This is a genomic window from Modestobacter sp. L9-4 (assembly GCF_019112525.1).
In the GTDB taxonomy this organism is placed as follows: Bacteria; Actinomycetota; Actinomycetes; order Mycobacteriales; family Geodermatophilaceae; genus Modestobacter.
Genome location: NZ_CP077800.1, coordinates 3,536,645 through 3,593,790, shown reverse-complemented (window position 1 = coordinate 3,593,790; position 57,146 = coordinate 3,536,645). Strand labels below are relative to the sequence as shown.

Here is a 57,146-nt window from a genome sequence, read left to right as displayed (position 1 = left end):
CGCCGCCCGGACCCCGGGCGGGGTGCGGGCGGCGCTGTCGTGGTGGGAGGTCAGGCCTTGTCGGTGCTGCCCTCGGCGTCGTCGACGGCGGCCTCGGAGTCGGTCACGACCGCCGCGGCCGGGGCGTCGCTGGCGACGTCGGGCTTCGGCGCGTCGGTGACCGCGTCCTCGGTTGCGACGTCCTCCGCGTCGTCCTCGCCGTGGTCGTGACCGGCGTGGTCGTGGTCGTGGTCGTGACCCGCGTGGTCGTGGTCGTGACCGGAGTGGTCGTGACCGGCGTGGTCGTCGGCGGAGACGGTCTGCGGGCGCAGGGCCTCCAGGTCGACGACGTTGCCCGACTCGTCGGTGATCGTGGTCTGCTCCAGCATCTGGGCCAGCGCCTTGGTGCGGCGCACGTCGGCGACGAAGTCGGCGATGTTGTTGCCCTGCTGCAGCTGCTGCGCGTACTGCTCCGGGCTGACCCGGTTGCGCTGCGCGGCGGCCATGATCTGGGCCGAGAGGTCCTCGTTGTCGACGGTGACCTCGCGGGCGTCGGCGACCGAGTCGAGGATGAACTGGGTCTTGACCGCCTTCTCGACGTTCTCGCGCAGGTCGGCGTCGTAGGCCTCGCGGCTCTCGATCCCGGCCATGGAGAAGTAGGCGTCCCAGTCCATGCCGGCCTGCTGGAGCTCGCGCTCCATGGCCTGGCTGCGCCAGGTGAGCTCCTGCTCGACCATGTTCTCCGGCACCGGGACCTCGGTGACCTCGAGCAGGTGCTCGACCAGCTTGTCGCGGGCCTGGGCCCCCTGCTGCAGCACCTTGGTGCGGGACAGCCGGGTGCGGACGTCGGCCCGCAGCTCCTCGAGGGTGTCGAACTCGCTGGCGATCGAGGCGAACTCGTCGTCGAGCTCGGGCAGCTCCTTGGCCTTGACCGAGCGGACGGTGACGGTCACGTCGGCGACCTCACCGGCCTGGTCGCCGGCCAGCAGGGCGGTGGAGAACGTGGCGCTCTCGTCGGTGGACAGACCGCGGACGGCCTCGTCCAGGCCGTTCATCAGGTTGCCGGAGCCGACCTCGTAGGACATGCCGGTGGTGCTGCCGTCCTCGAGGACCTCGCCGTTCAGCGTGGCCTCCAGGTCGATGGAGACGTAGTCGCCGTCCTCGGCAGCCCGCTCGACACCGGTGAGGGTGGCGAAGCGCTCGCGCATGACGTCGACCTGCTGGTCGATCTCCTCGTCGCTGACCGCGACGTCGTCGACGGTCACCGCCAGGGCGTCCAGCGGGGGCAGCTCGACCGTGGGGGCGACGTCGACCTCGGCGGTGAACTCCAGGACCTCGCCGTCCTCGAGGCGCGTGACCGACACCTCGGGCTGGCTGATGACGCGGACCTGCTTCTCGCGGACGGCCTCGGAGTAGACCTCCGGGACGGCGTGCTGGACGACCTGCTCCAGGACGACGGGACGCCCGATCCGCTGGTCGAGCACGCGGGTCGGGACCTTGCCGGGGCGGAAGCCGGGGACGCGCACCTGGCGGCCGAGCTCCTTGTAGACCTCACCGAAAGCGTGGTCCAGGTCGCTCCACGGCACCTCGATCGCGAGCCGGACCCGGGTCGGGCCCAGGTTCTCGATGGTGCTCTTCACAGGGCAGCGCTCCTCTTGGGGGACAGACGGGGACCTGACGCCGGCGGCGTCAGGTCGCCACCGAGTCTAGAGACGTCGGCGACGACGCTTCACGCGAGTCGGGGTGGCGGGATTCGAACCCACGGCCCCCCGCTCCCAAAGCGGGTGCGCTACCAAGCTGCGCTACACCCCGTGGCCCGCCGCTGAGTCTAGGCACCGAGGGCGACCGGTAGGCTGTGCAGGCACCTCCAGGGGTGCCCCGCGGGTGTAGCTCAATGGTAGAGCCCCAGCCTTCCAAGCTGGCCATGCCGGTTCGATCCCGGTCACCCGCTCCACCGCTCACGTGCGCTCCAGCGCCGCCAGCTCACCGGCCAGCCACCGGGCCACGCGGTCGTTCCAGCCGGCGTGCTCCGGCCCGGCGGTCCCCCGCGGCACCGCCTCCACGACCATGACCAGCGCCAGGTGCGCGCGGTACAGGTGCAAGCGGTACCGGGTGGCCTCGTCCAGCACGACCGGCCCACCCGCCTCCGCGTAGCCGGCCAGCAGGTCGGCGTCGTCGGCGACGTCGGCCAGCAGGGCCAGGGACACCAGGTCCGCGGCGGGGTCGCCCCAGAGCGCCCGCTCGTGGTCGATGAACCCGCTCACCTGCGGGTCGGGCCGGTCCAGGTCGACGAAGACGTTGCCGTCCCACAGGTCGGCGTGCACCAGCACCGGTGTGGTGACCGCGCGCAGGGCGACGTCGGCCGCCGCGTGCACCCGCGCCCGGACCTCCTCGGCCGGCAGGGGCAGGACGACGCCGTACCGGGTGGCGTCGTCGAGGACGGCGTCGACGATCCGCCCGAAGGCACCCCGCCACGTCGGGGCACAGAGCTCCGGCCGGCCCGGGTAGCCGAAGGAGCCCTCCCCGGTGACCGTGTGCAGCTCCGCGACGTGCCGCCCGACCTGTCGGCGCAGCACCCGGCGGGTGGCGTCGTCGAGCCGCGCCGCCTGCGACGACCAGGAGGCGCCCGGGAGCAGCGAGGTGACCAGGTGCTCCCGGCCGAGGGGGTCCGTGCCGGCGGACACCAGCTCGGGCACGGGGACGTCGGTGCGCTCGGCGACCATGCGCAGGCACATCGCCTCGGTGCGCAGCAGGTGCCGCTCGTGGGTCAGCAGCGGCGTGCCCGGCGGTGGCGCGACCTTGACCACCAGCTGACGCCCGTCGAGGAGGTCGACGGCGTGGGCGGCGTTGAAGGTGCCCTCGGTGAGCTCCCGGGTCACCGCGCCGACCGCGGCACCGCCCAGCGCGTGGGCGAGGACGGCCCCGAGCTCTGCCGGCGTGAGCGGGTGCCTCACCGGCGGACGCGGTGGTGCAGGTGCACGACGCCGCCGGCGAAGCGGCGCTCACCGACCAGCTCGAGGTCCAGCCGCACGCCCTCGGGCAGTGCCCGGGTGCCCCCGCCGACCACGACCGGGTGCAGGAACTGGTGGAGGTCGTCGACCAGCCCGGCGCGCAGCGCGGACGCGGCCAGCCCCGGTCCGCCGACGGCCACGTCCCGCTCGGAGCCGGCCACGAGCGCGGCGACCACCGCGGGGTCGAACGCGCGCTCCAGCCGCGTGCGCGGCGTGCGGACGGCCGCCAGCGTCGTCGAGTAGACGACCTTGTCCGCGGCCCGCCAGACCTCGGCGTAGTCGAGCTCGACCGGGTCGTGCCCCGGACCGGCGACGTCCTGCCAGACGGCGAGCGTCTCGTACATGCGGCGGCCGTACAGGTGGGTGCCCACCGGCCGCTCGAGGTCGTTGACGTACGCGTGCAGCTCCTCGTCCGGCGCCGCCCAGTCGAACCGGCCGTCGGCGTCGACGGTGTACCCGTCGAGGGAGCTGATCACCGCGTACTGCAGCCGGCCCATCAGCGGGCCTCGATGACGGAGAGGACGTTGCCTGCCGGGTCGGTGAACCAGGCGATCAGCGGGCCGCCCGCGCGCATCACGCCCGTCGGGTCGGTGGGCGGCTGGTCGTACTGCAGGAACCGGACGCCGCGCCCGGTCAGCTCGGCCACGGCCGCGTCGACGTCGGGCACGGGGAAGTTGAGCACCGTGTACGAGGCGGGCGCGTGCGCCGCCCCCTTCGCGTAGACGAGCACGTCGCGGCCACCCGCCAGGTGCAGGTGGGCCACACCCCGCATCTCCGGCTCGACGCTGGTGCGCAGCCCCAGCACCTCCTCGTAGAACGAACGTGCCGCGTCCAGGTCGTCGACGGAGAAGCCGCTGAAGGCCGGGCTGTCGGTGAGCGGGCCCGTGGTGGTCGTCATGGGGTGGGGACCACCGGGACCGGCAGGACTCATCGGTCCGCCGGCGTCGGGTGCAGCGGCAGGCCGAAGGCCTCGAACAGCCGCGGGCCGAGGAAGGCCGTCATCCGGGTGACCCGCCCGCCGGAGAACTGCAGCGCGTGCACCGCCCACGGCTCGAACTGCCCGCCGGGGCCGCTGGGGCGCCACTGCGCGAAGGCCGGGTCGCCGTTGACCTGGAGCGGGACGACGTGCGAGCCGCGGCAGCCCGCGCCCGGGCCGACGAACCAGGTGGCGATGTCGGCGGCGCTGCGCAGCCACATGGCGAAGGGCGGCATGTCCATCACCGCGTCCTCGTGCAGCAGCGCCACGAGGGCGTCGATGTCGTAGCGGGCGAACGCGTCGAGGTAGCGGGCCAGCAGCTCGGCCTGGTCCTCGGCCAGCTCGCGCGGCGGGGCGGCCGGCCCGGCCTGCTGCGCCGCGAGGGTGGCCCGGGCCCGCTGCAGCGCGCTGTTGGCCGCCGCGACCGAGGTGCCCAGCAGTGCCGCGACCTCGTCGGCCCGCCAGCGCAGCACGTCGCGCAGGATCAGCACCGCCCGCTGGCGGGGCGGCAGGTGCTGCAGCGCGGCGATGAACGCCAGCCGCACCGAGTCCCGCTGCACCGCGATCTCGGCCGGGTCACCGCCACCGGAGGGCAGCACCTGCCGGTCGAGCGCGGGCTCCACCCACGCCCCGTCGGCGAGCACCCCGGCCAGCGACGCCGGCACCGGCGCGGACGGCTCGGCGGACATGTCGACCGGCAGCGCGCGCCGCTTGCGCCCGGCCAGCGCGTCCAGGCAGACGTTGGTGGCGATGCGGTAGAGCCAGGAGCGCAGCGCACCGCTGCCCTCGAGCCGGTCGAGGGACCGCCAGGCTCGCAGCATCGTCTCCTGGACGGCGTCCTCCGCGTCGAAGATCGACCCGAGCATCCGGTAGCAGTAGCCGGTCAGCTCCCGCCGGTGCTCGGCCAGCCGCGGCTCCAGCTCCGCGGCCGTGCCCACCCCGGGCAGTTCGCTGATCACACCGGTCATGGCTGGCTCCCGCGGTCGTCGTCGACGTGGTGGCCGATGGTGCCCGAGGGCACCGACGGAACCAAGGCGTACGGCCGCGCGACCGCTACTGGTACGTGACGAGCTCCGGGGTCGGCAGCACCTGCTCGATGGTCTGCTGGGGGGTGAGCATCGGCAGGTCCTCGTCGATGAAGTTCTTCCACCCCCAGGACAGCTCCTCCGGCGCGTCCTTGTGCAGCACCTGCCAGGTGCCCTGCTTGGCCGGCTGCCCGCCCTGCCCGTCGGCGTGCACCAGCACGGCCAGCTCGTCGCGGGACAGGTCGAGCCGCTCGCGGTCGATGATCATCCGCACCTGGAACTGGTGCAGGACCAACAGCTTCTGCGGCAGCGCCTTCTCCCGGGTCAGGTCGGCGAGCCAGGTGACGACCTGGTTGACCTCGTCGACGCCCACCTGGCCGACCTGGGTCAGCGGCAGCTCGCCGGGGTCCAGCCGCCACTCCGGGTCCAGCGCCAGGCCGACGTAGGGCAGCTCGAGCAGCGACTGGTAGTCCTTGGCCTGGGACAGGAAGTCCGAGCGCCCGGACTGCAGGTCCAGCACCACGTACAGCCCGGCCGCGCCGGCACCCTCGACCCAGGGGCGCAGCGCCTCGACGTCCTGCTCACCGGAGTAGTTGCCGTCGCGGCCGGCCTCGCCGGAGGCGACGGTGGCGATGATCTCGAAGGTCGGGACGACGGTCGTGTCGACCAGCGGCCGGTACTCGTCGGCGGTGTCCTTCGCCCGCTGGATCGCCGCCGGCAGGTCCTGCTCGCCCAGCAGGCCGAGCGAACCGCTGCCCGGGATGCCGTACAGCGCGACCAGCATGTGCTCCGGGAACAGCAGCTGACCGCCGCCGGGCAGCTGGGTGCCGCTGGCCGCGGTGTCCAGCTTCCAGTCGATGCCCGGGGCGGCGGCGAGGTCGGCGCCCAGCACGACCAACGACGGTTTCCCGGCGAGCCGGTCGACGACCTCGGCCGAGCCCCGCGGGTCGGCGGTCCCACCGGTGAGGAGCACGTCCGCGCCGGCGGCGCGGGCGGTGGCGATGCCGGCGAGCGAGTCCGCGGAACCGCTGGCCAGGACGACGACGTCGGCCAGCGGCGCGGCCCGGCGGACCCCGGGCAGCCGGCCCGGGTCGGCCGCCGGAGCGGCGGACGACGGAGCAGCGGAGGACGACGGAGCATCGGAGGACGACGAGCCGGCGGACGACGGGGCAGCGGACGGGTCGGCGGACGACGGGTCGGCGCCGGCCGCGAGCGCGGGCAGGGAGTCCGGACCCAGCGCAGCCACGGCAGCCGCCCGGTCGGCCGGCTGGACCGACTGGCCCGCCCCGAGCTCCAGGCCCGTGGCCTGCGCCACCGCACCGGCGTCGGCGGGGACGGCGACCACCTGCGCGTCCTCGCCCGCCGGGAGCGCGGCGTCCTCGCCCACGGCCAGCACCGAGGTGACGCCGAGGCGGTCCAGCTCCGCGCCCACGGCGTCGGACCCGCCGAGGAGCAGCGGCACGCCCAGCCCGACCGCGGCCACCGCGCCGAGGAGCTGGCCGGCGTCGTCGTCCGGGCCGGCCACGACGGCGACCGGGGAGCTGCGGAACACCGCGCGGCTGGCCGACACCGCGGCGGCCGCGGGGTCGGCGTCGGGGACGAGGGTGCGGCTGGCTGCCGGCGCCGCGGTGACCACGGCGGCGGGCTCCGCGGTCGTGCCGGAGCTGGAGGCGGCGGCGTCCCCCGCGGCGGGCTCGCCGCCACCGGTGCACCCGGCGAGGAGCGCCAGGGCCAGCGCGGCGGGCAGGACGGCGGTGGTGGAGCGCATCATCAACTTCCCCGGTGGGTCGTACCGCCCGCGCGGCACGCGGGTCGGAGGGCGCGACCTCATGGACGGCCCCGTCACCCTAGGCGGGACCCCGCGGTCCGGTGCGGGGCCCGTCACCCGATCGGTGCTGGACACCGTGCCCGCCCGCCGGGAGCATCCGCAGGCGAGATGACGGTGCAGCAGTCGGGACAGCCCGACCCGGCAGTGACCAGCCAGCGGGCTGGGGCTGCGCAGGGCGACCGGACGAGGCTGGTGCCCGTGACCTCCCCGACCGCACGCACCGGGCTGCGGCGCCGGTGGCGCCAGGTCGGCGTCGACACCGGCTACGTGCTGCTCGGCTTCCCGCTGGCGCTGGTCGCCTTCCTCGTGGTGGTCGTCGGGCTGGCGCTCGGCGCCGGTCTGCTGATCATCTGGATCGGCCTGCCGGTGCTGGTCGGCACCCTCTTCTGCGCCCGTGGCCTGGCGACGCTGGAGCGGCGCCGGCTGCCCGCCGTGCTGGGGCGGACGCTCCCCCGCCCGGTCTACCGGCCGGTCGACCCGGCGCAGGGGCTGCCCCAGCGGATGGTCGCCCCGCTGCGCGAGCCGCAGTACTGGCTCGACGCCCTGCACGCCGTGCTGCACCTGGTCGTCTCGGTGGTCTCGTTCGCCGTCGTCGTGACCTGGTGCGCGGGCGCGCTCGGTGGTCTCGGCTACGCCGGCTGGGGATGGGCACTGCCGGAGGGGCCCGACTCCCAGGAGCTGCCCGAGCTGCTGGGTCTGGGCGAGGGACTGACGGTCCGCATCGTCTTCAACGCCGTCCTCGGGCTGGTCCTGCTGCTCACCCTGCCGCCGGTGACCCGGGCGATGGCGCTGCTGGAGGCCCAGCTGGGGCGCGCGCTGCTCACCTCCCGGGCCGGCACCCAGGCCGAGATCGGCCGGCTGTCCCAGGGCCGGGACGCCGCCGTGGCCGCCGAGGCGGTCGCGCTGCGGCAGCTGGAGCGCGACATCCACGACGGCCCGCAGCAGCGGCTGGTGCGGCTGAGCATGGACCTGCACCGGGCCCGCCGGATGATCGACACCGACCCCGAGGGCGCCCGCGCCACGCTGACCGAGGCGGCCGAGCAGACCCGGGAGACGCTGGAGGAGCTGCGGGCGCTGTCCCGCGGGATCGCCCCGCCGGTGCTCGCCGACCGCGGGCTCACCGCGGCGCTCACCGCGATCGCCGCCCGCTCCCCCGTCGCCGTCGACCTGGCCGTGTCGCTGCCGCTGGGGCAGCGCCTCCCCCCGGTCGTGGAGAACACCGCCTACTTCCTGGTCAGCGAGGCACTGGCCAACGTCGCCAAGCACAGCGCGGCCACCCTGGCCCGCGTCTCGGTCGACCTCGAGGACGACCGGCTGCGCGTGGAGGTCGAGGACGACGGCGCCGGCGGCGCGGTCCTCGCCCCCGGGCACGGCCTGGCCGGGCTGAGCGACCGGCTGCGTGCCGTGGACGGCGTGCTCACCGTGGACAGCCCCCGGGGCGGTCCCACCCGACTGATCGGAGAGGTCCCGTGCCGCTGAACCGGCCCATGCGCGTCGTGCTCGCCGAGGACTCGGTCCTGCTGCGCGAGGGGCTGGTCCGCCTGCTCGGCGAGGCCGGCACCGAGGTCGTGGCCGCGGTCGGTGACGGCCCGCACCTGGTGCGTGCGGTCGTCGAGCACCGCCCCGACGTCGCCGTCGTCGACGTCCGGATGCCGCCCACCCACACCGACGAGGGGCTGCGGGCCGCGGTCGAGGCGCGCCGGCTGGTGCCCTCGACGGCGGTGCTGGTGCTGTCGCAGTACGTCGAGGTCGCCTACGCCGACGAGCTGCTCGCCGACGGTGCCGGCGGGGTCGGCTACCTCCTGAAGGACCGGGTCGCCCAGGTCGAGCAGTTCCTCTCCGCCCTGGACGACGTCGTGGCCGGCGGCACCGTGCTGGACCCGCAGGTGGTCTCCCAACTGTTCGCCCGGCGGCGGCGCGACGACCCGGTGCGGTCGCTGTCCCCCCGCGAGCGGGAGGTGCTCGGGCTGATCGCCGAGGGCCACTCGAACACCGCGATCGCCCGGGAGCTGGTGGTCACGCCCGGTGCGGTGGAGAAGCACACCCAGCACATCTTCGCCAAGCTCGGTCTGGCCCAGGACGAGGACCAGCACCGCCGCGTGCTGGCGACCCTGGCCTACCTCCGCAGCTGACCGGTCGACGACGGGCCGCACCCGGCGGGGTCCTCCTCGCCGGGTGCGGCCCGTCGGCGTCCGGCGCCGTCCGCTCGTCGGGCTGACCGCCGCCGGGAGGGTCGGGCCGGCCCGACCCGCAGCGGCCAGCCAGCGGCACTGACCCGGGCACAGCGCTCCCACAGGCTCGAGGCAGAGACGCCGCACCCGCGGCGCCCGAGCCGGAAGGCGCCGCCGTGAGCGTGCCCGTGATGACAGCTCTGCCCTCCACGCCCGTCCACCGCCCACGACCGGACGGCGTCGTCGTCCGCATCGCCCGGTGGAGCGCCCGGCACCGCTGGACGGTGATCGCCCTGTGGGTGCTCGCGGTCGCGCTGGCCGTGGTGGCCGGCGGTGCGGCGGGGACGAGGACCCTGACCGATGCGCAGAGCGGCAGCGGGGAGTCCGGGCGCACCGACGTCGTCGTCGCCGACGCGGGCTTCCCCGACCCGCCGGTGGAGCAGGTGCTGGTGCAGACGCGGGACGGGTCGGCGCTCGGCACGGGCGGGGCGTCGGCCGCCGCCGACGTCGCCACCGCCGTCCGGGGGCTGGACGGCGTCGCCGCCGTCGGTGACGCGCTGCCGTCGGCCGACGGGACGGCGCTGCTCGTCCCGGTCACCCTGGACGTCGGCGGGCGCACCGGCACCAAGGCCGACGTCGCCGCCGAGGACGCCGTGCGCCCGGTCCTCGCCGCGGTCGCCGGGGTGCAGGACGCGCACCCCGACCTGCTGGTCACCGAGGCCGGCGACAGCTCGCTGGACGCCGTGGTCGGCACGCAGCTCGACGAGGACTTCCAGCGCGCTGAGCTGCTCAGCCTGCCGGTGACGCTGCTGATCCTGTTGGTGGCCTTCGGGGCGCTGCTGGCCGCCGGCGTGCCGGTGCTGCTCGGGCTCACCGCGGTGGGCGGCGCCCTGGGCCTGCTCGGGCTGGTCTCCCAGCTGAGCCCCGTCGACGCCAGCGCCTCCAGCGTCGTGCTGCTGATCGGCATGGCCGTCGGGGTCGACTACGCGCTGTTCTACGTCCGCCGGGTGCGCGAGGAGCGTCGGCACGGGGCGAGCACGTCGGAGGCGGTGGAGCGGGCCGCGGCGACGTCCGGGCGGGCCGTGCTCACCTCTGGCATCGCCGTCACCGTCGCCATGGCCGGCATGTACCTGGCCGGCAGCCCGGTCTTCACCTCCTTCGGCACGGGCACGATCCTCGTCGTCGTGGTGTCGGTGCTCGGCTCGCTGACCGTGCTGCCGGCCACGCTGGCACTGCTGGGCCGGGGCATCGAGCGGCCGCGGGTGCCGCTGCTGGGCCGGCTCGTGGGCCGCTCCGACGACAGCCGGGTGTGGGGCGCGATCGCCCGCCGGGTGGTCGCCCGCCCGGGGGTCGCGCTGGCCGTGGGCACCGGCGTCCTGCTGGCCGTGGCGGCCCCCGCGCTGGGGATGACGACGGCGCTTCCGGGCACGGAGTCGCTGTCGCGGGACAGCGAGGTGGTGCGCGCCTACGACGCGATCGCCGCGGCCTACCCGCAGCAGGGCAGCACCGACCAGGTCGCCGTGTGGCGCACCGACGGCGGCCCACTGGACACCGCCGCCGTGCAGGCCGCCGCGGCCGCGCTGACCGCGCAGCTGCCCGACCCCGCGGCGGCCGGCACCGTCGAGTTCAGCCCCGACGGCACCGTGGCCCGGCTGGCGGTCGCCAGCGCCGGGGACCCGGGCAGCGCGGACGCCGTCGCGGCGATGACGGCCCTGCGCGAGGACCTGGTGCCGGCCACCGTCGGGGCCCTGCCCGGCGTCACCACCGGCGTGACCGGGGCGACCGCGTTCACCGCCGACTTCGGCGGCACCATGGCCGACCGGCTGCCGCTGGTGATGGGCTTCGTGCTGGCCATCACCGTCGTCGTGCTCACCGTCGCCTTCCGCTCGCTGGCGGTCGCGCTCATCGCCGCCGTCCTCACCCTGCTGTCGGTGGGCGCGGCCTACGGGGTGCTCGTGCTGGTCTTCCAGGGCACCTGGGCCGAGGACCTGCTCGGGTTCACCTCGACCGGCGCGATCGTGTCCTGGCTGCCGCTGTTCCTCTTCGTCGTCCTGTTCGGGCTGTCGATGGACTACCACGTGTTCGTCGTCTCCCGGGTGCGGGAGGCGGCCGTGAGCGGTCAGCCGATGCGCCAGGCCGTCGTCACCGGGATCAGCCGGTCGGCCGGGGTGGTCACCAGCGCCGCAGTGGTGATGGTCGCGGTGTTCAGCATCTTCGCGACGCTGTCGCTGCTGCAGTTCAAGCAGCTGGGCGTGGGCCTGGCGGTCGCCGTGCTGATCGACGCCACGCTGGTGCGCGGGGTGCTGCTGCCGGCGGTGATGGCGCTGCTGGGCGACCGCACCTGGTGGCTGCCGCGCCGGCTGCACCGGCTGCCCGCGGCCTCCCACTGACCGGGCGGGGCGGAACTGGTTGGCGGAGCGTCGTACCGGGCCGGTAGACAGCACCCGTGACCGAACCAGCCGACCAGCTCCGCCCGATCACGGCCGAGGAGTGGCCCCGGTTCATCCGGGCCATGAACACCACCTTCGGCGTCGAGTCCAGCGGCCCGTTCCTCGACGAGCCCTCACCGCTCGCCGAGCTGGACCGGAGCCTGGCGCTCTTCGACGGCGACCGGGTGGCGGCCACCTCCGGCATCTACAGCCTGGAGATGTCCGTCCCCGGCGCCGTCGTCCCCACCGCAGGGGTCACCTGGGTGACCGTCTCCCCCGACCACCGGCGGCAGGGCGTGCTGACGGCGATCATGCGGCGGCAGCTGGCCCAGGTGCAGTCGGACGGCCGGGAGCCGGTGGCGGCGCTGTGGGCCGCGGAGTCCTCGATCTACGGCCGGTTCGGGTACGCCCCGGCCACCTGGCGCGGCGGCTGGACCGGGCGCACCGAGCGACTGCGGCTGCGCCCGGACGTCGACTGCGGCACCGGCACGGTGGCCGTGGTGGACCTCGACCGGTTCCGCCCGGCCGCCGTCGCGCTGCACGAGCAGGTCCGGCGCTCCGTCCCCGGCAACCTGGCCCGCGACGAGCGGTGGTGGGACCGGGTGCTGTTCGAGCGCCCCGCCGAGGGCGGCACCCCCCGGCAGCACGTGCTGCACACCGAGACCGACGGCACCGTCACCGGCTACGCGACGTACCGGGTGAAGGCCGACTGGACCGACACCGGCGAGCCCGAGGGCGTGCTGACCGTCGGCGAGGTGCGCGCTGCCACCCCGGCCGCCTACGCCGCGCTGTGGCGGTTCCTGCTGGGCATCGACCTGGTGCGCACCGTCGACGCCCCCTACGCCTCCGCCGACGACCCGCTGCGCCACCTGCTCGCCCAGCCGCGCGCCCTGCACGCCCGCCCGGTCGACGCGCTGTGGGTGCGGCTGGTCGACGTGGGCCGGGCCCTGTCGGCCCGCCGCTACCCGGCGCGGATCGACCTGGTCATCGAGGTGCGCGATCGGTTCTGTGACTGGAACGACGGGCGCTGGCACGTCTGGGGCCACCCGTCGGGTGCCTTCTGCGACCGCACCGACCGCGACCCCGACCTGGTCGTCGACATCGAGGCGCTGTCGGCGGCCTTCCTCGGCGGGGTCTCGCTGGCCTCGCTGCAGGCCGCCGGCCGGGTCACCGAGATCAGCCCGGGGGCGGTCATCGCCGCCTCGACCGCCTTCAGCTGGCCCGTCACGCCCTGGTGCCCCGACCAGTTCTAGAAGGGCCCCCTTGCCCCCCGCCACTCGCAAGCTCGCGGCGGGACCCTGCAAGGGGGCCGACTGCGGTGGGCGTGGGGCGCCACTGACTGGGGCGGGTGCCGTCCCACTCGGCTAGCTGGGGCGGGTGCCGTCCCACTCGTCGAGTGGGGCGCAGTGCCAGCGCCACGAGGTGACCGGGTCCTGGCCGGGCAGTTCGCCGCGGCCGGTGGCCCAGAGCAGCGCCGCCCACGGGTCGGTGTCGTCCGGGGCCCAGGGGAACAGCCGGACCCGGACGGCGTCGGCCAGCGCGGACGGTGGCGCCCAGTCCAGTCCCTGGTCCTCGGCGACGTCGCCGGCGTGCAGCAGCATCTCGGCGCAGCCCATCCCGGCGAAGCCGGACGCGTCGGCCAGACCCCAGTCGTGGAACCCGCGCTCGTCCGGGCCGGCGGCGTCCACCACGCGGGCGAGCACCTCGGTGGCGGCACGCAGCTGGGTGAGCACCTCGGCCAGCTCGGCGTCCGGCCGGCGCACCAGGTCGAAGGCCGTCGCCTCGTCCACCCCGGCCACGAGGTCGGCGGCGTACCAGGTCAGGCACGAGGTGATGTGCGCGGCCACGCCGACGACGTCGGTGCCCAGGGTGGGCACCGACGCCGTGCCGTCGGGGACGCGGGCGAAGAGCTCCTGCACGGCGGCCCCCGCCGCCCGCAGGTCGTCGCCGGTCACCGCCGGGCCGTCAGGGTGCGGGGGTCGGCGACTCGCCGGAGACGCCCTTGCGGTCCCGCTCGTAGTCGCTGAGCAGGGCGATCCGGCGCACGTGCCGGGCCTCGCCGCTGAACGGCTCGTGCAGGAAGATCTTCACCAGCTCGGTGGCCTCCTCGACGCTGTGCTGCCGGTTGCCCACCGCCGCGACGTTCGCGTCGTTGTGCTGCCGGGCCAGCATCGCGGTGCTGCCGTTCCAGATCAGGGCGGCGCGGACGCCGGGCACCTTGTTGGCGGCGATCTGCTCCCCGTTGCCCGAACCGCCGATGACGACGCCCAGGCTGCCGGGCTCGATCACGACCCGCTCGCCCACGGCGAAGCAGAACGGCGGGTAGTCGTCCTGGGGGTCGTAGTCGAAGGCGCCGCAGTCGACGGGCTCGTAGCCCTCGTCGGCGAGCACCTGCATCAGGTGGGACTTCAGTTCCAGACCGGCGTGGTCGGTGCCGATGAAGACGCGCATGCCCCGATCCTGCCAGCACCGGTGGCAGGCTGGCCCGGTGGCGGTGCTCGGGGTGGACGGCTGGCAGCTGGGCTGGGTCGGCGCGCGCCTGGAGGGCCGCGCGGTGCAGCTGCTCGACCTGCGCACCGTGGCGGACGTGCTCGCCGTCCCCGACGTCGAGGTGATCGGCATCGACATGCCGATCGGGCTCTCGGAGGACGGCGTCCGGCGGTGTGATGTCGACGCCCGGGAGCTGCTGAGGTCGTTCGGAGCGGCCAGCTCGGTCTTCCCCGCGCCGGTGCGTGCCGTCCTGGCCACCGACGACTACGCCGAGGCCCGGCGGCTGTCCCGGGCGGCCACCACTCCCCCGCGCGCGCCGTCCGCGCAGACCTTCCAGCTGGTCCGCTCCATCCGCGCGCTCGACGACGCCCTCGGCGACCCGCCCACCGAGCGGGTCGTCGAGGTGCACCCCGAGCTCGCCTTCCGTATCGGCCTCACCGGCGTCCCCGACCGCAAGGGCACCGCCCGCGGCACGCTCCAGCGACTCGCCGCACTCCGCACCGGCATGGACGTCGAGGCCGCGCTGGCCGAGGCGCCGGTCGGCGTCCCGATGGTCGACGCGCTGGACGCCTGCGCGGCCGCCTGGTCGGCCCAGCGGATCGCCGACGGCACCGCCGAGTGCGTCGGCGACGGCACGCGCGACTCCCGCGGCCGGCCGATGCGGATCTGCTGGTGACCGCCGGCTGGCGCGAGGTCGGCGACCGGGTGTTCGTCCGGCGGCACCGCGAGCTGGACCTCAACTGCGGCCTGGTCGTCGGCGACGGCGCCTGCCTGGTGGTCGACACCCGGTCGCACCTGGGTGAGGGGCAGGCGCTGGCCGAGGCGGTGCGGACGGTGACCGGGCACCCGTGGACGGTGGTCAACACCCACGCCCACCACGACCACTGCTTCGGCAACGCCGCGTTCCGCCCGGCACCGGTCTGGGCCAGCCGCCGGTGCGCCGAGGCGCTGGCGGCCACCGGCGAGCTGCAGCGGGCCGAGGTCGTCACCGGCCTGCGCGCCGACGGCGACCCGGCGGCCGAGCTGGTCGCCACCGCGCCGATCGACGGCCCTGACCACCTCGTCGACGGCGCGGCCGTGCTCGACGTCGGCGGCCGGGCGGTGCGCCTGCGCCACCTGGGCCGCGGGCACACCGACGGCGACCTGGTGGTGGCGGTCGACGACGTCGTGTTCGCCGGCGACCTGGTCGAGGAGGGCGCTCCCCCGGCGATGGAGGACGCCTTCCCGCTGGAGTGGGCCGGCACCCTCACCGCGCTGCTGGCCGCGGTGGCCGGTCCGGTGGTGCCCGGGCACGGCGCGGTGGTCGACGCCGGCTTCGTGGCCGCCCAGCGTGACGAGCTGGCCCGGCTGGCGCGGTGGCTGACCGAGCCCGGCGCGCCCCCGGCGTTCGACGAGCAGACCCGCGCGGTCGCGTCGGCCCGGGTCGGGGGCCCGCACTGAGCCTGCGACGTGTGCGGGGACCCGGGTCCCCGCGCTAACCCAGCCGGCGGGCCAGCGGCAGCGGCAGGACCCGCAGCAGCCCGGCGACCGGCCGCCACGGCCACTCCGGCACGTAGGCGCGCACCGGCTCGCGCTCGATCGCCGCGGTCAGCGCGGTGACGCCGGTGTCGAGGTCCACGGTGAACGAGCCGCGCCGTCCGGTGTTCAGGTCGGTCGCGATGAACCCGGGGTGCACGGTGGTGACCCGGATGCCGCGGGTGGCCCGGTCGGCGAGCAGGTCGGCGCGGATGCCCTCGGCGAGCACCGCGTCGGCGGCCTTGGACGCGGCGTAGGCCGTGCGGGTGCCGCCCATGCCGCGGACCCCGGCGACGGAGGAGACGACCACCAGGTGGCCGGCGCCCTGCGCGCGGAACAGCGCGACGGCGGCCTCGCAGCAGGCGTGCGTGCCCAGCACGTTGGTGACCAGCACCTGCCGGTTGGGCCGCGGGTGGCCGGTGCCGACCGCGGTGCCCTTGCCCAGCCCGGCGTTGGCGATGAACCGGTCCAGCCCGCCGAGCTCGGCGGCCAGCCGCGGCACGACCTCGGCCACGGCGTCCGGGTCGTCGACGTCCAGCGGGGCGAGCACCACCCGGACACCGGGGTGCCGGGTGACCAGCTCGTCGCGCAGGGCCTCCAGCCGGTCCTGCCGCCGGGCCACCAACGCGAGGTCGCGACCCCGGGCGGCGAACCGCCGGGCCATGCCGGCACCGAGCCCGGCGCTCGCACCGGTGATGAGGATCCGCTGCCGGACCGGGGGCCTCGCCATCGGCCCAGCATGCCGCCGATGGAGTCCCAGCGCTCGGTTCCTGCAGCGCTGGGACTCCATCAGCGGGTGGTTCAGCGGGTGCCGAGGAGCTCCAGGGCGTCGGCGGGCACCGAGGACATGTCCGGGTCGGCGGTGCGGGTGCGCTTGAGCTCCCAGAAGTCCGGCAGGCCGGCCAGCAGCACGGCGCCGTCGAAGGCCCGGCCGGCGTCCTCACCGGTCGGGACCTTGCTGATCACGGGGCCGAAGAAGGCGACGCCGTCGACGTGGACGATCGGGGTCCCGACGTCCTCGCCCACCGGGTCCATGCCCTCGTGGTGGCTCTTCTCCAGCGCCTCGTCGTACTCGGTCGAGCCGGCGGCCTGGGCGAGCTCGGCGGGCAGGCCGACCCGCTCGAGCGCCGGGGCGATGACCTCGTCGATGTCCAGCTTGTCGTGGTGCCGCAGCGTGCCCATGGCGGTGTAGAGGTCGGCGAGCACCCCCTCGCCGTGCTCCTGGACGGCGGCGGTGAGCACCCGCACCGGTCCGATCGCCTTGGCCATCATCTCCTGGTACTGCTCGGGGAGGTCGCGGCCGCGGTTGAGCACCGACAGGCTCATCACGTGCCAGTGCAGGTCGATGTCGCGCACCTTGGCGGCCTCGAGCACCCAGCGGCTGGTCAGCCACGCCCAGGGGCACAGCGGGTCGACCCACACGTCGACGCGGGCGCTGGTGCGTGCGGTCTGCACGGTCTCGGTCATGGGGTGCCTCTCGATCGGTGGACGGGGGCTCGCAGCCGCGCGCGAGCCGGTCATCGGTTGCGCCAAGTCGGGTCGCCGTCCCGGCATTCCCGCCGCCCGCCATGACCACACCGCGGAACCCGTCGGTGCCGCATGGGAGGCTCCGGGTGTGGCAGTCCCCAATCTGACTCGTGACGACGCCGCGGCTCGCGCCGCGCTGCTGACCGTCTCCAGCTACGACCTCTTCCTCGACGTCACCGACGGCCACGGCCATCCCGGTGAGGACACGTTCCGGTCGGTCACCACCGTCCGCTTCGAGGCCCGCACACCGGGCGCGGACACGTTCATCGACCTGGTCGCCGAGCGCATCAACTCCGCCACGCTCAACGGCGTCGAGCTGGACCTCAGCGGCTACACCGTCGACGACGGGCTCGCGCTGCCCGGGCTCGCCGCGACCAACGAGCTCGTGGTCGACGCCGACTGCCGCTACTCCCGCAGCGGGGAGGGCCTGCACCGGTTCGTCGACCCGGAGGACTCCCAGGTCTACCTGTACACGCACTTCGAGCCGGCCGAGGCAGCGAAGATGTTCGCCTGCTTCGACCAGCCCGACCTCAAGTCGGTGTTCACCGTGCACGTCACCGCGCCGTTCGACTGGCAGGTCGTGAGCAACACCGGCGACCGCACCATCGAGGCCGGTGAGGCCGGCTCCCAGCTGGTGCACTTCACCCCGACCAAGCGGATCTCCACCTACCTGGTCGCCCTCGTCGCCGGCCCCTACGCCCGGGTCACCGACCTGCACGACGGCATCCCGCTGGGCATCTACTGCCGCGCGTCGCTGGCCCAGCACCTGGACCCCGACGAGATCTTCGCCGTCACCAAGGCCGGGTTCGACTTCTACCACCGGGTGTTCGACTACCCGTACCCGTTCGACAAGTACGACCAGCTCTTCGTGCCGGAGTTCAACGCCGGAGCGATGGAGAACGCCGGAGCGGTGACGTTCCTGGAGGACTACGTCTTCCGGTCCAAGACCAGCCGGGCCCGCTACGAGCGGCGCGCGGAGACGATCCTGCACGAGCTGGCCCACATGTGGTTCGGCGACCTGGTCACCATGCGCTGGTGGGACGACCTGTGGCTCAACGAGTCCTTCGCCACCTACATCTCCACGCTGTGCCAGTCCGAGGCCACCGAGTACACGACGGCCTGGACGACGTTCGCCAACACCGAGAAGAGCTGGGCCTACGCCCAGGACCAGCTGCCCTCGACCCACCCGATCGCCGCCGACATGGTCGACGTCGCCGCGGTCGAGGTGAACTTCGACGGGATCACCTACGCCAAGGGCGCCTCGGTGCTCAAGCAGCTGGTCGCCTACGTGGGCCGCGACGAGTTCCTGGCCGGCGTGCGCCGCTACTTCCGCAAGCACGAGTACGGCAACACCGTGCTCACCGACCTGCTGACCGAGCTGTCGGAGGCCTCCGGCCGCGACCTGTCCGACTGGTCGGCGCAGTGGCTGCAGACCAGCCAGGTCAACACGCTGCGCCCGGTGTTCAGCCTCGACGACGACGGCCGGTACGCCTCCTTCGCCATCGAGCAGACCGCCGTCCCCGAGCACCCGGTCCTGCGCCGGCACCGGCTGGCGGTCGGGCTGTACAGCTCCGGCCCCGACGGCCTGACTCGCTCCCACCGGGTCGAGCTGGACGTCGACGGCGCGAGCACCGAGGTCAGCGAGCTCGTCGGTCACCCGGCCGCGGACCTGGTGCTGGTCAACGACGACGACCTGACCTACGCCAAGCTGCGGCTCGACGAGCGGTCACTGGCCACCCTGCGCAGCGACATCGGGTCGCTCCCGGACTCCCTCCCCCGCGCGCTGTGCTGGTCGGCGGCCTGGGACATGACCCGCGACGGCGAGCTGCCGGCCCGCGAGTGGGTCCAGCTGGTCCTGGCCGGTGTGGACGCCGAGACCGAGATCAGCGTCGTCCAGTCGCTGCTGGCGCGCGTGCAGTCTGCGCTGGCCAACTACGTCGACCCGTCCTGGGCGCCCACCGGCTGGACCCTGCTCGGTGACAAGGCGTTGGCCTCGCTGTCCAGCGCCGAGCCGGACAGCGACGCCCAGCTGCAGTGGTCGCGCACCCTGGCCGCCGCCGCGCGCAGCGACGAGCACGTCGCCGCGCTCCGCGGGCTGCTCGACGGGTCGCTGGAGGTCGAGGGGCTCACCGTCGACGCCGACGCGCGCTGGTCGTTCCTGCAGGGGCTGGTCGCCATCGGCGCCGCCGGTGACGCCGAGATCGACGCCGAGTCCGCCCGCGACGCCACCGCCACCGGTGTCCGCCGCACGGCCACCGCCCGGGCGCTGCGGCCCACCGAGGCCTCCAAGGCCGAGACCTGGGACCGGGCGTTCACCGACGAGTCGATCCCCAACGCCGTGCACGAGGCGATGGTGGCCGGCTTCTGGCACCCGGCGCAGCAGGAGCTCACCGCCCCTTACGTGCAGCGGTACTTCGCCGACATCAGCGGGCTGTGGGAGCGGCGCCCCGGCGAGATCGCGAAGAACGCGGTCGAGTACCTGTTCCCCAAGGTCATCGCCGAGGAGACCCTCGCCGCCGCCGACGAGTGGCTGACCGACGAGTCCGCCCCGCCGCCGCTGCGCCGGCTGGTCAGCGAGGGCCGGGACGGCGTGGCCCGCGCCCTCTGGGCCCGCAAGCGGGACGCCTCCGCCTGACCTGGCTGCCCCACGACGGGCCCGGGACGCACCTGCGTCCCGGGCCCGTCGTGCGTCCCGGCCCGGGACGCAGGCGCGGCCCTGTGCCCGCGGCGGAGACCGGGACGCGCCGCCCGACGGGCCCGGAGCCGGCGGGTCGGCCGTTGCTCCTGGAGGCGGTGGACCCACAGGGCCCAGGACCGGGCCCGTCCTGGGCTGCTGGCGTTCGCCGCCCCCTGATCGCAGGGGGCGAGAACGACACAAGCCCCGCCTCCCGGCAATCCCGGGAGGCGGGGCCTGTCGGCCCCCTCGCAGGGACCCGCCACGAGCGTGCGAGTGATGGGGGGCGAGGGGTCCTTCGTCAGTGACCGCGGCGCGCGGGGTGGCCTGCGGAGTCCGACAGCTGGCGGAAGCCGTTGACGATGGCCCCGACCAGGTCGCCGGAGCCGAGCCGGTTGGTCATCGACAGCACGGCGAGGGCGCACGCGCGGTCGGGCAGCCGGCGGGCGGCGGAGGTGCCGGTGACGATCTCCAGCACCCGCTGCCCGGGCGAGATGGCGACCAGGACGCCGTTGCTGACGTCGCCGCCGGAGCGCTGGTGCATGTCCTCGACGGTGGCGCGGGTGTCGCGGCCCAGGTCGCCGATGTACAGGGTGAACCGGAGGCCGGTCTCCTTCGTCGACATGGTCAGCGCCTCGTCGATGCGCGCCAGGTCGCGGTAGGAGAACAGCCCGATGTTGGCGTCGTCGACGACGGAGTTCGCGGTGTCCTTCGTCGAGGTGTGGCCGGCGTCCGGCGACTGCTGCGGATGGGCCTGTGCCTGCAACGACGACGACATCGGGGAACGGTCTCCGGAGGACGAAGGAGTGGACGAGATCGCGGTGCTCACCGGGTCACCAGGTCCCGCGCGCGCCGCCGGCGGCGCTGCGCCGCGGTGCGTCGACCTCGTGGGTGTGCGGGTGCTCGCCCAGGGCCAGCGCGGCGGCGGTCGCGCCGACGCCGGAGGTCAGGGCACGGGCACCGGTGTGACCGGCCTCGGCGCCGTGGGCGTCGTGGTGGTCACCGGTGACCGGCAGGCCTGGGATGTCGGGGTGCGGCTCGTACCAGACGGGCTCGTGGTCCCACGGCTGACCGGGCTTGTACCTGGCCGGGCCCTTGCCGCGACCGGGGATCAACGTGACCGCCGCGAACAGCAGCACGACCACGAGCGGGATGGCGGCGTAGATGAGCAGGGTCTCGAGCACGGGCATGGGCGCAATCTACCGGGGCCGGTGCGCACCGGCCCGGCAGGATCACCACATGGCGGGATGTCGCTGCGCCCACGGCCGGGCCGCCTCCAGCTGCGCGGACAGCGACACGAGCGTGGCCTCGTCGGCGGGCCGCCCGACCAGCATCGTGCCGATCGGCAGCCCCTCGGGCGTCCACCACAACGGCACGCTGACCGCGGGCTGACCGGTGACGTTGTAGACCGCTGGGAAGGCCGCGTACTGCACCTGCCGGGCGAAGTCCGTGGCGCCGTCGTCGCCGAACCAGCCCACCGGCCGCGGGGGCATCGTGCAGATCGGGGCGAGCAGGACGTCGAGGTCGGCGGTCGCCTGGACGAACCGGCGGGAGAACACCCGCAGCGTGGCCATCGCCGCCATGGCGTCGCGCGCGGAGAGGGCCAGGCCCCGCTCCCGCAGGTACCGGGTGAGCGGGCGGAGCTGGTCGACCTGCCCCGGCCCGACCGGCAGCGTCGTCGCCGACAGCGCCCACACCACCTCGAACGCCGGGAACACCTCCGGCGTCAGCGGGGTCTCCGGCAGGTCGACCACCTCGTGGCCCAGGTCGGCCAGCAGCGCGGCGGCGTCCTCGAAGGCCGCCCGCACCTGCGGGTCCAGCTCGATCCCGGACATCCCGGAGTCCAGCTGGCGCCCGATCCGCAACCGTCCCGGTGCCCGGTCGGTGTGCCCGAGGAAGGTCTCCCCCGCCGGCAGCGGCGCCGCCCAGAACGGGTCGCCGGGCACCGGGCCGGCCATGGCGTCGAGCATCGCGGCGGCGTCCCGGACCGTGCGGGCCAGCGGGCCGTGCACCCCCAGCCCGGTGACCTCGTTGCCCAGCGGCGCGCTGCTCACCCGGCCGCGGCTGGGCTTGATGCCGAACAGCCCGTTGATGCCGGCGGGGATGCGGATGGACCCGCCGCCGTCGGAGCCCTGCGCGAAGGGCAGCAGCCCAGCGGCGACTGCGGCGGCGGCCCCACCGCTGGACCCGCCCGCCAGCAGCGAGGTGTCCCAGGGGCAGCGGGCCGGGCCGGCGAGGGCGTTGTCGGTGTAGCAGGGGAAGCCGAACTCCGGCGTGTTCGTCTTGCCCAGGCTGATGGTGCCGGCCGCGGCCAGCTTGGCGACCACGGCGTCGTCGAAGGACGGCACGAAGTCGGCCAGCACGGCCGACCCGAACGTGGTGCGCACCCCGGCGGTGTTGTTGAGGTCCTTGATCGCGGTGGGCACCCCGTGCAGCGGCGGCAGCTCGGCGCCGTCGAGCACCGCCCGGTCGGCAGCGGCGGCCACGGCCAGCGCCCGCTCGGGGGTGACGGTGAGGAAGGCGCCCAGCTCGGCGTCCAGCGCCTCGATCCGGTCCAGGGAGTGCTGCACCAGCTCGGTCGGGCTCACCTCGCGCGCCCGGACGGCGGCGGCCTGCTCCAGCGCGGTGAGGTCGTGCAGCTGCGTGCCGGTCGACGGGGTCACGACCGGACGCTAGCGGGTGATCACCACGGGCCCACGGCGGTCACCCCGCCGCCGTGACCGCCACGGGCCCGGGGTGATCACGAGGGCACCGGCGGCCGGGGCGAGGACGCCCGGGCACGGGACGACGTCCGCCGGACGCGAACGGCGACGTGAGCTGGGCGCGAGAGCGCGTCCGCCGGGCACGGACGGCGACATGAGCCGGGTGCGGACGGGGCGTCCGCCGGGCGCGGACGGCGACGTGAGCCGGGTGCGGACGGCACGTCCGCCGGGCGCGGCCGCCGGACGCGACGGCGGACGCGGACGGCGACGTGAGCCGCGCGGGGATGCCGGACGCGCAGGAGTCAGACAGGCAGGTCGGGACGGCGAGGTGGCGCGGCCGCGGACGGCGGCGTGGGCCGGTCGTGGCCGGCGGCCCGGGGCGGGCGACCATGACGGCGTGGACCTCTCCCGCGCCGCCGCCGTCGCCGCCGACGCCACCGACCCGCTGGCCGGGTTCCGGTCCCGCTTCACCGGCACGGACGACGACGGGCCGGGCCGCCAGCTGTACCTCGACGGCAACTCCCTGGGCCGGCTGCCGGTCGACACCCCGGCCGCGGTCGCCCGCGTGGTGGAGCAGGAGTGGGGCCGCGGGCTGGTGGGCTCCTGGGGCGGCTGGGTGGAGCAGTCGAGGCGGATCGGCGACGTCCTGGCCACTGGTGTCCTGGGGGCGCGGCCCGGCGAGGTGCTGATCAGCGACACCACCAGCGTCGACCTCTACAAGCTGCTGGTCGCCGCCGTCGACGCCCGTCCGGGTCGGGACGTGCTGGTCTGCTGCGCCGACGACTTCCCCACCGACCGGTACGTCGTGGCCGGGGTGGCCGAGCAGCGCGGGCTGACCGTGCGCTCGGTGGAGGCGCACGTCGACGAGGGGCTCGACCTCGCGGTGCTGGCGGAGGCGCTGGACGAGCGGGTCGCCGTCCTGGTGCTGTCGCAGGTCGCCTACCGGTCGGGTGCGTTGGTCGACATGGCCGCGGTGACCCGGCTGGCCCGTGAGCGCGGCGCCCTGGTGCTCTGGGACCTCAGCCACGGCGCCGGCGCCGTGCCCGCCGACCTCACCGCGGTCGGCGCCGACCTGGCCGTGGGCTGCACCTACAAGCACCTCAACGGCGGCCCGGGCGCCCCGGCGTTCCTGTACGTGCGCCGCGAGCTCGCCGACCAGCTGCGCCAGCCCATCTGGGGCTGGTTCGGGGCGCGCGACCAGTTCGCCATGGGCCCGGCCTACGACCCGGCCGAGGGCGTCGACCGCTTCGCCGTCGGCACTCCCCCGGTGCTGGCGATGGCCGCGGTCGAGGTGGGCGCCCGGCTGACCGCGGAGGCCGGCATCGACGCCATCGCGGCCAAGGGCCGGGCGCTGACCGACCTGGTGGTGGCGCTGGCCGACGAGTGGCTGGCCGGGCACGGCGTCGCGGTCGCCAGCCCCCGGGACGGCGCCCGCCGCGGCGCGCACGTGTCGCTGGCCCACCCCGCCGCCTGGCAGCTGACCCAGGCGCTCATCGCGCGCGGCGTCGTCCCGGACTTCCGGACGCCGGACCGGTTGCGCCTCGGGCCCGCACCGCTGTACACCCGCTTCGTCGACGTCTGGGACGCGATGGACCGGCTGCGCACGGTGCTCACCGACCGCTCCTACGAGGCGTACCCGACCGAGCGCAGCCGGGTCACCTGAGGAAGGACCCCGTCCGTGGGGACGGGGCACGGACGACCGGGAGGAACTGCGTGACCCAGCTGCTGAAGGTGCAGAACTTCACCGTCTCGAGCGACGGCTTCAGTGCCGGGGACGGGCAGAGCCTGGAACGGCCCTTCGGCCACGCCGACCCCGGGGCGCTCATGCGGTGGGCGTTCGGCACGGCCAGCTTCCCCGCCCGTACCGCCCCCGGCGGCAGCCGCGGGCTCGACGACCACCTGGTCCGCGACTTCGGCCACGGCATCGGCGCCGAGATCATGGGTCGCAACAAGTTCGGCCCGCAGCGCGGCCCGTGGACCGACGAGGAGTGGCGGGGCTGGTGGGGTGACGAGCCGCCGTTCCACACGCCGGTGTTCGTGCTGACCCACCACCCACGGCCGTCGTTCACGCTGTCGGACACGACGTTCCACTTCCTCGACGGCACACCTGCCGAGGTCCTGACCCGGGCGCGCGAGGCCGCGCAGGGCCTCGACGTCCGGCTGGGTGGCGGGGCGTCGGTGGTCCGGCAGTTCCTGGACGCCGACCTGGTCGACACCCTGCACGTGGCCGTCCACCCGGGGATCGAGCTGGGCTCGGGGTCGCGGCTGTGGCACTCACCCGACGAGCTGCTCGACCGCTTCCACCGGGACGTCGTCCCGAGCCCCAGCGGGGTGGTGCACCACCTGTTCTGGCGCAGGTGAGTCAGCGCGCGGTGGCGAAGACGACCAGGTCCTCCGTCGTCGCGCCCGACCCCAGCGGGGTGAGGCAGGTGATGAGCACCAGCCGGCCGGGGACCGCCTCCCACACCTCGGCCGACCCGGCGAGCTCGGCGGTGCCGTACCGGGCGCTGCGGTCGACGGTGTAGTCGACGGTGCCCCCGGGGGTGCTGACCGAGACGACGTCCCCCGCGGCCAGCGCGGAGTCCCGGTGGTCGGGGGTCAGCAGCGGGTCGAAGCCGGAGCTGCCGCGGCTGGTGGAGTGCGCCGCCAGGTAGATCGTGTTCTCGGCCTCCCCGGCCGCGCCCACGGGCTCGCCGTAGGGCTGCACCCAGTAGGCCGCGGTCAGCAGCGGGGGGTCGATCACGCCGTCCGGCGCCGACAGGGGCAGCACCGGCAGGTCCAGACCCACCGCGTCGACCTGCACGTGCACCGCCGAGGACGGCGTCGTCCAGGCGGTCGCGGTGGTCCGGGGCAGCGTGGTCGCCCCCGGTGGGGCACCGGAGGGCACCGCCCCCGTCGCGCCGGCGACCACGCCCTGCGCCGCTGTCCCGACCTCGGGCACCGCGCCGCCGGCGGACAGGCCGACCGCGAGGGCGACCGCCCCGGCGGCGCCCAGGACGGCGCACCCGCCCAGCGCCGCCGTCCGCCTGCCCGGCCGCCGCACGTCAGTCCTGCGCGGCGGGTGCTGGGCGGCGGCGCGGCCGGAGGACCACGGCCGCACCCAGGCCGGCGGCCAGGACCGCCGCACCACCCAGTGCGACGAGCCCCGGCGAGCTGCCGGGTGCCGGCTCGGTCCAACCGGTGTTCGACGCCAGTCCCGGGTTGAGCACCGGGACGACGGCGGGCACAGCCGGGGGCGCGACGACAGGTGCGACGACGGGCGCGGCGGCGACCGGTGCCGACACGTCCAGGGTCAGCACGACGACCGAGGAGGGCCCGGTCAGGCCGTCGCCCTCGAACACCGCGAGCTCGTACTCCCCGGCCGCGGTGTCCGCCGGCAGCGTGACCTCCACGCCCTCGGCCGTGACCGTGACCGGCAGCAGCCCGTCCACGATCGGCTCGGCACCGATCTCCTCGGTGACGGGCTCGGCGGGCTCCGCGGCAGCGGCGACCACCTCGTCGACGGACCGGGCGGCCTCGGCCACCCGGGCCATCGACTCCTCGGCGGCGGGGGCGGTCAGCGGTTCGTCGACGGCCTCGGGCAGCTCGGCCAGCGTGCCGACCATGCCGGCCCACCCGTAGGTGGTGTCCTCGTCGTCGGTCCCCGGGTCGGCGGCGGCGAGCGCCCCGTCGGCCCAGCCCTGCGCGTGCCCCTCGGCGTAGTCCGCGTCGTACTCGGCGTCCGTCCCCGCCTCGGTCGCGTCGTACCCGGGTCCACGTGCCGGGACGTAGGTCGTGCCCGGGACGGCGTCGAAGCCCGCCTCGTACCCGTCGTCGTAGCCGTCGGAGAAGCCGTACCCGCCCTCGTCGACCAGCTCGGGGTCCAGCGGGGTCAGCGCGACGCCGACGTCGGTGAGCGTGCCCAGCCCCAGCGTGCGCAGCAGGGAGTCCGCCGGGACGGTGAGGCCCACCGTCGTGCCGGCGAGGACCGGGTACGGCGGGCAGTCGGCCGGGCCGGCGAACAGGTCGAGGGCGCAGGGCACCGACGAGTAGGCGGACAGCTGCGGGGCCAGCGGCACCACCGCGGCGCCGGTGCCGGTGAACTGGAGGAAGTAGTAGAGATCGCCGACGCGGATGCCCGGGTCGGCGGCGGTGAGGCCCTCGACGCTGAGCACGCCCGCCGAGCCGGTCCCGTCGTCGGCGGGCAGGGCGACCCGGCTGGCCCCGTCCCCGAGGTCGGTCACGTCCAGCCGGTCGGCACCGTCAGCGTCGGAGGACAGCGTCCGGGCCGGCTCCTCGTCGTCCGGGGAGCCGGTCTGCAGGACGACGACGGCGTCGGCGCTGTCGAGTCCGGCGGGCAGCTGCAGCTCCACGGCGCCACCCCATGGCACCTCGACCGGGGTGGACCCGTCCCCGGACTCGTCCTCGACCGGGACCTCGGCGTAGTTCTCCGCCGGCACGAGGAAGACCTCGACCTGCGGCGGGGACAGCGGGACGGTCAGCCCCGCGGCGGCGCCGGCCGGCGCCGTGCCCAGGGCGAACACCACCAGGGCGGCCAGCGAGCCGACGACGGCGCGCGGCAGCGCGCGGGGCAGGGTGCTCGGGGACACGGGGACGCCTCTCGACCGCGGCGTACGACACGCCGACGCGGCGAAAGGTAGGGCACGACCGGCCCCGCCCCGACCTGCGACGCGCCTGTGTGACCCCTGTGACTCGACGTCGCCCGAACCCCGTGCACCGCCCCATCGCTGGCCTGCCGGCGATGGGGCCTCTCGTCAGGCGCTGACCTGCTCGGGCATCCCCAGCCACTCGCGCCAGCGCGGGTCGACGGTGCGGTGCCCGAGCAGCCGCCAGGCAGCGCCGCTGGGTGCGCGGGGTGGCTGCGGCAGCGTCCAGCCCATCTCCGCCAGCGACCGGTCGGCCTTGACGTGGTTGCACCGCCGGCAGGCGGCCACCACGTTGTCCCAGCTGTGGGTGCCACCCCGGCTGCGCGGCACCACGTGGTCGATGCTGGTCGCCGAGGCGCCGCAGTAGACGCAGGTGGAGGAGTCGCGGGTGAACACCGCCCGGCGCGACAGCGGCACCTGCACCGGGAACGGCACCCGCACGTAGCGGGTCAGCCGCACCACGACCGGCACGGCGACGGTGACCCGTTCGGCGTGCACCTCGTCGTCGCCGTCGTCGACGCTCTCGGCCTTGGCGGCCAGCACCAGCACGATCGCGCGGCGGCTGGACACCACGGTCAACGGCTCGTACGTGGCGTTGAGCAGCAACGTCGCGGCGGTCGTGACCGCCGGCTGGGCGGGTGGGGGGATCGGGTCACGCCGCGGCGCAGCGCGGCCCGACGCGGGCGGGAGTGCGGTGATCGACACGGGACACCTCCGGGTGCCCGCCGCCACCGACGGCTTCGACAGCCCACGGGCACCTCCCATCCTGCACCGGAATCGGCGACGAGGGGCGGCGGACGTCACACCCCCGCACTACCGTCGCCCTCGTGCGCTACCCCGACGCCCCCCGTCAGGACCTGGTCGAGAACCTGCACGGCCACCCGGTCGCCGATCCCTACCGCTGGCTGGAGGACGCCGCCGACCCCCGCACCGTCGCCTGGGCCACCGCCCAGGACGAGCTGGCCGCGGACCTGCTCGGCGCGCTGCCGACCCGGCCGGTGTTCGCCGACCGGATCGAGCGGCTGGTGCAGGCCGGCGCCGTCGGCGTCCCGGTGTGGCGACGTGGGCGGGCCTTCTCCACCCGCCGCGACCCGGGCCAGGAGCACGCGGTGCTGCGGGTGACCGAGCCCGACGGCAGCGTCCGGGTGCTGGTCGACCCCACCGCGCTCGACCCGGCCGGCACCACCACCCTCGACGCCTGGCAGCCCTCCTGGGAGGGCGACCGGCTGGCCTACCAGCTGTCGGTGGGCGGCGACGAGGAGTCGCAGCTGTTCGTGCTGGACGTCGCCACCGGCGAGGTCGTCGAGGGCCCGGTCGACCGCTGCCGCTACTCCCCCGTCGGCTGGCTGCCCGGCGGGGACGAGCTGTTCTACGTGCGCCGGCTCGCCCCGGAGCTGGTGCCCGCCGGGGAGGAGCAGTTCCACCGCCGGGTGTGGCGGCACCGGGTGGGCAGCGACCCGGGCACCGACGTCCTGGTGCACGGCGAGGGCAGCGACCCCTCGACCTACTTCGGCGCCCGCACCAGTGCCGACGGCCGCTGGCTGGTCGTCTCCGCCTCGGTGGGCACCGCCCCGCGGGACGACGTCTGGCTGGCCGACCTGTCCGGTGACGGCGTGCTGCGCGAGCTGCAGGTCGGCGTCGACGCGCAGACCTCCGCCTGGGTCGCCCGGGACGGGCGGCTGTGGCTGCACACCGACCGCGACGCCCCACGCGGCCGGCTGGTCGTGGCCGACCCCACCGACCCGGCGACCTGGGCGCCGTCGGCCTGGCGGGAGGTCGTGCCCCAGCAGCCCGAGGGCGTGCTGACCGACGTGGCGCTCGTCGACGACGCCGACGGTGCGCTGGCGGTCCTCGCGGTGCACGCCGTCGACGCCACCGACCGGCTCTCGCTGTGGGCCGGCGACGGGAGCGGTGCGCTCGGCGAGGTCAGCGACCTGCAGCCCGGCAGCATCTCCGGCGTCAGTGCACCGCCCGAGGGCGGCACCACCGCCTGGGTCGGCTTCACCGACTACGCGACCCCGCCGTCGGTGCTGCGCTGGGACGCCACCGACCCGACCGCGCTGGCCGAGCACGAGAAGGCGCCGACGGCGGCCTCGGTGCTGTCGGTGCAGGTCGTGGAGGCCCACGCCACCTCCGCCGACGGCACCCCGGTGCACCTGTTCGTGCTGTCGCCCTCCGGCATGCCGGACACCCCGCGGCCGACCGTGCTCTACGGCTACGGCGGCTTCAACGTCTCCCTCACCCCGGCCTACAGCGCGCAGGCGCTGGCCTGGGTCGCCGCCGGTGGCGTGTGGGTGGTGGCCAACCTGCGCGGTGGCTCCGAGCACGGCGAGGAGTGGCACCGCGCCGGCATGCGCGAGCACAAGCAGAACGTGTTCGACGACTTCGCCGCCGCGGCCCGGCACCTGGTCGCCGCCGGCTGGACGACACCGGACCGGCTGGCCGTCATGGGCGGCTCGAACGGCGGGCTGCTGGTGGGCGCGATGACCACCCAGCACCCCGACCTGGTGGCCGCCGTCGTGTGCAGCGCACCGCTGCTGGACATGGTGCGCTACGAGCTGTTCGGGCTGGGCCGCACCTGGAACGACGAGTACGGCACCGCCGCCGACCCGGTCGAGCTGGGCTGGCTGCTGGGCTACTCGCCCTACCACCGGGTGGTCGAGGGCACCGCCTACCCGGCGGTGCTGTTCACGACCTTCGAGTCCGACACCCGGGTCGACCCGCTGCACGCCCGGAAGCTGGCCGCCGCCCTCCAGCACGCCACCTCCGCCGACGCCCCGGTCGTGCTGCGCCGGGAGCTCTCGGTCGGGCACGGCGCCCGCGCGGTGAGCCGCACGGTGGGGCTGGCGGCCGACCAGCTGGCCTTCCTCGCCGCGCACACCGGGCTCGCGCCCGCCTCGGCCTGAGCGTGCACCGGCCCGCCGGCCCCGCAGGGGTCCGGCGGGCCACGACGCGCCCGGCGCCCCCTGGTCGGTCCCGGCCGGTTCCGTTCCACATGTCAGAATTCCTCGTCATGGGGCGTACACGGCCGGTCACCGGCAGCGAGGGCGCGGCGTCCCGGGCGGACGGCCGGTGAGCGACCACCCGACCGGGCCCACCCAGGAGCGGCCGGCCACCTACGGGCAGGTCTTCGCCGTCGGTGAGTTCCGGCCGCTGTTCGGCTCCTACCTGCTGTCCACCGTCGGCGACGAGCTGGCCCGGGTGGCGCTGACCGTGCTGGTCTTCCAGCGCACCGACTCCGCGCTGCTGGCCGCGCTGACGTTCGCGATCAGCTACCTGCCCTGGCTGGTCGGCGGGCCGGTGCTCTCGACCCTGGCCGACCGGCTGCCCCGGCACCGGGTGCTCATCGGCAGCGACGTCGCCCGCGCCGTCCTGGTGGCCGCCATGGCGGTGCCGGGGACGCCGCTGCCGCTGCTGCTGTTCCTGCTGCTGCTGGTCTCGTTGTTCGCGCCACCGTTCGAGGCGGCCCGCTCCGCCCTGATGGCCGACGTGCTCACCGGCGACCGGTACGCCGTGGCCACCTCGCTCACCGGCATTACCGGCCAGGTCGCGCAGCTGATCGGCTTCGGCCTCGGCGGCCTGCTGCTGGCCCAGTTCTCCGCCCCCGCCGCACTGCTGCTCGACGCGGCGACCTTCGCCGTCTCGGCGGTCTGGCTCTCCGCCGGGCTGCAGCGCCGTCCGGCGCCGGCCCGGACCGACGCCGGGGACGAGGCCGGCACCTTCCTGCAGGACACCGTGGGTGGGCTGCGCCTGGTCGCCGGCGCCCCCCGGCTGCGGGCGATCGTCGGGGTGCTGTGGGTGGCGGCGATGTTCGTCAACGCCCCCGAGGCCATCGCCACCCCGTGGACGCTGCAGCTGCAGGACGCCCTCGGTGCGACCGGGCTGCTGCTGGCCGCCAACCCGGCCGGCACCGCGGTCGGCGGCGTGCTCATCGGGCGGTTCTGCCCGCCGGCCCTGCGCGACCGGCTGCTGACCCCGCTGGTGGTGCTGTGCCTGGGCGGCGTCCTGCTGGCCGGGCTGGTGCCGCTGGTGCTCGACCGCGGCACCACCTCCTTCGTCGTCGTCCTGGTCCTGCTGTTCGTCGCGGGCCTGGGCGGAGCCTGCTCGATCCCGCTGAACGTGGCGTTCGTGCAGGCGGTGCCCAGCGCCTACCGCGGCCGGGCGTTCGGCGTCGCGGTGGCCGGGCTGTACGGGGCGCAGGGGCTGGGCGCGGTGCTGGCCGGGGTGGGCGCCGACCTGGTGCGGCCCAGCACGGTGGTCGCGCTGTCCGGGGCGGTCGGGCTGGTCGCCGTCGTCGTCCCGCTGCTGTCGCTGCGGCGCACGGCTCCCCGACCGGTCGAGGGAGACCCTGCCCACGTGGCTGGGAGTCCGTCGGCTGGGGGACCATCGCAGGCATGACCCAGAGCTCCTCACCGGCGGAGGCCGTGACCTTCTACGACCAGATCGGTGGCGAGCCCGTCTTCCGCGCGCTGGTGGCGCACTTCTACGCCGCCGTGAAGGAGGACCCCGTCCTGCGCCCGATGTACCCGGGCGACGACTGGGAGGGCGCGGAGACGCGGCTGCGGATGTTCCTGCAGCAGTACTGGGGCGGGCCGCGCACCTACTCCGAGGAGCGCGGGCACCCCGGCTGCGTATGCGACACGCGCCCTTCGCCATCGACGACGCCGCGCGGCAGGCCTGGCTGACCCACATGCGGGCCGCCGTCGACTCCCTCGGCCTGGCCGCCGAGCAGGACGCGACGTTGTGGGGTTACCTGGAGATGGCGGCGCACAGCATGCAGAACCGGTGGCCCGAGGGGGCCGGCGGCGCTCTGTCGGTCTGACCCGGGCGCCGCAGCCCCTCCACACCCGCAGGAGCCCCCGCTGAGCGAGCACCCGACGTCCGCGACCACCTCGAGCGCCGACTGGTGGCGGGAGGCGGTGTTCTACCAGGTCTACGTGCGCAGCTTCGCCGACGGCAGCGGCGACGGCGTCGGTGACCTGGCGGGCATCCGCGCGCACCTGCCCGACCTGGTCGCCCTCGGCGTCGACGCGCTGTGGATCACGCCGTTCTTCCCCTCGCCGATGGCCGACCACGGCTACGACGTGGCCGACCCGCGCGACGTCGAGCCGGTGTTCGGCGACCTGGCCGAGTTCGACGCGCTGCTGGCCGACGCCCACGCGCAGGGGCTGAAGGTCACCATCGACCTGGTGCCCAACCACACCTCCGACCAGCACCGCTGGTTCCAGGAGGCGCTGGCGTCGGCGCCCGGGTCCCCCGCCCGGGCCCGGTACCTCTTCCGGGACGGCCGCGGCCCCGACGGCAGCGAGCCGCCGAACAACTGGCCCTCGGTGTTCGGCGGACCGACCTGGACCCGGGTGCCCGACGGGCAGTGGTACCTGCACATCTTCGCCCCCGAGCAGCCCGACCTGGACTTCACCAACCCCGAGGTCGTCGCCGACCTGGAGGAGACGCTGCACTTCTGGCTGCGCCGCGGGGTCGACGGCTTCCGCATCGACGTCGCGCACGGCATGGCCAAGCCGGCCGGGCTGCCGGACATGGTGCGCGTCGAGGACACCGGGCTGTTCGCCGACGACGGCCCCGGTGACCTGCGCTTCGACCAGGACGGCGTGCACGCGATCCACCGGCGGGTGCGGGCGGTGCTCGACCAGTACGAGGACCGGATGGCCGTCGGTGAGGTCTGGGTCTTCGACGACGAGCGGCTGGCGCGCTACCTGCGCCCCGACGAGCTGCACCTGGCCTTCAACTTCAAGCTGCTGACCGCCGACTGGGACGCCGACGTGCTGCGGACGGCGATCGAGCACTCGCTGCTCGCCGTCGCCGACGTGCCCGCGCCGGCCTGCTGGGTGCTGTCCAACCACGACCGGCCCCGGCACGTCACCCGCTACGGCGGCGGCGAGCTGGGCACCCGGCGGGCGCGGGCGGCGGCGCTGCTGCAGCTCGCGCTGCCCGGCGTCGCCTACGTCTACAACGGCGACGAGCTCGGCATGCCCGACGTCGACCTGCCCGACGAGGTGCTGCAGGACCCGATCTGGGAGCGCTCCGTGCACACCGAGCGCGGCCGCGACGCCTGCCGCATCCCGGTCCCGTGGTCCGGGGACTCCCCCGCCTACGGCTTCTCCACCACGCCCGACACCTGGCTGCCGATGCCGGACGGCTGGGGACCGCTCACCGCGCAGGCGCAGGCCGCCGACCCCGACTCCATGCTGTCGCTCTACCGGACGGCGCTGGCGCTGCGACGCTCCTCCGCGGCGTTCGGCGGCGAGGACGTGCAGTGGCTGCCGGCGGCCGAGGGCTGCCTGGCCTTCCGCCGCCCGGGTGGGCTGGTGTGCGTCGTGAACCTCTCCAGCGCCCCGGTGCCGCTGCCCGAGGGCGAGGTGCTGCTGGCCAGCGAGCCGGTCACGGACGGCGCGCTGCCGGTCGACGCGGCGGTCTGGCTCCAGGGCTGACCGACCCGTCGGGACACCTCCCGGGGCGCGCTGCCCCGGGAGGTGTCCGCTCCGGCGCCAGGTAGCATCCGACCAGTTACTCAGCGTCGCGGGGGACGCTCACCACCTGTCCACCAGCGTCGCTGGACCCGCCCCGGGAGGCCCGCCATGGCGTTGTTGCAGGTCGAGGGTCTACGGAAGTCCTTCGGTGCCCGGCGCGTCCTCAAGGGCGTCACCTTCGGGGTCGGTGAGGGCGAGATCGTCGGGCTCGTCGGCACCAACGGCGCGGGCAAGTCCACCCTCGGTGACGTCCTCGCCGGCATCACCGCCGCCGACGCCGGCACGATGACGCTGCGCGGCCGCCCGTACGCCCCGCTGTCGGTCGAGGACGCCGGGCTGCTGGGCATCGGCGTGGTGGAACAGCTGGTGCGCATCGACCCCGCGCTCACCGTCGCCCAGGCGGTCTTCCGCGGCACCGAGCGGGCCGGCCGGCCGCAGGCGGAGCTGCGCCGCCCGGCGCAGGCGCTGCTGTCCGAGGTCACCCTGGACGTCGACCCGGACACGCCGGTCGGCGAGCTGCCGCACTTCGTGCACGGCCTGGTGGAGATCGCCCGGGTGCTCGCCGAGGACACCCAGGTGGTGGTGCTCGACGAGGTGTCGGCGGCACTGCTCCCGCTGGAGGTCACCAGCCTGCACGCCGTGGCCGGCCGGCTCAGCCGCCAGGGCCGGGGCGTGCTCTACATCAGCCACCGGCTGCCCGAGCTGCTCGCGGTCGTCGACCGGGTGCTGGTGCTGCGCGACGGGCGGATCGCGCTGGACAGCCCGGCCGCCGAGCTCGACCCGGTGCGGCTGGCCGCCGAGACCGTGGGCGAGCCGGTGCCGCTGCCCGCCGCCCGGGTCCCGGCGCCGTCCGGGCCCGCTCCCGCCGCCGTCCGGCCGCCTGCCCCGCGGGCCGGGGACGCCGAGGTGGCACTCGAGGTCCGCAACCTGCGGGTGCCCGGCGCCGTCGACGGTGTCGACCTGCAGGTGCGGCGCGGTGAGGTCATCGGGCTGACCGGGCACCGCTCCTCCGGCGTCCGCGAGATCGCCGGGGCGCTGTCGGGCGAGCTGCCGGCCGTCACCGACGCACTGCTGCTGCACGGCGAGCCGCGCGAGCTGAGCACCGCAGCGGGCGAGCACGCGCTGCAGCTGCCGGTCTACCGGGCCGACGAGGACGCCTACGGGGTCGACCCGGGCGAGACCATCGCCCGCACGCTCACCCAGGAGGCGTGGGGCACCCTCAGCGACCTGCACAAGGAGATCGCCACGCTGCGCGGGGTGATCCGCACGGTGCACCAGATGGACGTCAAGACCCTCAGCATCCGCACCTCCTTCGGTGCGCTGTCCGGCGGCGACCAGCACAAGCTGGCGCTCGCGCGGTGGATGGCCTCGGCGCGCGACGTCGTCGTCCTCCATGAGCCCACCCGCGGTCTCGACGTGCGGGCCCGCCAGCAGGTGCGCCAGCTGCTGGACGACGCGACCCAGCACGGCACGTCGGTCGTGGTGGTGTCGGTGGACCCCGACGAGCTGGCCGAGTGCTGCGACCGCATCGGCATCGTGTCCGGTGGCCGGGTCACCCGCTGGATCGAGGCCGGCGACCTCGCCGTCGAGACCGTCCGCGCCAGGATCCTCGAGGCCGCGACCGCCGCGTGACGGCGGTGCCACCCCGGGTGGGGCGGCACCGCCGGGTCGACTAGACCGCCACGCCGGCGGCGACCGAGCGCAGCTTGTGCCGGGCCAGCGCGAGGTTCGCCGTCGTCCGGTTGAGCACCAGGTAGATGAACAGACCGGCGTTGCCCTGACCGCGGAGCACGTTGATCAGGTGGTACTGGCCCTGCAGCGTGATCAGGATGTCCTCGATCTCGTCCTTCAGCTCGAGGTCGGTGATCGTCCGGAGCTTCGCCCGCACCACGTTCGAGTTGCCGGCGGCCGCGACGTTGAGGTCGAAGCCGGGGTTGCCGCCGGTCGCGAGGGCCATGCCGCTGTCGATGTCGACGATCGCGGCGCCGGTGGCGCCGTCGATGGCGAGCAGGTCGGCGATGACGTTGTCGAGCTGGGCCACGGTGGAGGCTCCTGTCGTTGTGGTGGCGGTGGGCAGCGGGTCGCCGCCCACCGGGTCCGGACGTCGCCCGGACTGCGGTGCTGCGTCCTGCGGTGCTGCGTCCTGCGGTGCTGCGTCCTGCGGTGCTGCGTCCTGCGGTGCTGCGTCCTGCGGTGCTGCGTCCTGCGGTGCTGCGTCCTGCGGTGCTGCGTCCTGCGGTGCTGACTCGTCGAGGGCGGGCCCGGCGGGGGCGGGGTCGGGCCCTGAGCGGTCCTCGGGCACCGGGTCCGGAGCCCGGACGGCCGACGGGTGGGGGGCCTGCGGTACGGGTCGTCCCCACGACCGCAGAGCTGTCCACCACCCGGTTGCCATGCCGTGACTCCGCCCTTCCCCGAGGGGCTCCGGACCCCAGCGAACACGCCCCCGACGGGCCGGGCAAACCGGCGGACGTATCTGCAGGTGAGCGGGCAGGTACTCAGGGCAACGGAACGGAAAGGGCTCCCGAGAGCTCGTGCAGCCCTCCCGGCCGCCCGTCCGACCGCCGGGCCGACGTCCCGGAGGGGTAGGGCAGACTCTCTGCCGATCGACGGCGCGCTGCGCCGTCCCGCTCTCCCAGGAGGACCCGTGGCCACCGCCTCGATGCCCGCGCTGCCCGCGCGCCCGCTCGTGCTCGCCGACCTCGTGCCGGCCGTCCGTGCCCGCAACGCGGGCCTGGTCGCCCTCGGCGTGCTGTTCACCGCCCTGCTGGCGCAGGTGTCCATCCCGGTCCCGGGCTCGCCGGTGCCGATCACCGGTCAGACCCTGGCCGTCGTGCTGACCGCGGCCAGCCTCGGCCCGGTGCGCGGCGTCGCCGTGCAGGCGTTCTACATCCTGGCCGCGCTGGTCGGGTTGCCGTTCTACTCCGAGGCCAGCGGCGGCGTCGACGTCGTCTTCGGCGCCACCGGCGGCTACGTCATCGGCTTCATCCCGGCCGCGTACCTGATCGGCATGGCCGCCCGCCGGGGCATGGACCGCCAGCCGCTGAAGGCCGCGCCGCTGTTCGTCGCCGGCCAGGCCGTCATCTTCGCCGTCGGCGTCCCGTGGCTGGCGATCAGCACCGGCATGTCGGCCGGCCAGGCGCTCGCCGCCGGCTTCACCCCGTTCATCCTCGGCGGCCTGGTCAAGGCCGTCGTGGGCGCGGGCGTGCTCGGCGGCGCGTGGCGGCTGACCCGCCGCAGCTGACCCGCACCGCTCCGACCGCCCCGCTGCCGACCACCCGGCAGCGGGGCGGTCTGCGTTCCGGCCTGCTGCAGGTGAGCGCCGGCTCAGGCCGGCGCGGCGTCGTCCAGGTGGCGCTCCAGGAAGGCCCGCTCCTCCGGGGTGAGCCGGCGCGGGCGGTTCACCGCGAAGTCGAAGGGCACCAGCACGGTGCTGCCGGTGACCGCGAGCTGCCCGTGGTCGAGGAGCTCGTAGTGGCAGGTGAAGGCCGCCGAGCGGATCCCGCTGACCCAGATCTGCACCTCCAGCGGCTGCGCGTCGTAGACCACCGGGCGCTTGTAGGTGATCTCGTGCGCCGCCACCACGATGCCGCGGCGCAGGCCGGTCTCGGCGTCGTGGGTGGGGTGGTCGAAGAACAGGTCGACGCGGGCCGTCTCGAAGTAGCCGAGGAAGGCCACGTTGTTGACGTGCTGGTAGGCGTCCATGTCCGACCAGCGCATCGGGACCGCCACGGTGTGCCTCACCCGCGCCACCCTGCCAGCCCGCTCCCAGCCGCCCTCACGACGGGTCCGGCTCGACCAGCAGGCGCGCGTAGTTCCCGAGCGAACGCTGGTAGCGCGGCAGGTGCGGGGCCAGCGCGGTGAGCGCGACCGACACCGCCTCCCGCTCCCGGCCGGTGTCGGCCAGCGCCAGGGCGAGGAAGCCGCGCACCGCGTCGTCGAGGTGGTCGGCACCCCGGCCCAGCTCCGCCTCGAGCAGCGCGACGCTCTCGGCGGCCCGGCCGAGGTTGCGCAACGAGCTGGCCAGCTGGACCACGGCCCGGCGCCTGCGCTCACCGGCCAGCCCGAGCCGCAGCGCCTCCCGGTACAGCGGGACGGCGAGGTCGGAGCGGCCGGTTGAGTCGCGGGCGGCCGCGCGCTCGAACGCCGCCGCGCCGCTGTCGGCGGGCAGCTCGTCGGCGAGGGCGTCGACGGCGGCCACGAACTCGGGCTCCGGCCGGCCGTCCAGCGTCGCCCACACGGCGGTCACCCGGTGTTCCCACTCGGTCTCGGTCACCGGCGGAGTGTGCCGGACTCCCCCACCGTGCCCGCGCCGGCGGGTGCTGGACCAGGGGCGTGTCTGGGCCGGCGCCGCTGCGGTCGGGGCGGCGCGTGCGCGACCAGACGGGGCCGGGTCCTGCCGAAGGGGACGACCTCTTACTTGCGCACCACCACCAGGCACCACGGGCGGTGGGCGGCATCAGCTCGCCGGGCGCGGGACCATCGAGGTGTGGACGGAGCGCGGGGCGTCACGGCGGCGGCGTGGGCACCGCGCCCCCGGAGTGTCGGACGGGAAGGGAGCGCGTGACCGGGCGAGCGTGCACGAAGCGGCGGTACCGCGACGAGGCCACGGCGGAGCTCGCCCTGGCGCGCATCCAGCTGGCCGAGGACGCGCGGGAGCGGACCCCGCAACGGGCCTACCGGTGTCCCCGCTGCCGCGGCTGGCACCTCACGTCGTGGCCGGCGACTCTGCCCGGGTCACCTCCGGTCCCGTGACCCGGTCGTCGCACCTGCCCCGGCCAGGCCGTGCTGCTGCCCCGCCCCGCCGGCGTGACCGGCAGCTGGGACGGCGGTGCGCCAGGGGTGCTGACCCTGCCGTCGGGCCGCCGGGTGCGCGGACGGGGACTGGGCGCCCCGCTGCCGCCCGGCCCGCTGCCGGACGTCGGGCTGTACCTGCTGGGGCGCCGCCCGCCGGAGCTGCCGTGGGAGCAGCACTGGGTGCCCTGGCCGGACTTCCGGCTGCCGCGGGACCCGGCGCTGCTGCGCACTGAGCTGGCGACGGTGTGGGAGCGGGCGGCCGGCGAGCGGGTGGAGGTCGCCTGCCACGGCGGGACGGGCCGCACCGGCACCGCGCTGGCGTGCCTCGCCGTGCTCGACGGGGTCCCGGCGGCCGAGGCGGTCGCGTACGTGCGCGCCCACTACAGACCGCGTGCGGTGGAGACCCCGTCGCAGCGCCGGTTCGTCGCCCGCTTCCGCTGACGCCCGTCGCGGTGTGGGGGTGCTGGCCGCGGTAGACCGCGCCGTCGACCCCCACACCGCGCAGACCGGCGCCCCGACGACGCTGGCGACACGAGGGGCCGCAACGCCCGAGGGGCCGCGACGCACGACGGGCCGCGACGCACGACGGGCCCCTCTGCCACCGCTCGGGAGCAGTGGCGGAGGGGCCCATCGGGGCCGCCCCGTCGCAGGGCCCCGCGCCGTCGAACGCGGCAGGGGGGCGACGGGACGGTTCGTCAGTCGCGGGACAGCTTGCGGTACGTGGCGCGGTGCGGGCGGGTGGCGTCGATGCCCAGCCGCTCGACCTTGTTCTTCTCGTAGTCGTCGAAGTTGCCCTCGAACCAGAACCACTTGGACTCGCCCTCGTAGGCCAGGATGTGCGTCGCCACCCGGTCGAGGAACCACCGGTCGTGGCTGACCACCACGGCGCAGCCGGGAACTCCAGCAGTGCGCCCTCGAGGCTGGTCAGGGTCTCGACGTCCAGGTCGTTGGTGGGCTCGTCGAGCAGCAGCAGGTTGCCGCCCTGCTTGAGCGTGAGCGCCAGGTTCAGCCGGTTGCGCTCACCACCGGAGAGGACGCCGGCCTTCTTCTGCTGGTCCGGGCCCTTGAACCCGAACGCGGAGACGTAGGCGCGCGAGGGCATCTCGACGTTGCCGACCTTGATGTGGTCCAGACCGTCGGAGACGACCTCCCACAGGCTCTTGTTCGGGTCGATGCCGCTGCGGTTCTGCTCGACGTAACTGATCTTGACCGTCTCGCCGACCTTGACCTCGCCCTCGTCGGGCTCCGCCTGGTCGACGAGCATCTTGAACAGCGTGGTCTTGCCGGCACCGTTGGGGCCGACGACGCCGACGATGCCGTTGCGCGGCAGCGTGAACGACAGGTCGTCGATCAGGACCCGGTCACCGAAGCCCTTGGTGAGGTGCTTGGTCTCGATGACGATGCTGCCCAGCCGCGGGCCCGGCGGGATCTGGATCTCCTCGAAGTCCAGCTTGCGGAACTTGTCGGCCTCGGCGGCCATCTCCTCGTACCGGGCGAGGCGGGACTTGCTCTTGGCCTGCCGGGCCTTGGCGCCCGAGCGCACCCACTCCAGCTCCTCCTTGAGGCGCTTCTGACGCTTGGCGTCCTTGGCCCCCTCGACCTTCAGCCGGGCGGCCTTGGTCTCCAGGTAGGTGGAGTAGTTGCCCTCGTAGGGGTACGCGCGGCCGCGGTCGAGCTCGAGGATCCACTCGGCGACGTTGTCCAGGAAGTACCGGTCGTGGGTGACGGCGATGACGGTGCCGGCGTACTTCTCCAGGTGCTGCTCCAGCCACGCGACGCTCTCGGCGTCCAGGTGGTTGGTGGGCTCGTCGAGCAGCAGCAGGTCCGGTGCCTCGAGCAGCAGCTTGCACAGCGCGACGCGGCGGCGCTCACCACCGGACAGGACCGTGACGTCGGCGTCGCCGGGCGGGCAGCGCAGGGCGTCCATGGCCTGCTCGATGCGGTTGTCGAGCTCCCAGCCGTCGCCGTTCTCGATGACCTCCATCAGCTCGCCCTGCTCGGCGAGGAGCGCGTCGAAGTCGGCGTCGGGCTCGCCCATGGCCTCGCTGACCTGCTCGAAGCGGGTCAGGGCCGCGCGGAGCTCCTTGACGGCCTCCTCGACGTTGCCGCGCACGTCCAGCTCCTCGTTGAGCGGCGGCTCCTGCTGGAGCATGCCGACCGAGGCACCGGGGGCCAGCACGACGTCGCCGTTGGAGGCGGTCTCCAGCCCGGCCATGATCTTCAGGACCGTCGACTTGCCGGCGCCGTTGGGGCCGACGACGCCGATCTTGGCGCCCGGCAGGAACGCCAGGGTGACGTCGTCGAGGATGACCTTGTCGCCGTGCGCCTTGCGCGCACGGACCATCGAGTAGATGTACTGAGCCACTGGGGGTCGGTGCCTTCCGTCGGTGAGGGGGCAGGGCGGGGCAGCCGTTGCCGGCGTCCACCGGCCCCGCCCCCTGCGTTCTCAGCTCCGATCCTCCCAGTCCGGGAGGCTCACGTCAGCGCCGGCACCGCGGCACGGTCGCCCGTGAGGGCGGAGTCCACGTCGTCCAACGCCTCGACCCCCTCGGTGTAGTCCGTGGGCCGGTCGGCGTACGGGTCGTCGGCCGGCGGCTCGGCCGCGGCGTCGTCCGGCACGCCGGAGGGGTCGGCCTGCGGTACCGGCCGTGCGGACCGGCGGTAGTCGGCGGTCCCCCGGTTGAGGTCCGGGCCGACGTGCGCGGCGCGGATCTGCGGTCGGCTGCGCCGGCCCTGCTCGCTGTCCCAGGAGTGCGTGTAGAGCTCGCCCCGCACCACCACCGGGTCGCCCTTGCTCAGCGTGTGCGAGACGTTGCCGCCCAGCTCACCCCAGCACTCGACGTCGACGAAGAAGGTGCGGTTGTCGGTCCAGGCCTGCGTCTCCCGGTCGAACCGGCGGGAGGTGGAGGCCATGCGGAAGTTGGTGACGCCGTCACCGCTGGGCAGCCGGCTGCGCTGCGGTGAGGTGACGATGTTGCCGATGACGGTGACCAGGCACTCGTTCACGGTGCTCCTCGCTGTGGTGGGGTCGCGGCGACCTGCCGCGCTGGCACCACCGTGCTGTCCCGGCCACGGCCGGGACAGCGGGTGCGCGAGGTTGTGGAGGGCCACCACCGTTGTGGACGGCGGCCGGCACGTCCACCGATCAGCGTTGCTGGTCGATGATCAGCTGGCGCAGCCGCGCGGCGCGGTCGGCCAGCCCCGTCGCCGCCGTCCGGACGCCCTCGACCGCGCCGGACGAGGTCTGCGCGGACGCTGCCAGCACCGCGCTGGCCTCCGACATCCCCCGGGCGGTGGCGCTCTGCTGCTCGACCGCACCGGCGATGGTGGTCTGCTGGGCCTCCATGTCGCGGATCCGGTCGACGATGTCGCTGATCGCCGAGGCCGCCTCGGCGCTGCCGGACTGAATGGCCTCGATGGTGCCGGCGATCTCCTGGGTGGCCTTGGCGGTGCGCTCGGCCAGTTCCTTGACCTCGCTGGCCACGACGGCGAATCCCTTGCCGGCCTCCCCGGCGCGGGCGGACTCGATGGTCGCGTTGAGCGCCAGCAGCTTGGTCTGCTCGGCGATGGCGGTGATCAGCCGGGAGACGTTGCCGATCGCGGTCGAGTAGGTGGTCAGGTTGTCCACGCTGCCGCTGGCCGCCTGCGCGGAGCCCACCGCCTCACGGGTGCTGGTCAGCGCGGCCGATGCGCTGGAGGAGATCTCCCGGATGCTCTCGGTCAGCTCCCGGGTGCCGGTGGACAGCTGGTCGGCGTGCTCCGTCGAGCTGCCGGTCGCCCTCGCCAGGGTCTCGCCCAGCCCGGCGAGGTCGTTGCCCTCGACGGTGAGCTCCTCGGCCAGCTGACGGGCAGCCGTGGAGAGCTCCCGCTCTGCGGTGTCGTCCCGCCAGGAGACGACGAACCCACCGTCGATCTCCCCGACGCTGACCGCCACGGTCATCGGCCCCACCGTCAGCAGGTCGTGCGCCGGGTACTGCTGGGTGGCGTGGAGGAACTCGCGCATGGCGGCGCGGAGCTGGTCGCCGAAGGCCGGCCCGTGCTCCGCCACCGCCGCACGGATGGCGTGCTCGGAGGAGGTGTTGCGGTACAGGATCTGCCCGGCCGCGTCGGTGACGAGCAGGCTGACCGGGGCCGTGTCGACGATGGCCCGCAGGGACTCCAGCCCGGTCACCAGGGAGTGACCCTGCAGGCTGGAGCGGTGGTGGGTGAAGGCGCTGAGCACGGTGTTCCTCCTGGCGCAGGCGGCCCCTGCACTGGAGCCGGGACCGTCATCGGCAGGTCCCCGGCCCCGCGGCACCGGGCGACCCGCCCGCATCCCGGTCCGCGGCGCGCCCGCGGATGGCACCATGACCCTGCGCCGAGACCGCGGTGCGGACCGGGTGGGCCTCGGCCGCCGGGTCGAGCGCCCGTAGCTCAGTGGACAGAGCAGGTGCCTTCTAAGCACTTGGTCGCAGGTTCGATCCCTGCCGGGCGCGCCACCGGGGCGTGACCAGCCCACCGCCGCGACGACCCGCGGCGGCCTGGGCGGGCGCCGGCCGTCCGGCGGCCATCATGGCGGGGTGACAGCCGCCGGCCGACCCAGCGTCCTCGTGGTGGAGGACGACCACCAGCTCCGCGACCTGGTCGCCCGCGGGCTCCGGGAGAGCGGGCTCACCGTCGTGACGGCCAGCGACGGCGCCGGGGCGCTGGCCACCGTCCGCCACCAGCCGGCGCACACCTTCTCCGCCGTGGTGCTCGACATCGGGCTGCCCGACTCCGACGGGCGGGACGTCTGCCAGGCGATGCGCGCGCACGGGATGACGGCGCCGGTGCTCTTCCTGACCGCGCGCGACGGGCTGGACGACGTCCTGTCCGGTTTCGCCGCCGGCGCCGACGACTACCTGACCAAGCCCTTCCACGTGAGCGAGCTCGTGGCGCGGCTGCGGGTCGCGCTGCGCCGGACGGCGCCGGTGCGGCCCGGCGCCGGCGGCCTCGCCCTGGACCCCGTCTCGCACGCGCTGCTCGGCCCGGCCGGGTCGCAACGGCTGACCCCGACCGAGTTCCGGGTGCTGGCCGCGCTGATGGCCCGGCCGGGCGAGGTGGTCCGGCGCCGGGAGCTGGCGACCGCCGGGTGGCCGGACGGTGCCCACGTCGCGGACAACACCCTGGACCAGTACGTCGCCCGGCTGCGGCGGAAGGTCGAGGCCGCCGGTGACCCGGACCGTTCGATCGGCACCGTGCACGGCGTCGGCTACACGTTCGCGTGAGGCTCCCCGACCGGCTCCGGTCCCCGGGTCGCCGCAGTCTGCGGAGCCGACTGTCGTGGTCGGCGTCGCTCGTGGTGGCGCTGTGGGTGCTGCTGCTGACCGTGGGCGCCAACCTGCTGCTGGCCCGCGGCCTGTCCACCCAGGCCGACGACGTCCTCCAGGCCCGCGCCGAGGCCACCGCGCAGACGGTGCAGGTGGCGGCGGACGGCACCGTGTCGGTGCTGGAGGCACGGGACGACGAGGCGCTGGACGTCGGCACCTGGATCGTCGGGCCGGCCGGGACGATCGTGGAACGGCCACCGGGGAGCAGCGCCCGGCTGGACGCCGCGGCCGTCGAGCTCGCCGGACGAGGCGCCGGCACGCGGGAGCTCGAGGTCGACGAGCCGCTGCGGCTGCTCGCCCTGCCGATCACCGACGGCGGCCGGCAGGTGGCGGCCGTCGTGACGAGCACGTCGTTGTCGCCCTACCGGCAGGTGGAGCGGCTCGCGCTCGCGGGCAGCGCCGGGGTCGCCGTCCTGCTGCTGGTGATCGTGCACCTGGTGCTGCGGGCCAACGTGACCCGCGCGCTGCGTCCGGTGCGGCAGATGAGCGCGCAGGCCAGCGAGTGGAGCGCGGACGACGAGGACCGCAGGTTCGGGGCCGAACCGCGCCCCCAGGAGCTCGCCGAGCTGGCGGAGACCCTCGACCAGCTGCTCGACCGGCTGGCCGCCGTCGTCCGGCACGAGCAGCGGTTCTCCGAGGAGCTCTCCCACGAGCTGCGCACGCCCCTCGCCCGCGTGCAGGCCGAGATGGACCTGCTCACGTCGCGCCCCCGCAGCGCCGAGGAGGTGCGCGAGGCGCACGCCGCGATCGACCGCTCGACCCGGGCCATGCGGTCGATCCTGGACACGATGATGTCCGCCGCCCGCAGCGCGCACTCCGCTCCCGTCGGGCGGGCGCGCCTGGCCGACGTGCTGCCCCGGCTGGCCGATCCCGTCGGGCGGGGCAGCGGGACGCCGGTCGTCGTGCACTGCCCGGCCGAGCTGGTGGTGGGGGTGGACGCCGACGTCGTCGTCCGTGCCCTGTCGCCGGTGGTGGACAACGCGCTGCGCTTCGCCCGGTCCGAGGTGGTCGTCCGGGCTCGGCGGGAGGAGGACCGGGTGGTGGTCACGGTGGAGGACGACGGCCCGGGGATGACCGGGGAGGTCGCGACGAGGGCCTTCGAACCGGGCTTCCGCGGGGACCCCGAGGACGGTCATCCCGGTGCGGGCCTCGGCCTCGCCCTGGTCCGTCGGCTGGTCGTCGCCGCCGGCGGCACCGTCCACGCCACCGCCTCCCCCGCGGGTGGCCGGGTCACGGTGGAGCTGCCGCCCGGCTGAGGCGTCCCCGGACGGGCGCACCCGGCCCGTTCAGGCCTCGTACAGGAGTCAGCGCCCACGGTGGGTGCATGAGCGGCTTCCTCGACCCGACGCACCTGATCGACACCTTCGGGCTCATCGGGGTCATGGCCGTCCTGTTCGCCGAGTGCGGGCTGCTCGTGGGCTTCTTCCTCCCCGGCGACTCGCTGCTGTTCACCGCGGGGCTGCTCGCCGCCGACGGCCTCGTCGCCCCGCTGTGGGTGCTGCTCGTCGCGCTGCCCGCCGCAGCCGTCGCGGGCAACCTGGCCGGTTACTGGATCGGCCGGAAGGCCGGTCCCGCGGTCTTCGACCGGCCCGACTCCCGCTTCCTCAAGCCCGAGTACGTCGACCGCTCGCGGCGCTTCTTCGAGCGCAACGGCGCCCGCGCGGTCGTGCTGGCCCGCTTCGTGCCGGTCGTGCGCACGTTCGCCACGGTCATGGCGGGTGCCTCCCGGATGGACTTCCGCCGCTACGCGCTCCACTCGGTGATCGGCGGGGTCGCCTGGGCCGGCGGGCTCACGCTGCTGGGCCACTGGCTGGGCCGGGTCGCCGTCGTCCGCGACCACGTGGAGCTGTTCGTGCTCGCCGTCGTGGTGCTGTCTCTCGTGCCGGTGGCCGTCGAGCTCGTCCGCGGCCGGCGCGGCCAGCACACGTCGGCCGGCTGACCACCGCGGCGCCCACCGTCCCCGACGGGGTGGTGCGGCGCACACCCGCTGTTCAGGACCTCGTCAGGTACGCGCACCGATCCTCCCTGGGGCCGGATCGACAGCCGGCCCGCCCGCCTGACCCCTCACGCCTGGAGCACCCGTGCACTCCTCCGCCACGCCCTCCCGGGTCGCCGCACCGGCTGCCCTGCGGGCCAAGGTCCCCGCCGTGACCGCGCTCTTCTGGGCGATCAAGGTGCTGACCACCGGGATGGGCGAGGCGGGCGCGGACTGGCTGGGCAGCGTGAGCATCGCACTCGCCGGTGCCGTGGGCGTCCTGGGCCTGGTGCTCGCGATGACCTGGCAGTTCCGGGCCGGCGAGTACGTCGCCGCCCGCTACTGGTCGGCGGTGGCAGCGGTGGCGGTCTTCGGCACGATGGTCGCCGACGGCCCGCACGAGGTCCTCGGCCTGTCCTACCTGGCGTCCACGCTGGCCTACGTCGTCCTGGTGGCCGGCTGCTTCCTGGTGTGGCACCGCAGCGAGGGGACGCTGTCGATCCACAGCATCACCACCCGCCGCCGCGAGGTCTTCTACTGGGTGACCGTCCTGGCCACCTTCGCCCTCGGCACCGCGCTCGGTGACCTGACCGCGACGGCGTGGCACCTCGGCTTCGCCGGCTCGGCGCTGCTGTTCGCCGCGCTGATCGCCGTCCCGGCGCTGGCCTGGGCCCGGTTCCGGCTCGAGCCGGTCGTGGCGTTCTGGTCCGCCTACGTGCTCACCCGCCCGCTGGGTGCCTCCGTCGCGGACTGGCTGGGCAAGCCGCACCACCCGGACGGCGGCCTGGGTCTGGGCGACGGCCTGGTCACCCTGGTGTCCGGGGCGCTCATCGTCGCGCTGGTCGCCTGGTGCGCAGTGACCCGGCGCGACGTGCAGCAGCCCACGGACGTCGCCCGGGTGGCCTCGTGAGCTGGTGGGAGGCGGTGGTCCTGGGCGTCGTGCAGGGGCTCACCGAGTTCCTGCCGATCTCCTCGAGCGCGCACCTGCGGATCGTCGGGGCCCTGTTCGGCTGGGACGACCCCGGCGCGGCCTTCACCGCCATCATCCAGATCGGCACGGAGCTCGCGGTGCTCCTCTACTTCGCCCGCGACATCGCCCGGATCATCGCCGCGTGGGCGTCGTCGCTGGTGCACCGCGAGCGCCGGTCGGAACCGGACGCCCGGATGGGCTGGCTGATCATCATCGGCAGCATCCCGATCATCGTGCTGGGCCTGGCCCTCCAGGACGCCATCGAGACCACGTTCCGCGACCTGCGGATCGTGGCGACGGCGCTCGTCGTGTTCTCCGTGGTGCTGTACGTCGCCGACCGGATCGGCTCGCAGCGGCGGCAGCTGGAGGACCTCACGGTCGGCCACGGGCTCGTCTTCGGCCTGGCGCAGGCCCTGGCCCTCGTCCCCGGGGTGTCCCGGTCGGGCGGCACCATCACTGCCGGCCGGTTCCTCGGCTACGAGCGCGCGGCCGCGGCCCGGTACTCGTTCCTGCTCGCGGTCCCGGCGGTCCTGGGCTCCGGCTGCTACCAGGCCTACCAGGCACTGAGCGGGCAGGTCGCCGGTCCGGCGGTGCAGTGGGGCCCCACGCTGCTGGCGAGCGTCATCTCCTTCGCCGTCGGGCTGGCCGTCATCTCCTGGCTGCTGCGGTACCTGTCCCGCGGGAGCTTCACCCCCTTCGTCGTCTACCGCATCGTCGTCGGCGTCCTGGTGCTCGTCCTCGTCGGCACCGGGGCGCTGCCCGCGACCTGACCGGGTCGGGCCACGACGTGGGCGTCGTGGGCCTCGCCGCGATCGGGACGCCGTGCTCCGCGAGGCGCTACCGTGCCGCCGTGCAACGGGAGCCGGCGCGGCTGGTGGCCGCAGCGGGACGGGTCCAGGCCGACCTGCGCCGGACGACCGACCACCCGTGGACCTGCACGATCGACGACGACTTGGTGCTCACGGTCTCCGACGGGGCCCGCTCCGAGCAGCTGGCCCTGGTGGCCGAGGTGGAGGACGAGGACTGGTACGCCCCGGCTGGGGCCACCCCCGGCGAGCTCGGCGCCGGGCTGGACGCCGACGCCGACGAGGTGGTCGGGACCGAGGTGGCCGAGGCACTACGGGCCCTGGGACTGACCTGGCCCGTCTGCGCCGACCACGCCCGCGTCCTCGGCAACTGCTCCGGCGCCTGGTACTGCCCGGGCGAGCCGCAGCACGACATCGCCGAGGCCGGCCGGCTGCCCGGCGGTGCGGCCGGTGCCCGGCCGGTACCTGACTCAGCCGGGCGGACGCTCGGCTGACCGCAGGTTCGCGACGAGCTGCTCGCGGCTCTGCCCGTCGACGTGGTGGCGCCACATCGGCGTCCCGGGAGCGCTGCGCCAGGACTCGCTCAGCGGGCTGTTGTCGACCGCGTCGAACCCGAGGTCGTCGTAGTAGCGGGTCACGAGCTCGACGGCGTCCGGGTGGTCGCTGGAGACGACCAGCGCCCTCCGGTCGGGTGCGCCGGCCGGGCGGGCCAGCCGGACCAGGGCGGGCAACGCGTCCTCCGGGGTCCGGATCGTCGAGCGCTCGTGGAACTGCACGTGGGTGAACGCCTTGACGACCTTCGAGGTGGGCAGCTGCTCCTGGCGCAGCTCGTGGACCGTCTTCAGCCCCGCCTCGACCTCGGGGAGGACGCCGTCCCGCCACACCATGTGGTTGTTGTTGTCGATCACCACCTTCCCGGCCAGCTCTGCGACCGGCAGCCGGTCGCCGGGCGCGTAGGGGAACGCGGTGACCGCGAAGTCGGCCGCCGCAGCGGCGTCCACCGCGGACGCCGCGCGTGTCCGCGGGCCCAGCCGGGCGACGAGCCCGGCCAGCGTCTCCGGTCCCCGGGAGTTGGCGAGGACGACGTCGTAGCCGGCCGCGATCGAGACCCGGGCCAGCGTGCTCCCGGCCTGGCCGGCGCCGAGGATGCCGATGACGGTCACGAGTGCTCCTGTCGGTGGGCGGACGCGCCACGCGAACCTAGGTCGCCCCGCGACGGCGGACGAGGGTCCTGTCACACCCCCGTCTCCGCGGGACCGGGGCAGGTGGGAGCCCGCTGCAGTGGGTAGGCGCAGGGCATGTGCACCCCGAACCCCTCCCCCGCCGGACACACCCCCGAGGGCGGGGTGCTCGTGGGCAGCGACAACGCCCGCCGGAAGCTCGTCGTCTTCGAGGACGCGCAGTGCCCGTACTGCCGCCAGTTCGAGGACGCCACCGGTGACCTGCTCCGGCGCGAGGTGTCCTCCGGCTCGGTCTCCGTCGAGTACCGGATGCGCAGCTTCCTCGGCCCGGAGTCCGTGCGCGCCGCCAACGCCCTGGCCCTGGCCGCCGAGGCAGGGCACTTCGACCAGCTGCGGCGTGAGCTCTTCGCCCACCAGCCGGCCGAGCAGACCGGCGGGTTCACCGCCGACGAGCTCGTCGAGCTCGGTCGCAATGCCGGACTGACCAGTCCCGAGTACGTCGCGGGGGTGCGCGAGGGCCGGTACGCCGACTGGGTCGTCGCGCAGGAGGAGGCGTTCCTGGCGCAGGACCCCGACGGCACCCCGCAGGCACTGCTGGACGGCGAGTGGGTGGACGCGCAGGTCCTCTACGACCCCGAGGCGCTGGGCGCACTGGTCCGCGGCTGACCCGCGGCGGCCGGTTGACGCGCGGTCAGCCAGCCTCGGCCGGCCGGGGGTGCTCGGTCAGGAACCGCCCGGCCCGCCGGGCGTTCCGCTCCACCTGCCCGAGCAGGACGGCGTACAGGACGACGAGCGCCCCGGCGAGCACCGAGCGCCAGAGGCTCGGGGAGGCGATGGCCTGCCCGAGCTGCAGCAGGAGCAGGCCCACCAGCAGGAGCAGCTGAGCTCGCTGCACGACCAGCCGCCGCGCGACGTCCCGGGCCAACGGCAGCCGCCGCGGGTCCATCGGCACTCGACCCTGCACCTGGCGCAGGAGGGTCGTGCGCTGCGTGCGGGTGAGCACTGCCCCCGGGATGGACCAACGGTCCCTCCGGAACATGCCGGCCCGCCACATCACCACGATGCCCACGATCTCCACGAGGGCGCCGACCCCCTGGACGACCATCCCGCTCACCACCTGCCAGACCGGCGGGTCGAGGTCGTCGGCGTTCCCGCCCGAGCCGGACACCAGCACGGACACCAGCACGCCGACGGCGATCCCCACCATGAGCACGCCAGCGATCCCCGTCCAGACCAGACGCCGGGGCCGGCGCAGCCGCTGGTCTGCCTCACGCGTGGGCTGCTGGTCGAGGACCGACTGGGCCTGCGCCCACCGCTCGTCGTCCTGGGCCCCTGCCAGTTCGCCCCCGCGACCGGTGTCCACGAGCGCAGCATGACAGGACGCGCAGGTCAGCGACGGGACCCGGCGTCCAGGCAACTGCCAGCGCGTGCAGGCAACTCCCAACCGGCGCACAGCCCTCGCTGGGTCAGCGGCGGTCAACTCGTCTCATGAACGACGAGACGACCCCGGTCACCGCCACGCCCGTCCCCGCGACCACCACCGAGCCCACCTCGCGGCGGCGGCGCGGCCTCCGGTTCCTGGCGACCGGCGCGGTCGGTGCGATGGGCGTCGCCGCGGGAGTGGTGATCGGCGTCCAGACCGGTGGCGGCACGACGGCGCCGGCGGTCACCCCGGCAGCAGCCACCGAGCCGGCGGTCACCTTCGGCCGCGGGTACGGCGCACGCGGTGGTCTCGCGACCCCGCCCGGCTACGGCAGCAGCAGCTCGACGGCGGTCGCCGCCGGCACCGCGACCGCGGACCAGGTGGTCGGCGTCGTCGACATCGTCAGCCAGCTCGGGTACTCCGGCGGCGAGTCGGCGGGCACCGGCATGGTGCTGACCGCCGACGGCGAGGTGCTCACCAACAACCACGTGGTCGAGGGCGCCACGTCCATCACCGTCACCGTGCTGTCGACCGGCGCGCAGTACACGGCCACCGTCGTCGGCACCGCCCCGACCGCCGACGTCGCCGTCCTCCGGCTCACCGACGCCTCGGGCCTGACCACCGTGCGGACCGACTCCGACGGCGTCACGGCCGGCGAGGCGGTGACCGCCGTCGGCAACGCCGGTGGCGACCCGACCTCGACCAGCGCCGCCCCCGGCACGGTCACCGCACTCGACCAGTCGATCACCGCGGCGAGCGAGTCCGGGTCGGACCGCGAGCGGCTCACCGGGCTGATCGAGACCGACGCCGACGTCCAGGCCGGCGACTCCGGTGGCCCGCTGTTCGACGCCGACGGCGAGGTCGTCGGGATGGACACCGCGGCCTCCAGCGGCGGCGCCGTCCAGGCCTACGCCATCCCGATCGCCACCGCGCTGGGCGTCGTCGAGCAGATCGAGGGCGGCGTCGACAGCGCGACCGTGCACCAGGGGCTGCCGGCGTTCCTCGGCGTCTCGGTGGCCGACGGCACCGGCGGCGCCACGATCGCCGGGGTGGTCACCGACGGCCCGGCCGACCGGGCCGGACTCACCGCCGGCGACGTCGTCACCTCGGTCGGTGGGACGGCGGTCGACAGCGCCGACGCCCTCACCACCGCCCTGGCTGGGCAGCAGCCCGGCGCCGACGTCCGCGTGACCTGGACCGACACCACCGGGACGTCGCACACCGCGACGGCCACCCTCGTCGCCGGGCCCGCCGACTGACCAGCGGCCGCCGGGTGTGCGCTGGCGGTCGCCTCCCCGCTCCGGAGACGACCGTCAGCGCACACCCGCGCGCTCAGCCGCGAGGCGGTTCCGGGTGCGCGTGCACGAACCGCCGCACCCGCCGCAGCTCGACGGCCGTCCGGCCGAGCAGGACCAGCCACACGACGAGAGTGCCCACCCCGAACCAGTGGAGGAACGCATCGCGAGCGTGGAGGTCGCCCATCCGCCCCTGCTGCACACCGAATGCCAGCAGGACGAGGGGCACCTGCCTCATCTGCTGCCACGCCCACTCCCGCACGAGCGGCACGTGCGCCGGATCGACCGGGACACGACCGCGCAGCTGCCGGGCCACGTGTCGGCGTTGAGCCCGGGTCAGCTCCTTCTGCACGTCCTGCCATGAGTTGTGCAGCGTGCCGCCGCTCCAGGCGAGCACCGCGCCGGCCAGGCACAGCACCACCAGCGAGACGGCGGCCACCCCGGCGAGCGTCTGGCGCCAGGACGGTCCGCCACCCAGCAGTTGGAGCACCAGCAGCACGGAGCTGAGCACCGTCAGGACGCCGACCACCGTCGACAGCCAGGTCAGCTGACGCGGGCCGCGGCGGACGCCCTCCTCCGTGCGGGGTGCACGGCGGGCCACCTGGGCCAGCGCCGCGCTCCAGCGCTCGTCGTCCGAGGGCGTGGTGTCGGCCACGCGTGCGCGGAGGTCCACGCGGTGCAGCATCGCACCGCCGGCACAGGCCCGCGGGTGTGCGCCGACGGTCGTCTCCGCGCTCGGGAGACGACCGTCAGCGCACGACGGTGGGGTCAGCGGCGGCGCAGCGAGGCGTCGGTGAGCGACGGGGGCTGGTAGCCGGCGTCGTCGGCCCGGATGTTCGTGCCCGGCGGGACGATCGCGTCGATCGCGTCGAGCACCTCGGTGCTGAGGACGACGTCGGCGGCGGGCAGCTGGGTGGTCAGCTGGTCCATGGTGCGCGGGCCGATGATCGCCGAGGTGACGCCCGGGTGGTTCATCACGAACGCGATCGCCAGCTCGACCAGCGTCATGCCGTTGTCCTCGGCCAGGGTGGCCAGGGCGTCGGCGGCGTCCAGCTTGCGCTGGTTGACCGGGTCGGAGAGGTCGTAGCGGCCGGCCATCCGGGCCGAGCGGCTGCTCTCCGGGGCGTCGGCGCCCTTGCGCCACTTGCCCGACAGCCAGCCCCCGGCCAGCGGGCTCCACGGGAGCACGCCCATGCCGTACTGCTGGGCGACCGGCAGGATCTCGGTCTCGATGCCGCGCACCAGCAGGGAGTACGGCGGCTGCTCGGTGACGAACCGGCCGCTGTGCCGCTTCTCGGCCGCCCACTGGGCCTGCACGATCTCCGACGCCGGGAAGGTCGAGGAGCCGAAGTAGCGGATCTTGCCCGCGCGCTGCAGGTCGGTCAGCGCGTCGAGGGTCTCCTCGATGTCGGTGTCCGGGGAGGGGCGGTGGATCTGGTAGAGGTCGATCCAGTCGGTCTGCAGCCGGCGCAGGCTGTCCTCGACCTCGCGGACCAGCCAGCGGCGGCTGTTGCCCTGGTGGTTGGGGTCCTCGCCCATCACGCCGTGGGCCTTGGTGGCCAGCACGACGTCGTCCCGCCGGCCGAGCAGGGCCTTGCCGATGATCTCCTCGGACTCCCCGCGGGCGTAGACGTCGGCGGTGTCGACGAAGTTGATCCCGCCGTCGAGGGCGGTGTGGACGATCCGGATCGAGTCCTCGTGATCGGTGTTGCCCCAGGCGCCGAACATCATCGCGCCGAGGCAGAGCGGGCTGACCTTGACGCCGGTACGACCGAGCGTGCGCATCTCCATGCGCTGTCACTTACCGCGACCACCCCCGCCGAACCGCGTTCGACGGGGATGGTTGCAGACCGAGATCAACGCTTGTCGGGGTGGACCCAACCGATCGCCGGTGCGACCTCCTTGGTGACGATCTCCAGCAGCCGGGCGTTGTAGTCGACGCCGAGCATGTTGGGGATGGTCAGCAGGAGGGTGTCGGCCTCGCGCACGGCCATGTCCTTGGACAGCTGCTCGGCCAGCTCATCGGGCTCACCGGCGTAGCTCTTGCCGAACCGCGACCGGACGCCGCCGAGGATGCCGACCTGGTCCTCGCTCCCCCGGTCGGCACCGAAGTAGGCGCGGTCCTCGTCGGTGGTGATCGGCATGACCGACCGGCTCACCGACACCCGCGGCTCGTGGGTCCAGCCGGCCTCGTCCCAGGCGGCGCGGTACAGGGCGATCTGCTCGGCCTGCAGCTCGTCGAAGGGCACCCCGGTGTCCTCGGACAGCAGCGTGGAGCTCATCAGGTTCATGCCCTGCTGGGCGGTCCACACGGCGGTGCTGCGGGTGCCCGAGCCCCACCAGATCCGCTCACGCAGACCCGGCGACTGCGGCTGGACGGCGAGCCGCGCGCTCCCGCGGGTCATCCGCGGGTCGGCGTCGACGACCGTCGCACCGCTGATCGCGGCCAGGAACAGCCCGGTCTTCTCCCGCGCCAGCTGGCCGTCGTCGGTGCCGTCGGCGGGCACGTAGCCGAACGCCTCGGAGCCGCGCAGCGCCGTCTCGGGTGACCCCCGGCTCACGCCGAGCTGGAGCCGCCCGGCGCTGATCAGGTCGGCCGCGGCCGCCTCCTCAGCCATGTACAGCGGGTTCTCGTAGCGCATGTCGATGACGCCGGTGCCGATCTCGATACGCCGGGTGCGCGCACCGATCGCGGCGAGCAGCGGGAACGGCGAGGACAGCTGGCGGGCGAAGTGGTGCACCCGTACGTAGGCGCCGTCGACGCCCAGCTCCTCGGCGGCCTCGGCCAGCTCGATCGTCTGCAGCATCGTGTCCGCCGCGGTGCGCACCTGGGAACCCGGGATGGGCTGCCAGTGCCCGAAGTTCAGGAACCCGATCTTCTTGTCCACTGCACTCACCTCTCGTTGTCCTTGCCTGCGCAAGCACCCGCGCAGGCAAGAGTGTTCCCGCTCCCGGGGATCACATCGGGGAGTCCGCGCGTTGGCCCGGACGTGTCGGGCGGCACACCCGCCGCCCGCCGACCCCAGGAGGACCCATGCGCGCCACCGTGAACGGCACCGTCGTCGCCGAGGCGACCGAGGACGAGCTGGTGAAGATCGAGGGCAACTGGTACTTCCCGCCGTCGGCCCTCACCCCGGGCACGTTCACCGAGAGCGCGACGCCCTACACCTGCCCGTGGAAGGGCGCGGCCCAGTACTGGGACGTCGTGACCCCCGACGGCACCACGAAGGACGGCGCCTGGAGCTACCCGGACCTGAAGCCGTCCGCAGTGGAGCGGGTCGGCCGCGACTTCGCCGGCTACGTGGCCTTCTCCCCCGGGGTCACCGTCTCCTGACCCCCGTCCGGCAGGCCGGCGGCGCCCGCCGCCGGCCTCCCGGGGAGTGCACCGTGGGACGCAACGGGCACCGTGTGACCCGAGGGACGACTTCTCACCCGACGTGACGGCACGAACACATGGGCGCGGGCCAGGTTGCGCGGCTGGGACGCCGTCATGGGCGAGGCTGTCGAGGTGACCACCTCTGTTCCCGAGTCGCCGCGGGCGGCCGCGCCCGACGGCACGGCCGGGCAGCGGCTGCGCGCGGCCGACGTCCTGCTGGCCGACCGGGGACAGCTCTTCCGGGCGCTGTTCCTCTCCGCGCCGGTCGCCCAGGCCGTCGTCGACGCCGGCGGCCGGCTGCTCGTCGTGAACCCCGCCCTGTGCGAGCTCACCGGCCGCACCTCCGGCGAGCTCGTCGGCCGGCACCTGGACCTGCTCACCCACCCCGACGACGTCCCGCTGGGCGACCTGGCCGCCGAGCACGTGCTGGGCACCACGCTGCTGGACCCGCAGCTGCAGGTCCTCGGCGAGCGCCGGCTGCAGCGCGCCGACGGCGAGAGCCTGTGGGTCGAGCAGAGCCGCGAGCTCATCCACCGCAGCAACGGCGACCTGCACTTCGTCGTCCTGTCCCTGGTCGACGTGACCGACCGCCGCCGGGCCGAGGACGACCTGGTGCGCCGCGCCTTCATCGACCCGCTCACCGGCCTGCCCAACCGCCGCGCGCTCACCGAGCGGCTGCAGCACGCCCTCGCCGTCTCCGGACGCCGCGAGACCCAGGTCGGCCTGCTCCACCTGGACATCGACCGGTTCACCGCGGTCAACGACTCCCTCGGCCACGAGGGCGGGGACCAGCTGCTGTGCCAGGTCGCCGACCGGCTGCGCTGGAGCACCCGCGTCGAGGACACCGCCGTGCGCTTCGGTGCCGACGAGTTCCTCGTGCTCGCCGAGGACGTCGAGGACGTCGAGGCGCTGCGCACCCTGGCCGACCGCCTGCTCAGCGTGCTCGACGAGCCCTTCCACGTGCAGGGCCGGGAGATCACCCTGTCCGCCAGCGTCGGCATGACCCTGGGCTCGGACATCTCCCCCGAGGCGCTGCTGCGCCAGGCGCACGGCGCGCTCGCCCGGGCCAAGGCCAGCGGTGGCCGGGGCCGGATCGAGCTGCACGACGGCGACCTGACCGAGGGCTACGTCGACCAGCTGCAGCTGGAGACCGACCTGCGCCACGCGCTGGAGTCCGGCGAGCTGCGGCTGTTCTACCAACCGATCGTCGCGCTGTCCGACGAGCACCTGCTGGGCTACGAGGCGCTCATCCGCTGGCAGCACCCCACCCGCGGGCTGCTCCCGCCCGCGGCGTTCCTCTCCGCGGCCGAGGACAACCGGCTCACCTCCCGGCTGGGCGCCTGGGTGCTCCACCAGGCCTGCTGGGACGCCGCCGGCTGGGACCCCGAGCTGCGCGTGCACGTCAACATCTCCGCCCGGCACCTGGCCGAGGCGGGCTTCGTGGAGCTGGTCGCCGACGCGCTGGCCCAGTCCGGCCTGGCGCCGGAGCGGCTGGAGCTGGAGATCACCGAGTCGACGGCGCTGTTCGCCGCCGACGCCACGCTGCACGCGGTCGACTCGGTCACCGAGACCGGCGTGACGCTGGCGCTGGACGACTTCGGCACCGGTTACTCCGCGATCACCGCGCTGCACCGGCTGCCGATCCACACGCTGAAGATCGACCGCTCCTTCGTCGCCGACGTCGTCGGGCAGCCGGCGACCGCGGCGCTGGTGCAGGGGCTGCTGCAGCTGGGCGCCGGCATGGGCCTGCAGGTCATCGCCGAGGGCATCGAGGACGGCGAGCAGGCCAAGTGGCTGCTCGAGCACGGCTGCTCGATGGCCCAGGGCTACGCCTTCGGCCGCCCGGCACCGCTGCCGGCCCGCGAGCTGGAGGACCTGGACGCCCCGCCGGACCTCAGCCAGCTCACCGGTCCGCCCACCGGCCCGACGCCCACGGGCCTGCCCGGCTCGCTGGCCTTCGACGCGCCGTTCGCGCTGCCGGCCGACGTCCTCAGCGACGTCGACGAGCTGGACGACGACGAGCTGGACGACGCAGCGCTGGGTGGCGGCGAGGACGGCGAGCAGGCCGGTTCCCGCTGGACCCCGGAGCCGGCGCGGGGCACGGCGGCCGTCCCGGAGCTGGACGCCTTCGCACTGCCGGGCACCGGGGTCTTCCCCGCCCCGGCTGCCGAGCCCGAGCCGGAGCCGGAGCCGGAGCCCGCCGTGGACGGCGACTTCGACCCCTCGGTGATCCGGCCCTCGCGCGCCTTCCTGGAGCTGCGCGAGCTGCTGGCCGCCAACGGCGTCGCCGACCCGTTCGTGCCCGAGCCGCGGGAGGCCGCCGAGATCGGCGACCTGCGCGACCTCGGCGCCGACGCCACCGACCTGTCCGGGCTGCGCCCGTGGCTGGAGTCCTTCACCCAGCGCCTCGGCCCGCCCGCGACCGGTGACCTCCCGGAGGTCGGCCGCACCTGAGGCCCGGGTGGACCGGCCGGCGACGCCGGCCGGTCCGTTCAGCCGACGCGTGCGGCGGGGGCG

Annotated in this window: 52 protein-coding genes, 3 tRNA genes and 2 pseudogenes (1 of these 57 cut by a window edge); 28 read left to right on the top strand and 29 right to left on the bottom strand. The window is 74.9% G+C overall.

The features are described 5' to 3' along the window. Positions 1-50 precede the first annotated feature (50 nt). Both tig and KUM42_RS16995 read right to left on the bottom strand, forming a co-directional pair. Complete coding sequence (gene tig / locus KUM42_RS17000) at positions 51-1,619, bottom strand: trigger factor (protein WP_237493709.1); 1,569 nt, start codon at positions 1,617-1,619, stop codon at positions 51-53. Positions 1,620-1,717: 98 nt separating this feature from the next. Next, positions 1,718-1,791: transfer RNA gene (locus tag KUM42_RS16995), tRNA-Pro, on the bottom strand. 68 nt (positions 1,792-1,859) lie between these two features. Between KUM42_RS16995 and KUM42_RS16990 the strand changes: the two genes are divergently transcribed. Beyond that, positions 1,860-1,933: transfer RNA gene (locus KUM42_RS16990), tRNA-Gly, on the top strand. Between the two features lie 4 nt (positions 1,934-1,937). Here KUM42_RS16990 and KUM42_RS16985 read toward each other — a convergent pair. From KUM42_RS16985 to KUM42_RS16965, 5 genes are all read right to left on the bottom strand, one after another. After that, entirely contained in the window at positions 1,938-2,933 is a 996-nt protein-coding gene (locus KUM42_RS16985) for a phosphotransferase family protein (RefSeq protein WP_237493708.1), read from the bottom strand. Then, positions 2,930-3,487 (bottom strand): dihydrofolate reductase family protein, encoded by a 558-nt coding sequence (locus KUM42_RS16980; RefSeq protein WP_237493707.1) that lies wholly within the window; start codon positions 3,485-3,487, stop codon positions 2,930-2,932. Before KUM42_RS16980 ends, KUM42_RS16985 begins: the two co-directional genes overlap by 4 nt. After that, entirely contained in the window at positions 3,487-3,888 is a 402-nt protein-coding gene (locus tag KUM42_RS16975) for a VOC family protein (RefSeq protein WP_237493706.1), read from the bottom strand. Before KUM42_RS16975 ends, KUM42_RS16980 begins: the two co-directional genes overlap by 1 nt. 29 nt (positions 3,889-3,917) lie before the next feature. Further along, on the bottom strand, positions 3,918-4,934 hold the full coding sequence (locus KUM42_RS16970) for a sigma-70 family RNA polymerase sigma factor (protein ID WP_237493705.1): 1,017 nt from the start codon (positions 4,932-4,934) through the stop codon (positions 3,918-3,920). 85 nt (positions 4,935-5,019) lie between these two features. Next, a complete protein-coding gene (locus tag KUM42_RS16965; protein WP_237493704.1) occupies positions 5,020-6,759 on the bottom strand; it encodes a hypothetical protein in 1,740 nt (579 codons plus the stop codon). A 258-nt stretch (positions 6,760-7,017) separates the two neighbouring features. On the opposite strand from KUM42_RS16965, the gene KUM42_RS16960 reads away from it, so the two are divergent. From KUM42_RS16960 to KUM42_RS16945, 4 genes are all read left to right on the top strand, one after another. Next, entirely contained in the window at positions 7,018-8,298 is a 1,281-nt protein-coding gene (locus KUM42_RS16960; protein WP_237493703.1) for a sensor histidine kinase, read from the top strand. 8 nt (positions 8,299-8,306) lie between these two features. Further along, positions 8,307-8,951, top strand: a complete 645-nt coding sequence (locus KUM42_RS16955; RefSeq protein WP_237493702.1) for a response regulator transcription factor — start codon at positions 8,307-8,309, stop codon at positions 8,949-8,951. Between the two features lie 230 nt (positions 8,952-9,181). Continuing rightward, on the top strand, positions 9,182-11,380 hold the full coding sequence (locus KUM42_RS16950; RefSeq protein ID WP_237493701.1) for an MMPL family transporter: 2,199 nt from the start codon (positions 9,182-9,184) through the stop codon (positions 11,378-11,380). 56 nt (positions 11,381-11,436) lie between these two features. Next, positions 11,437-12,672, top strand: a complete 1,236-nt coding sequence (locus KUM42_RS16945) for a GNAT family N-acetyltransferase (protein ID WP_237493700.1) — start codon at positions 11,437-11,439, stop codon at positions 12,670-12,672. 111 nt (positions 12,673-12,783) lie between these two features. On the opposite strand, the gene KUM42_RS16940 is transcribed toward KUM42_RS16945, so the two are convergent. Together KUM42_RS16940 and KUM42_RS16935 are read right to left on the bottom strand one after the other, a co-directional pair. Then, positions 12,784-13,374 carry a hypothetical protein gene (locus KUM42_RS16940; protein WP_237493699.1) on the bottom strand — a complete coding sequence of 197 codons (591 nt, stop codon included), beginning with the start codon at positions 13,372-13,374 and terminating at the stop codon, positions 12,784-12,786. A gap of 10 nt (positions 13,375-13,384) precedes the next feature. Beyond that, the gene (locus tag KUM42_RS16935; RefSeq protein WP_237493698.1) at positions 13,385-13,870 is read right to left on the bottom strand and encodes a ribose-5-phosphate isomerase; all 486 of its coding nucleotides are present in this window, start codon (positions 13,868-13,870) and stop codon (positions 13,385-13,387) included. A 37-nt stretch (positions 13,871-13,907) separates the two neighbouring features. Between KUM42_RS16935 and KUM42_RS16930 the strand changes: the two genes are divergently transcribed. After that, the gene (locus tag KUM42_RS16930) at positions 13,908-14,585 is read left to right on the top strand and encodes a DUF429 domain-containing protein (RefSeq protein WP_237493697.1); all 678 of its coding nucleotides are present in this window, start codon (positions 13,908-13,910) and stop codon (positions 14,583-14,585) included. Further along, positions 14,582-15,349, top strand: a complete 768-nt coding sequence (locus tag KUM42_RS16925; RefSeq protein WP_237493696.1) for an MBL fold metallo-hydrolase — start codon at positions 14,582-14,584, stop codon at positions 15,347-15,349. The genes KUM42_RS16930 and KUM42_RS16925 overlap by 4 nt, the downstream gene beginning before the upstream one ends. Before the next feature lie 34 nt (positions 15,350-15,383). On the opposite strand, the gene KUM42_RS16920 is transcribed toward KUM42_RS16925, so the two are convergent. Further along, positions 15,384-16,154 carry an SDR family oxidoreductase gene (locus tag KUM42_RS16920; protein WP_237493695.1) on the bottom strand — a complete coding sequence of 257 codons (771 nt, stop codon included), beginning with the start codon at positions 16,152-16,154 and terminating at the stop codon, positions 15,384-15,386. 71 nt (positions 16,155-16,225) lie between these two features. Then, complete coding sequence (locus tag KUM42_RS16915) at positions 16,226-16,891, bottom strand: DsbA family protein (RefSeq protein WP_237493694.1); 666 nt, start codon at positions 16,889-16,891, stop codon at positions 16,226-16,228. 148 nt (positions 16,892-17,039) lie between these two features. On the opposite strand from KUM42_RS16915, the gene pepN reads away from it, so the two are divergent. Further along, on the top strand, positions 17,040-19,586 hold the full coding sequence (gene pepN / locus KUM42_RS16910; protein WP_237493693.1) for an aminopeptidase N: 2,547 nt from the start codon (positions 17,040-17,042) through the stop codon (positions 19,584-19,586). 340 nt (positions 19,587-19,926) lie between these two features. Here the strand turns inward: pepN and KUM42_RS16905 are convergent, their stop codons facing one another. The 3 genes from KUM42_RS16905 to KUM42_RS16895 are packed head-to-tail and all read right to left on the bottom strand — an operon-like array spanning position 19,927 to position 22,288. Next, a complete protein-coding gene (locus KUM42_RS16905; protein ID WP_237493692.1) occupies positions 19,927-20,403 on the bottom strand; it encodes a DUF5130 family protein in 477 nt (158 codons plus the stop codon). A gap of 55 nt (positions 20,404-20,458) precedes the next feature. Next, the gene (locus KUM42_RS16900; RefSeq protein WP_237493691.1) at positions 20,459-20,815 is read right to left on the bottom strand and encodes a hypothetical protein; all 357 of its coding nucleotides are present in this window, start codon (positions 20,813-20,815) and stop codon (positions 20,459-20,461) included. Between the two features lie 42 nt (positions 20,816-20,857). After that, a complete protein-coding gene (locus KUM42_RS16895) occupies positions 20,858-22,288 on the bottom strand; it encodes an amidase (RefSeq protein WP_237493690.1) in 1,431 nt (476 codons plus the stop codon). A gap of 436 nt (positions 22,289-22,724) precedes the next feature. Here KUM42_RS16895 and kynU point away from each other — a divergent pair, with 436 nt between their 5' ends. Together kynU and KUM42_RS16885 are read left to right on the top strand one after the other, a co-directional pair. Beyond that, positions 22,725-23,990 carry a kynureninase gene (gene kynU, locus KUM42_RS16890; RefSeq protein ID WP_237493689.1) on the top strand — a complete coding sequence of 422 codons (1,266 nt, stop codon included), beginning with the start codon at positions 22,725-22,727 and terminating at the stop codon, positions 23,988-23,990. A gap of 50 nt (positions 23,991-24,040) precedes the next feature. Continuing rightward, positions 24,041-24,688, top strand: coding sequence for a dihydrofolate reductase family protein (locus KUM42_RS16885; protein ID WP_237493688.1), 648 nt, complete (start codon positions 24,041-24,043; stop codon positions 24,686-24,688). Position 24,689: 1 nt separating this feature from the next. On the opposite strand, the gene KUM42_RS16880 is transcribed toward KUM42_RS16885, so the two are convergent. From KUM42_RS16880 to KUM42_RS16870, 3 genes are all read right to left on the bottom strand, one after another. After that, positions 24,690-25,370: a class F sortase gene (locus KUM42_RS16880; RefSeq protein WP_237493687.1), complete on the bottom strand. Its 681-nt coding sequence runs from the start codon at positions 25,368-25,370 to the stop codon at positions 24,690-24,692. A gap of 1 nt (position 25,371) precedes the next feature. Beyond that, positions 25,372-26,916 (bottom strand): hypothetical protein, encoded by a 1,545-nt coding sequence (locus KUM42_RS16875; RefSeq protein WP_237493686.1) that lies wholly within the window; start codon positions 26,914-26,916, stop codon positions 25,372-25,374. Between the two features lie 165 nt (positions 26,917-27,081). Beyond that, positions 27,082-27,579 carry an HNH endonuclease gene (locus tag KUM42_RS16870; RefSeq protein WP_370629366.1) on the bottom strand — a complete coding sequence of 166 codons (498 nt, stop codon included), beginning with the start codon at positions 27,577-27,579 and terminating at the stop codon, positions 27,082-27,084. 221 nt (positions 27,580-27,800) lie between these two features. Between KUM42_RS16870 and KUM42_RS16865 the strand changes: the two genes are divergently transcribed. The 5 genes and pseudogenes from KUM42_RS16865 to KUM42_RS16845 all read left to right on the top strand — a co-directional run bounded on the left by KUM42_RS16865 (position 27,801) and on the right by KUM42_RS16845 (position 35,093). Next, positions 27,801-29,879: a prolyl oligopeptidase family protein gene (locus KUM42_RS16865; protein ID WP_237493684.1), complete on the top strand. Its 2,079-nt coding sequence runs from the start codon at positions 27,801-27,803 to the stop codon at positions 29,877-29,879. Positions 29,880-30,045: 166 nt separating this feature from the next. Next, positions 30,046-31,371: an MFS transporter gene (locus KUM42_RS16860; RefSeq protein ID WP_237493683.1), complete on the top strand. Its 1,326-nt coding sequence runs from the start codon at positions 30,046-30,048 to the stop codon at positions 31,369-31,371. Beyond that, positions 31,368-31,795 (top strand): annotated as a pseudogene (locus KUM42_RS16855) (globin). The gene KUM42_RS16860 and the pseudogene KUM42_RS16855 overlap by 4 nt, the downstream one beginning before the upstream one ends. Positions 31,796-31,892: 97 nt before the next feature. Further along, the gene (locus KUM42_RS16850; protein WP_237493682.1) at positions 31,893-33,422 is read left to right on the top strand and encodes a glycoside hydrolase family 13 protein; all 1,530 of its coding nucleotides are present in this window, start codon (positions 31,893-31,895) and stop codon (positions 33,420-33,422) included. A 147-nt stretch (positions 33,423-33,569) separates the two neighbouring features. Beyond that, positions 33,570-35,093, top strand: coding sequence for an ATP-binding cassette domain-containing protein (locus KUM42_RS16845; RefSeq protein ID WP_237493681.1), 1,524 nt, complete (start codon positions 33,570-33,572; stop codon positions 35,091-35,093). Positions 35,094-35,133: 40 nt separating this feature from the next. Here the strand turns inward: KUM42_RS16845 and KUM42_RS16840 are convergent, their stop codons facing one another. Then, positions 35,134-35,502, bottom strand: coding sequence for a hypothetical protein (locus KUM42_RS16840; protein ID WP_237493680.1), 369 nt, complete (start codon positions 35,500-35,502; stop codon positions 35,134-35,136). 603 nt (positions 35,503-36,105) lie between these two features. Between KUM42_RS16840 and KUM42_RS16835 the strand changes: the two genes are divergently transcribed. Beyond that, positions 36,106-36,702 carry a biotin transporter BioY gene (locus KUM42_RS16835; protein ID WP_237493679.1) on the top strand — a complete coding sequence of 199 codons (597 nt, stop codon included), beginning with the start codon at positions 36,106-36,108 and terminating at the stop codon, positions 36,700-36,702. Positions 36,703-36,785: 83 nt separating this feature from the next. Here KUM42_RS16835 and KUM42_RS16830 read toward each other — a convergent pair whose 3' ends face one another. Continuing rightward, on the bottom strand, positions 36,786-37,202 hold the full coding sequence (locus KUM42_RS16830; protein WP_237493678.1) for a thioesterase family protein: 417 nt from the start codon (positions 37,200-37,202) through the stop codon (positions 36,786-36,788). A 34-nt stretch (positions 37,203-37,236) separates the two neighbouring features. Further along, positions 37,237-37,734, bottom strand: coding sequence for a tetratricopeptide repeat protein (locus tag KUM42_RS16825; RefSeq protein WP_237493677.1), 498 nt, complete (start codon positions 37,732-37,734; stop codon positions 37,237-37,239). A 509-nt stretch (positions 37,735-38,243) separates the two neighbouring features. Between KUM42_RS16825 and KUM42_RS20440 the strand changes: the two genes are divergently transcribed. Then, positions 38,244-38,696 (top strand): protein-tyrosine phosphatase family protein, encoded by a 453-nt coding sequence (locus tag KUM42_RS20440; protein WP_370629317.1) that lies wholly within the window; start codon positions 38,244-38,246, stop codon positions 38,694-38,696. A 254-nt stretch (positions 38,697-38,950) separates the two neighbouring features. Here the strand turns inward: KUM42_RS20440 and ettA are convergent. From ettA to KUM42_RS16805, 3 genes and pseudogenes are all read right to left on the bottom strand, one after another. Beyond that, positions 38,951-40,620: pseudogene (gene ettA / locus KUM42_RS16815) on the bottom strand (energy-dependent translational throttle protein EttA). A gap of 110 nt (positions 40,621-40,730) precedes the next feature. Next, positions 40,731-41,261 (bottom strand): single-stranded DNA-binding protein, encoded by a 531-nt coding sequence (locus KUM42_RS16810; protein WP_237493676.1) that lies wholly within the window; start codon positions 41,259-41,261, stop codon positions 40,731-40,733. A 139-nt stretch (positions 41,262-41,400) separates the two neighbouring features. Continuing rightward, on the bottom strand, positions 41,401-42,477 hold the full coding sequence (locus tag KUM42_RS16805; protein ID WP_237493675.1) for a methyl-accepting chemotaxis protein: 1,077 nt from the start codon (positions 42,475-42,477) through the stop codon (positions 41,401-41,403). Between the two features lie 180 nt (positions 42,478-42,657). Here KUM42_RS16805 and KUM42_RS16800 point away from each other — a divergent pair. The 7 genes from KUM42_RS16800 to KUM42_RS16770 all read left to right on the top strand — a co-directional run bounded on the left by KUM42_RS16800 (position 42,658) and on the right by KUM42_RS16770 (position 47,848). Next, positions 42,658-42,733: transfer RNA gene (locus KUM42_RS16800), tRNA-Arg, on the top strand. Positions 42,734-42,814: 81 nt separating this feature from the next. Next, positions 42,815-43,501, top strand: coding sequence for a response regulator transcription factor (locus tag KUM42_RS16795; protein WP_237493674.1), 687 nt, complete (start codon positions 42,815-42,817; stop codon positions 43,499-43,501). A gap of 74 nt (positions 43,502-43,575) precedes the next feature. Next, positions 43,576-44,859, top strand: a complete 1,284-nt coding sequence (locus KUM42_RS16790; RefSeq protein WP_237493673.1) for a HAMP domain-containing sensor histidine kinase — start codon at positions 43,576-43,578, stop codon at positions 44,857-44,859. A 68-nt stretch (positions 44,860-44,927) separates the two neighbouring features. Further along, the gene (locus KUM42_RS16785) at positions 44,928-45,542 is read left to right on the top strand and encodes a DedA family protein (protein ID WP_237493672.1); all 615 of its coding nucleotides are present in this window, start codon (positions 44,928-44,930) and stop codon (positions 45,540-45,542) included. Between the two features lie 142 nt (positions 45,543-45,684). Further along, positions 45,685-46,488, top strand: coding sequence for a hypothetical protein (locus KUM42_RS16780; RefSeq protein WP_237493671.1), 804 nt, complete (start codon positions 45,685-45,687; stop codon positions 46,486-46,488). Continuing rightward, positions 46,485-47,318, top strand: coding sequence for an undecaprenyl-diphosphate phosphatase (locus KUM42_RS16775; protein ID WP_237493670.1), 834 nt, complete (start codon positions 46,485-46,487; stop codon positions 47,316-47,318). The genes KUM42_RS16780 and KUM42_RS16775 overlap by 4 nt, the downstream gene beginning before the upstream one ends. Positions 47,319-47,398: 80 nt before the next feature. Beyond that, entirely contained in the window at positions 47,399-47,848 is a 450-nt protein-coding gene (locus KUM42_RS16770) for a hypothetical protein (RefSeq protein ID WP_237493669.1), read from the top strand. On the opposite strand, the gene KUM42_RS16765 is transcribed toward KUM42_RS16770, so the two are convergent. Then, the gene (locus KUM42_RS16765) at positions 47,825-48,517 is read right to left on the bottom strand and encodes an NADPH-dependent F420 reductase (RefSeq protein WP_237493668.1); all 693 of its coding nucleotides are present in this window, start codon (positions 48,515-48,517) and stop codon (positions 47,825-47,827) included. The two genes, KUM42_RS16770 and KUM42_RS16765, sit on opposite strands and share 24 nt — an antisense overlap. A 135-nt stretch (positions 48,518-48,652) precedes the next feature. On the opposite strand from KUM42_RS16765, the gene KUM42_RS16760 reads away from it, so the two are divergent. Further along, positions 48,653-49,201: a thioredoxin domain-containing protein gene (locus tag KUM42_RS16760; RefSeq protein WP_237493667.1), complete on the top strand. Its 549-nt coding sequence runs from the start codon at positions 48,653-48,655 to the stop codon at positions 49,199-49,201. A 25-nt stretch (positions 49,202-49,226) separates the two neighbouring features. Here KUM42_RS16760 and KUM42_RS16755 read toward each other — a convergent pair whose 3' ends face one another. Beyond that, positions 49,227-49,898: a hypothetical protein gene (locus KUM42_RS16755; protein WP_237493666.1), complete on the bottom strand. Its 672-nt coding sequence runs from the start codon at positions 49,896-49,898 to the stop codon at positions 49,227-49,229. A gap of 125 nt (positions 49,899-50,023) precedes the next feature. On the opposite strand from KUM42_RS16755, the gene KUM42_RS16750 reads away from it, so the two are divergent. Continuing rightward, positions 50,024-51,217, top strand: coding sequence for a S1C family serine protease (locus tag KUM42_RS16750; RefSeq protein WP_237493665.1), 1,194 nt, complete (start codon positions 50,024-50,026; stop codon positions 51,215-51,217). A gap of 73 nt (positions 51,218-51,290) precedes the next feature. Here the strand turns inward: KUM42_RS16750 and KUM42_RS16745 are convergent, their stop codons facing one another. From KUM42_RS16745 to KUM42_RS16735, 3 genes are all read right to left on the bottom strand, one after another. Then, a complete protein-coding gene (locus tag KUM42_RS16745) occupies positions 51,291-51,926 on the bottom strand; it encodes a hypothetical protein (protein ID WP_237493664.1) in 636 nt (211 codons plus the stop codon). A gap of 95 nt (positions 51,927-52,021) precedes the next feature. After that, complete coding sequence (locus tag KUM42_RS16740; protein WP_237493663.1) at positions 52,022-53,044, bottom strand: aldo/keto reductase; 1,023 nt, start codon at positions 53,042-53,044, stop codon at positions 52,022-52,024. A 65-nt stretch (positions 53,045-53,109) separates the two neighbouring features. Beyond that, a complete protein-coding gene (locus tag KUM42_RS16735) occupies positions 53,110-54,150 on the bottom strand; it encodes an LLM class flavin-dependent oxidoreductase (RefSeq protein ID WP_237493662.1) in 1,041 nt (346 codons plus the stop codon). 137 nt (positions 54,151-54,287) lie between these two features. Between KUM42_RS16735 and KUM42_RS16730 the strand changes: the two genes are divergently transcribed. Both KUM42_RS16730 and KUM42_RS16725 read left to right on the top strand, forming a co-directional pair. Next, positions 54,288-54,587, top strand: a complete 300-nt coding sequence (locus KUM42_RS16730; protein WP_237493661.1) for a DUF427 domain-containing protein — start codon at positions 54,288-54,290, stop codon at positions 54,585-54,587. Positions 54,588-54,743: 156 nt separating this feature from the next. Next, entirely contained in the window at positions 54,744-57,083 is a 2,340-nt protein-coding gene (locus tag KUM42_RS16725) for a bifunctional diguanylate cyclase/phosphodiesterase (protein WP_237493660.1), read from the top strand. A gap of 38 nt (positions 57,084-57,121) precedes the next feature. On the opposite strand, the gene KUM42_RS16720 is transcribed toward KUM42_RS16725, so the two are convergent. Next, positions 57,122-57,146: the final stretch of an SGNH/GDSL hydrolase family protein gene (locus KUM42_RS16720; RefSeq protein WP_237493659.1), read on the bottom strand. The gene runs 800 nt beyond the window's last position; the window shows 25 of its 825 coding nt (coding positions 801-825); its start codon lies beyond the right edge, outside the window; it ends in the stop codon at positions 57,122-57,124.

Bases quoted from the DNA above. Each gene is read 5' to 3' on its own strand.
- KUM42_RS16950 (WP_237493701.1), top strand. From the start codon at position 9,182: ATGACAGCTCTGCCCTCCACGCCCGTCCACCGCCCACGACCGGACGGC.
- KUM42_RS16915 (WP_237493694.1), bottom strand. From the start codon at position 16,891: ATGACCGAGACCGTGCAGACCGCACGCACCAGCGCCCGCGTCGACGTG.
- KUM42_RS16760 (WP_237493667.1), top strand. From the start codon at position 48,653: ATGTGCACCCCGAACCCCTCCCCCGCCGGACACACCCCCGAGGGCGGG.
- KUM42_RS16965 (WP_237493704.1), bottom strand. From the start codon at position 6,759: ATGCGCTCCACCACCGCCGTCCTGCCCGCCGCGCTGGCCCTGGCGCTC.
- KUM42_RS16935 (WP_237493698.1), bottom strand. From the start codon at position 13,870: ATGCGCGTCTTCATCGGCACCGACCACGCCGGTCTGGAACTGAAGTCC.
- KUM42_RS16750 (WP_237493665.1), top strand. From the start codon at position 50,024: ATGAACGACGAGACGACCCCGGTCACCGCCACGCCCGTCCCCGCGACC.
- KUM42_RS16785 (WP_237493672.1), top strand. From the start codon at position 44,928: ATGAGCGGCTTCCTCGACCCGACGCACCTGATCGACACCTTCGGGCTC.
- KUM42_RS16725 (WP_237493660.1), top strand. From the start codon at position 54,744: ATGGGCGAGGCTGTCGAGGTGACCACCTCTGTTCCCGAGTCGCCGCGG.
- KUM42_RS16980 (WP_237493707.1), bottom strand. From the start codon at position 3,487: ATGGGCCGGCTGCAGTACGCGGTGATCAGCTCCCTCGACGGGTACACC.
- KUM42_RS16845 (WP_237493681.1), top strand. From the start codon at position 33,570: ATGGCGTTGTTGCAGGTCGAGGGTCTACGGAAGTCCTTCGGTGCCCGG.
- KUM42_RS16970 (WP_237493705.1), bottom strand. From the start codon at position 4,934: ATGACCGGTGTGATCAGCGAACTGCCCGGGGTGGGCACGGCCGCGGAG.
- KUM42_RS16975 (WP_237493706.1), bottom strand. From the start codon at position 3,888: ATGACGACCACCACGGGCCCGCTCACCGACAGCCCGGCCTTCAGCGGC.
- KUM42_RS16740 (WP_237493663.1), bottom strand. From the start codon at position 53,044: ATGGAGATGCGCACGCTCGGTCGTACCGGCGTCAAGGTCAGCCCGCTC.
- KUM42_RS16905 (WP_237493692.1), bottom strand. From the start codon at position 20,403: ATGTCGTCGTCGTTGCAGGCACAGGCCCATCCGCAGCAGTCGCCGGAC.
- KUM42_RS16955 (WP_237493702.1), top strand. From the start codon at position 8,307: ATGCGCGTCGTGCTCGCCGAGGACTCGGTCCTGCTGCGCGAGGGGCTG.
- KUM42_RS16730 (WP_237493661.1), top strand. From the start codon at position 54,288: ATGCGCGCCACCGTGAACGGCACCGTCGTCGCCGAGGCGACCGAGGAC.
- KUM42_RS16900 (WP_237493691.1), bottom strand. From the start codon at position 20,815: ATGCCCGTGCTCGAGACCCTGCTCATCTACGCCGCCATCCCGCTCGTG.
- KUM42_RS16920 (WP_237493695.1), bottom strand. From the start codon at position 16,154: ATGGCGAGGCCCCCGGTCCGGCAGCGGATCCTCATCACCGGTGCGAGC.